At 48.2% G+C, this 57671-nt stretch carries 63 protein-coding genes and 4 tRNA genes (1 of these 67 running past the window's edge); 8 read left to right on the forward strand and 59 right to left on the reverse strand.

What is annotated here, in order from left to right:
* Positions 1-20: 20 nt before the first annotated feature.
* The 29 genes from Q1B11_RS14880 to rpsJ all read right to left on the reverse strand — a co-directional run bounded on the left by Q1B11_RS14880 (position 21) and on the right by rpsJ (position 15252).
* Positions 21-839: a serine/threonine-protein kinase gene (locus Q1B11_RS14880; protein WP_299734086.1), complete on the reverse strand. Its 819-nt coding sequence runs from the start codon at positions 837-839 to the stop codon at positions 21-23.
* Positions 840-1233: 394 nt separating this feature from the next.
* The gene (gene rplQ, locus Q1B11_RS14885; protein WP_067516611.1) at positions 1234-1626 is read right to left on the reverse strand and encodes a 50S ribosomal protein L17; all 393 of its coding nucleotides are present in this window, start codon (positions 1624-1626) and stop codon (positions 1234-1236) included.
* Positions 1627-1694: 68 nt separating this feature from the next.
* A complete protein-coding gene (rpoA, locus tag Q1B11_RS14890) occupies positions 1695-2696 on the reverse strand; it encodes a DNA-directed RNA polymerase subunit alpha (RefSeq protein WP_067516609.1) in 1002 nt (333 codons plus the stop codon).
* Positions 2697-2727: 31 nt separating this feature from the next.
* Positions 2728-3348 carry a 30S ribosomal protein S4 gene (gene rpsD, locus Q1B11_RS14895; RefSeq protein ID WP_067516606.1) on the reverse strand — a complete coding sequence of 207 codons (621 nt, stop codon included), beginning with the start codon at positions 3346-3348 and terminating at the stop codon, positions 2728-2730.
* 15 nt (positions 3349-3363) lie between these two features.
* Positions 3364-3753, reverse strand: a complete 390-nt coding sequence (gene rpsK, locus Q1B11_RS14900; protein ID WP_067516604.1) for a 30S ribosomal protein S11 — start codon at positions 3751-3753, stop codon at positions 3364-3366.
* A gap of 60 nt (positions 3754-3813) precedes the next feature.
* Positions 3814-4170 (reverse strand): 30S ribosomal protein S13, encoded by a 357-nt coding sequence (rpsM, locus tag Q1B11_RS14905; protein ID WP_067516602.1) that lies wholly within the window; start codon positions 4168-4170, stop codon positions 3814-3816.
* A gap of 320 nt (positions 4171-4490) precedes the next feature.
* Entirely contained in the window at positions 4491-4604 is a 114-nt protein-coding gene (gene rpmJ / locus Q1B11_RS14910; protein WP_081622108.1) for a 50S ribosomal protein L36, read from the reverse strand.
* Between the two features lie 59 nt (positions 4605-4663).
* A complete protein-coding gene (secY, locus tag Q1B11_RS14915; RefSeq protein ID WP_067516600.1) occupies positions 4664-5989 on the reverse strand; it encodes a preprotein translocase subunit SecY in 1326 nt (441 codons plus the stop codon).
* A complete protein-coding gene (gene rplO / locus Q1B11_RS14920; protein ID WP_067516598.1) occupies positions 5990-6424 on the reverse strand; it encodes a 50S ribosomal protein L15 in 435 nt (144 codons plus the stop codon). It lies immediately after the preceding gene.
* 1 nt (position 6425) lies between these two features.
* Positions 6426-6611, reverse strand: coding sequence for a 50S ribosomal protein L30 (gene rpmD / locus Q1B11_RS14925; RefSeq protein WP_020582398.1), 186 nt, complete (start codon positions 6609-6611; stop codon positions 6426-6428).
* A 3-nt stretch (positions 6612-6614) separates the two neighbouring features.
* The gene (gene rpsE / locus Q1B11_RS14930; RefSeq protein ID WP_067516596.1) at positions 6615-7130 is read right to left on the reverse strand and encodes a 30S ribosomal protein S5; all 516 of its coding nucleotides are present in this window, start codon (positions 7128-7130) and stop codon (positions 6615-6617) included.
* A 12-nt stretch (positions 7131-7142) separates the two neighbouring features.
* Positions 7143-7493 (reverse strand): 50S ribosomal protein L18, encoded by a 351-nt coding sequence (gene rplR / locus Q1B11_RS14935; protein WP_067516594.1) that lies wholly within the window; start codon positions 7491-7493, stop codon positions 7143-7145.
* Positions 7494-7507: 14 nt separating this feature from the next.
* Positions 7508-8041, reverse strand: a complete 534-nt coding sequence (gene rplF, locus Q1B11_RS14940) for a 50S ribosomal protein L6 (protein ID WP_299734112.1) — start codon at positions 8039-8041, stop codon at positions 7508-7510.
* 12 nt (positions 8042-8053) lie between these two features.
* A complete protein-coding gene (gene rpsH, locus Q1B11_RS14945) occupies positions 8054-8446 on the reverse strand; it encodes a 30S ribosomal protein S8 (protein WP_299734114.1) in 393 nt (130 codons plus the stop codon).
* A gap of 28 nt (positions 8447-8474) precedes the next feature.
* Complete coding sequence (rpsN, locus tag Q1B11_RS14950; RefSeq protein WP_299734116.1) at positions 8475-8780, reverse strand: 30S ribosomal protein S14; 306 nt, start codon at positions 8778-8780, stop codon at positions 8475-8477.
* A 16-nt stretch (positions 8781-8796) separates the two neighbouring features.
* Entirely contained in the window at positions 8797-9336 is a 540-nt protein-coding gene (gene rplE, locus Q1B11_RS14955; RefSeq protein ID WP_299734118.1) for a 50S ribosomal protein L5, read from the reverse strand.
* A 10-nt stretch (positions 9337-9346) separates the two neighbouring features.
* On the reverse strand, positions 9347-9664 hold the full coding sequence (gene rplX / locus Q1B11_RS14960) for a 50S ribosomal protein L24 (protein ID WP_299734120.1): 318 nt from the start codon (positions 9662-9664) through the stop codon (positions 9347-9349).
* Between the two features lie 12 nt (positions 9665-9676).
* Positions 9677-10045, reverse strand: coding sequence for a 50S ribosomal protein L14 (gene rplN, locus Q1B11_RS14965; RefSeq protein WP_067516582.1), 369 nt, complete (start codon positions 10043-10045; stop codon positions 9677-9679).
* A gap of 129 nt (positions 10046-10174) precedes the next feature.
* A complete protein-coding gene (gene rpsQ, locus Q1B11_RS14970; RefSeq protein ID WP_067516580.1) occupies positions 10175-10438 on the reverse strand; it encodes a 30S ribosomal protein S17 in 264 nt (87 codons plus the stop codon).
* 4 nt (positions 10439-10442) lie between these two features.
* Entirely contained in the window at positions 10443-10634 is a 192-nt protein-coding gene (gene rpmC / locus Q1B11_RS14975; RefSeq protein ID WP_067516578.1) for a 50S ribosomal protein L29, read from the reverse strand.
* On the reverse strand, positions 10634-11047 hold the full coding sequence (rplP, locus tag Q1B11_RS14980) for a 50S ribosomal protein L16 (RefSeq protein WP_067516576.1): 414 nt from the start codon (positions 11045-11047) through the stop codon (positions 10634-10636). Before rplP ends, rpmC begins: the two co-directional genes overlap by 1 nt.
* An 11-nt stretch (positions 11048-11058) precedes the next feature.
* Positions 11059-11763, reverse strand: a complete 705-nt coding sequence (gene rpsC, locus Q1B11_RS14985) for a 30S ribosomal protein S3 (protein WP_299734125.1) — start codon at positions 11761-11763, stop codon at positions 11059-11061.
* Positions 11764-11774: 11 nt separating this feature from the next.
* Entirely contained in the window at positions 11775-12110 is a 336-nt protein-coding gene (gene rplV / locus Q1B11_RS14990; protein WP_067516572.1) for a 50S ribosomal protein L22, read from the reverse strand.
* 12 nt (positions 12111-12122) lie between these two features.
* Positions 12123-12401: a 30S ribosomal protein S19 gene (rpsS, locus tag Q1B11_RS14995; RefSeq protein ID WP_067516570.1), complete on the reverse strand. Its 279-nt coding sequence runs from the start codon at positions 12399-12401 to the stop codon at positions 12123-12125.
* Positions 12402-12422: 21 nt separating this feature from the next.
* Complete coding sequence (gene rplB, locus Q1B11_RS15000; RefSeq protein ID WP_299734126.1) at positions 12423-13250, reverse strand: 50S ribosomal protein L2; 828 nt, start codon at positions 13248-13250, stop codon at positions 12423-12425.
* Between the two features lie 11 nt (positions 13251-13261).
* Complete coding sequence (rplW, locus tag Q1B11_RS15005) at positions 13262-13558, reverse strand: 50S ribosomal protein L23 (protein WP_067516566.1); 297 nt, start codon at positions 13556-13558, stop codon at positions 13262-13264.
* Positions 13555-14157, reverse strand: coding sequence for a 50S ribosomal protein L4 (gene rplD, locus Q1B11_RS15010; RefSeq protein WP_067516564.1), 603 nt, complete (start codon positions 14155-14157; stop codon positions 13555-13557). The genes rplW and rplD overlap by 4 nt, the downstream gene beginning before the upstream one ends.
* 12 nt (positions 14158-14169) lie before the next feature.
* The gene (gene rplC / locus Q1B11_RS15015) at positions 14170-14814 is read right to left on the reverse strand and encodes a 50S ribosomal protein L3 (protein ID WP_299734128.1); all 645 of its coding nucleotides are present in this window, start codon (positions 14812-14814) and stop codon (positions 14170-14172) included.
* A 102-nt stretch (positions 14815-14916) separates the two neighbouring features.
* Positions 14917-15252 (reverse strand): 30S ribosomal protein S10, encoded by a 336-nt coding sequence (gene rpsJ / locus Q1B11_RS15020; RefSeq protein WP_020582417.1) that lies wholly within the window; start codon positions 15250-15252, stop codon positions 14917-14919.
* A gap of 533 nt (positions 15253-15785) precedes the next feature.
* Here rpsJ and Q1B11_RS15025 point away from each other — a divergent pair.
* The gene (locus Q1B11_RS15025) at positions 15786-16448 is read left to right on the forward strand and encodes a class I SAM-dependent methyltransferase (protein WP_299734130.1); all 663 of its coding nucleotides are present in this window, start codon (positions 15786-15788) and stop codon (positions 16446-16448) included.
* Here Q1B11_RS15025 and Q1B11_RS15030 read toward each other — a convergent pair.
* Entirely contained in the window at positions 16445-16912 is a 468-nt protein-coding gene (locus tag Q1B11_RS15030) for an MEKHLA domain-containing protein (RefSeq protein WP_299734132.1), read from the reverse strand. The genes Q1B11_RS15025 and Q1B11_RS15030 overlap by 4 nt on opposite strands.
* 272 nt (positions 16913-17184) lie before the next feature.
* Here Q1B11_RS15030 and Q1B11_RS15035 point away from each other — a divergent pair, with 272 nt between their 5' ends.
* The gene (locus Q1B11_RS15035; RefSeq protein ID WP_299734134.1) at positions 17185-18120 is read left to right on the forward strand and encodes a CreA family protein; all 936 of its coding nucleotides are present in this window, start codon (positions 17185-17187) and stop codon (positions 18118-18120) included.
* 76 nt (positions 18121-18196) lie between these two features.
* On the opposite strand, the gene tuf is transcribed toward Q1B11_RS15035, so the two are convergent.
* The 4 genes from tuf to rpsL all read right to left on the reverse strand — a co-directional run bounded on the left by tuf (position 18197) and on the right by rpsL (position 22686).
* On the reverse strand, positions 18197-19390 hold the full coding sequence (tuf, locus tag Q1B11_RS15040; RefSeq protein WP_299734136.1) for an elongation factor Tu: 1194 nt from the start codon (positions 19388-19390) through the stop codon (positions 18197-18199).
* Between the two features lie 168 nt (positions 19391-19558).
* Positions 19559-21661 carry an elongation factor G gene (gene fusA / locus Q1B11_RS15045; RefSeq protein ID WP_299734138.1) on the reverse strand — a complete coding sequence of 701 codons (2103 nt, stop codon included), beginning with the start codon at positions 21659-21661 and terminating at the stop codon, positions 19559-19561.
* Between the two features lie 18 nt (positions 21662-21679).
* Complete coding sequence (gene rpsG / locus Q1B11_RS15050) at positions 21680-22150, reverse strand: 30S ribosomal protein S7 (protein ID WP_299734140.1); 471 nt, start codon at positions 22148-22150, stop codon at positions 21680-21682.
* Positions 22151-22311: 161 nt separating this feature from the next.
* Positions 22312-22686 carry a 30S ribosomal protein S12 gene (gene rpsL, locus Q1B11_RS15055; RefSeq protein WP_299734142.1) on the reverse strand — a complete coding sequence of 125 codons (375 nt, stop codon included), beginning with the start codon at positions 22684-22686 and terminating at the stop codon, positions 22312-22314.
* 568 nt (positions 22687-23254) lie between these two features.
* On the opposite strand from rpsL, the gene glpX reads away from it, so the two are divergent.
* The 3 genes from glpX (at position 23255) to Q1B11_RS15070 (ending at position 26303) form a co-directional block, all read left to right on the forward strand.
* Complete coding sequence (gene glpX, locus Q1B11_RS15060) at positions 23255-24265, forward strand: class II fructose-bisphosphatase (protein ID WP_067516551.1); 1011 nt, start codon at positions 23255-23257, stop codon at positions 24263-24265.
* Positions 24266-24360: 95 nt separating this feature from the next.
* A complete protein-coding gene (locus Q1B11_RS15065) occupies positions 24361-24624 on the forward strand; it encodes a YihD family protein (RefSeq protein WP_299734146.1) in 264 nt (87 codons plus the stop codon).
* A 422-nt stretch (positions 24625-25046) separates the two neighbouring features.
* On the forward strand, positions 25047-26303 hold the full coding sequence (locus Q1B11_RS15070; protein ID WP_299734148.1) for a hypothetical protein: 1257 nt from the start codon (positions 25047-25049) through the stop codon (positions 26301-26303).
* A 53-nt stretch (positions 26304-26356) separates the two neighbouring features.
* Here the strand turns inward: Q1B11_RS15070 and Q1B11_RS15075 are convergent, their stop codons facing one another.
* Positions 26357-27313: an AEC family transporter gene (locus tag Q1B11_RS15075; protein WP_299734150.1), complete on the reverse strand. Its 957-nt coding sequence runs from the start codon at positions 27311-27313 to the stop codon at positions 26357-26359.
* Positions 27314-27550: 237 nt separating this feature from the next.
* Here Q1B11_RS15075 and Q1B11_RS15080 point away from each other — a divergent pair, with 237 nt between their 5' ends.
* Positions 27551-27925 (forward strand): hypothetical protein, encoded by a 375-nt coding sequence (locus tag Q1B11_RS15080; protein ID WP_299734152.1) that lies wholly within the window; start codon positions 27551-27553, stop codon positions 27923-27925.
* 163 nt (positions 27926-28088) lie between these two features.
* Here Q1B11_RS15080 and Q1B11_RS15085 read toward each other — a convergent pair whose 3' ends face one another.
* The 17 genes from Q1B11_RS15085 to birA form a co-directional block, all read right to left on the reverse strand.
* Positions 28089-28844 carry a TlyA family RNA methyltransferase gene (locus Q1B11_RS15085; protein ID WP_299734154.1) on the reverse strand — a complete coding sequence of 252 codons (756 nt, stop codon included), beginning with the start codon at positions 28842-28844 and terminating at the stop codon, positions 28089-28091.
* Positions 28845-28968: 124 nt separating this feature from the next.
* Positions 28969-29496 carry a hypothetical protein gene (locus Q1B11_RS15090; protein ID WP_299734155.1) on the reverse strand — a complete coding sequence of 176 codons (528 nt, stop codon included), beginning with the start codon at positions 29494-29496 and terminating at the stop codon, positions 28969-28971.
* Positions 29497-29871: 375 nt separating this feature from the next.
* Complete coding sequence (rpoC, locus tag Q1B11_RS15095; protein ID WP_299734157.1) at positions 29872-34083, reverse strand: DNA-directed RNA polymerase subunit beta'; 4212 nt, start codon at positions 34081-34083, stop codon at positions 29872-29874.
* Positions 34084-34164: 81 nt separating this feature from the next.
* On the reverse strand, positions 34165-38241 hold the full coding sequence (gene rpoB / locus Q1B11_RS15100) for a DNA-directed RNA polymerase subunit beta (protein ID WP_299734159.1): 4077 nt from the start codon (positions 38239-38241) through the stop codon (positions 34165-34167).
* 880 nt (positions 38242-39121) lie between these two features.
* Positions 39122-39493 carry a 50S ribosomal protein L7/L12 gene (gene rplL / locus Q1B11_RS15105; protein WP_299734161.1) on the reverse strand — a complete coding sequence of 124 codons (372 nt, stop codon included), beginning with the start codon at positions 39491-39493 and terminating at the stop codon, positions 39122-39124.
* A 96-nt stretch (positions 39494-39589) separates the two neighbouring features.
* Positions 39590-40120, reverse strand: a complete 531-nt coding sequence (rplJ, locus tag Q1B11_RS15110) for a 50S ribosomal protein L10 (protein ID WP_299734163.1) — start codon at positions 40118-40120, stop codon at positions 39590-39592.
* A gap of 299 nt (positions 40121-40419) precedes the next feature.
* Complete coding sequence (gene rplA, locus Q1B11_RS15115; RefSeq protein WP_299734165.1) at positions 40420-41115, reverse strand: 50S ribosomal protein L1; 696 nt, start codon at positions 41113-41115, stop codon at positions 40420-40422.
* Positions 41115-41549: a 50S ribosomal protein L11 gene (rplK, locus tag Q1B11_RS15120; RefSeq protein ID WP_067517280.1), complete on the reverse strand. Its 435-nt coding sequence runs from the start codon at positions 41547-41549 to the stop codon at positions 41115-41117. The genes rplA and rplK overlap by 1 nt, the downstream gene beginning before the upstream one ends.
* A gap of 214 nt (positions 41550-41763) precedes the next feature.
* Positions 41764-42297 (reverse strand): transcription termination/antitermination protein NusG, encoded by a 534-nt coding sequence (gene nusG / locus Q1B11_RS15125; RefSeq protein WP_067516531.1) that lies wholly within the window; start codon positions 42295-42297, stop codon positions 41764-41766.
* A gap of 12 nt (positions 42298-42309) precedes the next feature.
* Entirely contained in the window at positions 42310-42678 is a 369-nt protein-coding gene (secE, locus tag Q1B11_RS15130; protein WP_299734166.1) for a preprotein translocase subunit SecE, read from the reverse strand.
* 55 nt (positions 42679-42733) lie between these two features.
* Positions 42734-42809, reverse strand: a tRNA-Trp gene (locus Q1B11_RS15135).
* 146 nt (positions 42810-42955) lie between these two features.
* Positions 42956-43031, reverse strand: a tRNA-Thr gene (locus Q1B11_RS15140).
* 72 nt (positions 43032-43103) lie between these two features.
* A tRNA-Gly gene (locus tag Q1B11_RS15145) sits at positions 43104-43177 on the reverse strand.
* A gap of 97 nt (positions 43178-43274) precedes the next feature.
* A tRNA-Tyr gene (locus tag Q1B11_RS15150) sits at positions 43275-43358 on the reverse strand.
* A 141-nt stretch (positions 43359-43499) separates the two neighbouring features.
* Positions 43500-44195, reverse strand: a complete 696-nt coding sequence (locus Q1B11_RS15155) for a hypothetical protein (RefSeq protein WP_299734167.1) — start codon at positions 44193-44195, stop codon at positions 43500-43502.
* A gap of 11 nt (positions 44196-44206) precedes the next feature.
* Positions 44207-44932, reverse strand: coding sequence for a type III pantothenate kinase (locus tag Q1B11_RS15160; RefSeq protein WP_299734168.1), 726 nt, complete (start codon positions 44930-44932; stop codon positions 44207-44209).
* 8 nt (positions 44933-44940) lie between these two features.
* Positions 44941-45918: a bifunctional biotin--[acetyl-CoA-carboxylase] ligase/biotin operon repressor BirA gene (gene birA / locus Q1B11_RS15165; protein WP_299734169.1), complete on the reverse strand. Its 978-nt coding sequence runs from the start codon at positions 45916-45918 to the stop codon at positions 44941-44943.
* Positions 45919-46121: 203 nt separating this feature from the next.
* Here birA and Q1B11_RS15170 point away from each other — a divergent pair, with 203 nt between their 5' ends.
* Positions 46122-47075, forward strand: coding sequence for a DUF1186 domain-containing protein (locus Q1B11_RS15170; RefSeq protein WP_299734170.1), 954 nt, complete (start codon positions 46122-46124; stop codon positions 47073-47075).
* Between the two features lie 58 nt (positions 47076-47133).
* On the opposite strand, the gene Q1B11_RS15175 is transcribed toward Q1B11_RS15170, so the two are convergent.
* The 6 genes from Q1B11_RS15175 to eutH form a co-directional block, all read right to left on the reverse strand.
* On the reverse strand, positions 47134-47682 hold the full coding sequence (locus Q1B11_RS15175) for a BMC domain-containing protein (RefSeq protein WP_299734171.1): 549 nt from the start codon (positions 47680-47682) through the stop codon (positions 47134-47136).
* Between the two features lie 5 nt (positions 47683-47687).
* The gene (locus Q1B11_RS15180) at positions 47688-49016 is read right to left on the reverse strand and encodes a 4Fe-4S dicluster domain-containing protein (protein ID WP_299734172.1); all 1329 of its coding nucleotides are present in this window, start codon (positions 49014-49016) and stop codon (positions 47688-47690) included.
* Positions 49017-49298: 282 nt separating this feature from the next.
* The gene (locus tag Q1B11_RS15185; protein WP_366139476.1) at positions 49299-50453 is read right to left on the reverse strand and encodes an iron-containing alcohol dehydrogenase; all 1155 of its coding nucleotides are present in this window, start codon (positions 50451-50453) and stop codon (positions 49299-49301) included.
* 236 nt (positions 50454-50689) lie between these two features.
* On the reverse strand, positions 50690-51286 hold the full coding sequence (locus Q1B11_RS15190) for a cob(I)yrinic acid a,c-diamide adenosyltransferase (protein ID WP_299734174.1): 597 nt from the start codon (positions 51284-51286) through the stop codon (positions 50690-50692).
* Between the two features lie 10 nt (positions 51287-51296).
* Positions 51297-52757, reverse strand: a complete 1461-nt coding sequence (gene eutA / locus Q1B11_RS15195) for an ethanolamine ammonia-lyase reactivating factor EutA (RefSeq protein ID WP_299734175.1) — start codon at positions 52755-52757, stop codon at positions 51297-51299.
* A gap of 120 nt (positions 52758-52877) precedes the next feature.
* Positions 52878-53987, reverse strand: a complete 1110-nt coding sequence (gene eutH, locus Q1B11_RS15200; RefSeq protein WP_299734176.1) for an ethanolamine utilization protein EutH — start codon at positions 53985-53987, stop codon at positions 52878-52880.
* 663 nt (positions 53988-54650) lie between these two features.
* Between eutH and Q1B11_RS15205 the strand changes: the two genes are divergently transcribed.
* Positions 54651-56837 (forward strand): hypothetical protein, encoded by a 2187-nt coding sequence (locus tag Q1B11_RS15205; RefSeq protein WP_299734177.1) that lies wholly within the window; start codon positions 54651-54653, stop codon positions 56835-56837.
* Positions 56838-56846: 9 nt separating this feature from the next.
* Here Q1B11_RS15205 and eutB read toward each other — a convergent pair whose 3' ends face one another.
* Positions 56847-57671: the end of an ethanolamine ammonia-lyase subunit EutB gene (gene eutB / locus Q1B11_RS15210; protein ID WP_299734178.1), read on the reverse strand. It continues 1599 nt past the right edge of the window; 825 of the gene's 2424 nt are visible here — the last part of the coding sequence; the start codon falls outside the window, past its right edge — the gene reads right to left on this strand; it ends in the stop codon at positions 56847-56849.

Consider the following 57671-nt stretch of genomic DNA (forward strand, 5'->3'; position numbering starts at 1 on the left):
TACCCAGTATGGAAGCCAGCTCATACCTTATTATGCATTGCTATATCTGGCTTGCGGTGTTTTTGTCCCGTACATAGCGCCTCCACTAAAGGTCTAATAACGTTTAAGGAAGATATACAGGAATTAACATCAGGCCTTAATAGCTCTTTTGGGTCAAGCATTGCCTTACAGATATCTAACAAAACATTTCGTAAGGCCGGATTATGTTCTCTTAGTGAAACTAAGAAATAACCCTCCCGAAATACCTGCTCTCCTCCAACCTCACCCCAGCAAACATTAAACGGTTGTTGAATATCCAGATGATCTGAAAACAAATTGGAGATAATGATACCTGCAGAATTGATCATAGACCGCTCATCTGCTTTTGCTTTCTTCCCTGTCGCCAACTCAATTGCTGCATAATGGATATCAATAAGCATTTGATCAGCGCTAGATTGTAGGGCCTCATGATAATCTACGGCATCGAAATCAATTGCATTTACCTCATCTTTTTTTTCATCATAAAGAAGATTGCCAGGATGAAAATCATGATGCCCTACCCCCGCTGCTACCAACGTCCGGATACACTCAAGAATTTTTGTTGATAGAGCAATCTTTTCAGATAGACTCCACTCTTTAGAGAAAACAAAATCAGAAAGCTGGACTCCTGGCACAAAATTTATATCAATATATCGATAGCCATCAAGTACGCCTGAGCCCATAGAACCAAGCTGACTAGCCAGCTTCGAATACTCCGATTGTGCATTTGCATCTTCTTTCTGCTTCTTCAGCTTTCTAAGTTCTCCTAGCTTCCAGTCTCCAGTGCTCTGACCCTTTAATAATTTGTTAGCATCAAACACCTGGCTAAAGTGTCCCTTACTCGGATTATCCAGCTTGAACTGGAATAACTCTGGGGTAGATCCATCCTTAGCAAACCCAATAAGATGAAAACCTTTAGATGAAATTAATTCACAACCATTATTGAATCCGCTTTTTAGTTTATTAAATAAACAGTTTATTTAAACATCAGAAAATGCAGGAGAGCTTTCAACAATACTTTGATTGGAATGATTCAGAGGCGAGAAGGTTACACAGTCTCTTTTATTATGTAATGGAATCATGATCGCTAACCTTAAAGAAATATTAGCTCGTCCACGATATCACGTATTAGTTTTATTCAGGCTGGAACATATTTAGAGGAGAGTGATAATTTTGATAATAAAAAAAGCCGGGCGAACCCGGCTTTTATATAACTTATTCTTCGTCAGCTGCTTCGACTGCTTCAACAGCAGGACGATCCAGTAACTCAACATAAGCCATAGGAGCGTTATCACCATGGCGGAAACCGCACTTGATGATGCGGATGTAACCGCCTGGACGCTCTTTAAAACGCGGACCCAAGTCAGTAAACAGTTTGCCAACAGCAGCCTTGTCACGAAGACGATCGAACGCAAGACGACGGTTAGCAACGCTGTCTTCTTTAGACAGAGTGATCAGCGGTTCAGCAACACGACGAAGCTCTTTAGCCTTCGGCAGTGTTGTTTTGATTACTTCATGCTCAACCAGGGAAGCAGTCATGTTCTTGAACATCGCTTTGCGATGTGAACTGTTCCGGTTGAGCTTGCGGCCACTTTTACGATGACGCATGGCACAAACTTCCTCTTTTTACTGGACGCTACCTCTGTTTCAACAACGGTGGTAGCGCTCAGCCGCAATTAAGCAGAAACCTTGTCGTCGCCCTTCAGACTGGCCGGTGGCCAGTTGTCGAGACGCATACCCAGGCTCAGACCACGAGAAGCAAGTACATCCTTGATTTCAGTCAGGGATTTCTTGCCAAGATTCGGAGTCTTGAGCAATTCAACTTCAGTTCGCTGGATCAGGTCACCAATGTAGTAGATATTCTCTGCTTTGAGGCAGTTAGCACTACGTACAGTAAGTTCAAGATCATCAACAGGACGGAGAAGAATCGGGTCAACTTCATCCTCTTCCTTCACTGGCTCTGGCTCAGACTCACCTTCCAGATCAACAAATACAGCCAACTGCTGCTGCAGAATAGTCGCAGCACGGCGGATGGCTTCATCCGGATCCAGAGTACCATTGGTTTCCAAGTCAATAACCAGCTTGTCGAGGTCAGTACGCTGTTCAACACGAGCACTTTCTACGACATAGGAAACACGGTATACAGGGCTGTAGGTGGCATCCAGCTGCAGACGACCGATAGCACGAGTTTCCTCTTCGTCTTGACGACGGCTGTCGGCTGATTCATACCCACGACCACGAGCAACCCGCAGTTTCATGTTCAGATTGCCCTTGTCATTCATGTGGGCAATAACATGATCAGGATTAACGATTTCAACATCGTGATCCAGCTGGATGTCAGCAGCGGTGACGACACCGGCACCTTTTTTGCTCAGAGTCAGAGTAACGCTGTCACGGCCAGTCATACGAATAGCCAGACCTTTCAGGTTGAGCAGGATTTCGATAACGTCTTCCTGAACACCTTCAATGGCGCTGTATTCGTGCTGTACGCCATCAATCTCTACTTCTGTCACGGCACAGCCGGGCATAGAAGAGAGAAGGATACGACGCAGGGCATTACCAAGAGTATGCCCAAAACCACGCTCAAGCGGTTCCAGGGTAACCTTTGCCCGTGTCAGACTGATTTCTTCGACATCAATATGTCGAGGAGTTAAAAATTCAGTAACCGAATTCTGCATGGATGTCACACCCCACCTAACTGTCTATCCCTTACTTGGAGTACAGCTCGACGATCAAGTTTTCGTTGATGTCGGCCGCCAGATCACTCCGCTCGGGCAGCGTCTTGAAGATGCCTTCTTTTTTAGTAGCATCGACTTCAACCCACACGGAAAAACCGCGTTGAGCTGCAAGTTCAAGCGCTGCACTGATACGCAGCTGGTTCTTTGCCTTTTCACGGATAGCAACCACGTCACCAGCTTTAACCTGGTAAGACGGGATGTTTACAGTCTTGCCATTAACCATGACAGCTTTGTGGCTGACCAGCTGACGCGCTTCTGCACGGGTAGAACCGAATCCCATGCGGTAAATCACGTTATCAAGGCGTGACTCAAGAAGTTGCAACAGGTTAGAGCCTGTAGCACCCTTCAGACGGTCAGCTTCCTTGTAGTAATTACGGAACTGCTTTTCCAGAACGCCGTAGATACGACGAACTTTCTGCTTCTCACGAAGCTGCACACCGTAGTCGGAAAGACGACCACGACGCTGGCCATGCTGACCAGGTGCATTTTCTGCCTTGCACTTTGACTCGAGCGCACGAACACCACTCTTCAGGAAGAGATCGGTGCCTTCACGACGAGACAATTTGCACTTAGGGCCTATATATCTAGCCATTTACCGTTCTCCTGCTTATACACGACGCTTCTTGGGCGGACGACAACCATTGTGTGGGATCGGAGTAACATCAGTGATGTTATTGATCTTGAAACCACAAGCGTTGAGCGCGCGTACAGCGGATTCACGGCCTGGACCAGGCCCTTTAACATTCACGTCGAGATTCTTCAGACCAAACTCAGCGGCTGCACGTCCAGCACGTTCAGCAGCAACCTGTGCAGCGAACGGAGTACTTTTACGGGAACCACGGAAGCCGGAGCCACCTGCAGTTGCCCAGGACAATGCATTACCCTGGCGGTCGGTAATTGTCACGATAGTGTTGTTAAAAGAGGCGTGGATATGGGCTACGCCATCCACTACCGACTTTTTAACCTTCTTACGTGTACGAGTACCTGGCTTTGCCATATCAGAACAAATCCTGTATTAAAAAAGTCGTTGCTGTCTCATTAAAGAGAGTCAACGATCTTACTTACGAATCGGTTTGCGCGGACCCTTACGAGTACGGGCATTAGTCTTCGAACGCTGACCACGAACCGGCAGACTGCGACGGTGGCGAAGACCACGATAGCAACCCAGATCCATGAGGCGTTTGATGTTCATGCTGATTTCGCGACGCAGGTCACCCTCAACGTTCAGTTTTGCAACTTCAGTACGCAGGGATTCCAGCTGATCTTCGCTCAGATCAGATACTTTGGCAGAAGGGTTAACACCAGTAGTAGCACAAAGCTGCTGAGCTGAAGTTTTACCAACACCAAAAATGTAGGTCAACGAGATAACGGCATGTTTGTTATCTGGAATGTTGACGCCAGCAATACGGGCCATTCAATCGTCTCCGTTATTACATTTAACCGTACATCAGCTATTTGCAATTCTTTCGAACTTAAATAAGACTGAAGTACGTCACCATTTCATTTCTCTGATTTTCATCAGTCTCCTGAGAATGGCTGCCTTCATCCTGTTGCACTGTTAAGGCTCGTGTAAAACACAGCCCTCTAATAACAACAGGTCGAAAGGCGGAAATTCTAATCCGTCTTTCGATAAAACACAACCGCTCATGACAAAATCATGAACGGCTGTGTAATTCTTGGTCACATTAAACCAGATCAGGTTTCATTCAGGAATCCGTAGATTCCCGATTAATGTTAGCCCTGACGCTGTTTGTGACGTGGCTCCTGACAGATCACGCGTACATTACCCTTACGCTTAATGATCTTACAGTTGCGGCAGATTTTTTTAACCGACGCACGTACTTTCATAACTTACTCCACAACCGTTGCAGAACTACTCTATAAAAGAGTCTCTTAACGAGTGGTAACTAGCGAACCAAGCCGCCGTTACCATAGCCCTTAAGATTGGATTTCTTCAGCAGCGACTCATACTGATGCGACATGAGATGCGACTGCACCTGAGCCATGGTGTCCATCACCACGACAACCACGATCAACAAGCTGGTTCCCCCGAGGTAGAAAGGCACGTTAGCCGACACTACCAGAAACTGAGGAATCAGACATACTGCTGTCATGTAAAGAGCACCGAACATAGTCAGGCGAGTCAGTACACCATCAATATAACGCGCAGACTGTTCACCAGGACGAATACCCGGAATGAATGCGCCTGACTTCTTCAAGTTATCAGCAACATCTTTTGGATTAAAGACAAGCGCCGTATAGAAGAAACAGAAAAAGATGATGCCTGCCGAGAACAGTAGGATGTTCAGTGGCTGACCCGGACCCAGCGCCAGAGCAATATCTTGCAACCAACCCATGCTTTCACCCTGGCCGAACCACTGCGCAATTGACGCAGGGAACAGCAGCAAGCTTGAAGCAAAGATAGCTGGTATAACACCCGCCATATTAACTTTCAAAGGCAGATGACTGCTCTGAGCCGCAAACACCTTACGTCCTTGTTGACGCTTGGCATAGTTTACGGTGATCCGACGCTGTCCACGCTCAATAAAGACCACAAATGCGATGATCGCGACTGCCAGTATAGCGACAGCCAGCAACATCAGAATATTAACGTCACCCTGACGTGCGGACTCGAAAGACCGCACAATCGCACTTGGTAGACCTGCGACAATACCTGCAAAGATGAGAATCGAGATGCCGTTGCCAATACCTCTTTCAGTCACTTGTTCACCCAGCCACATCATAAAGACGGCACCGGTAACGAATGTAACAACAGCCACTATGTAGAAGCTCATGTCAGTGCTGAAGGCAACACCCTGATTGGCCAGACCGACAGTCATGCCAGTGCCCTGAATCAGAGCAAGGGCAACGGTCAGGTAGCGGGTGTACTGGCTTATCTTGCGACGTCCGGACTCACCTTCCTTTTTAAGTTGCTCCAACTGCGGGCTCACTACGCTCATCAACTGAACAATAATGGACGCCGAAATATAAGGCATGATACCCAGAGCAAGTACAGACATTCTCTCCAGCGCACCGCCAGAGAACATGTTGAACAGGCCTAATATTGTGCCTTCATTTTGTTGAAACATCCGAGCCAGTGCATCAGGGTTGATGCCCGGCACAGGGATGTGCGCACCGATCCTGTAAACCAGGATCGCCAGAAACACGAACTTAACACGAGACCATAGCTCGTTTAAGCCGCTTTGATTCCCAACAGGTAGTGTCTTAGCCATTTAGTCCTCGATCTTACCACCGGCAGCTTCAATCGCAGCACGGGCGCCTTTGGTAACAGCCAGACCTTTAATGGTGACTGCTTTAGCCAATTCGCCAGACAGTACCACTTTCGCACGTTTGATGCTACCACCGATCAGATCTGCAGCTTCCAGAGCCGCCAGGTCGATCACGTCAGCTTCAACGTTGTTCAATTCGTGCAGACGAATTTCAGCAGTAAAGCGCGCCTTGCGAGAAGTGAAACCGAATTTAGGTAGACGACGCTGTAATGGTTGCTGACCGCCTTCGAAACCAGGCTTAACAGAACCACCAGAACGAGCCTTCTGACCTTTATGGCCACGACCGCCGGTCTTGCCCAGGCCGGAGCCTATGCCACGACCTACGCGCTTACCCTCTTTGCGGCTACCTTCAGCCGGGCTCAGAGTATTCAAACGCATATTATTCTCCTTCTACCCGGACAAGGTAGGAAACCTTGTTGATCATGCCACGAACCGCTGGAGTATCTTCTACTTCAACAGTGTGTCTGATACGACGCAGGCCCAAACCCCGTACGCAAGCCTTATGGCTTTCGAGGCGACCGCTGGTGCTCTTCAAGAGCGTCACTTTGATCATCTTCTTAGCCATGACTTACCCCAGGATGTCCTCAACAGCCTTGCCACGCTTAGCAGCAATGCCTTCAGGAGAACGCATGTCACGCAGACCGTTGAAAGTTGCACGAACGACGTTCACAGGATTGGTGGAACCGTAGCATTTAGCCAGTACGTTATGCACACCAGCTACTTCAAGAACGGCACGCATTGCACCACCGGCGATAACACCAGTACCTGCAGAAGCAGGCTGCATGTAAACCTTGGAAGCACCGTGACGGGCTTTCACTGCGTACTGCAGAGTGTCACCGTTCAGGTCAACATTAATCATGTTGCGACGGGCAGCTTCCATAGCTTTCTGGATAGCGATTGGCACTTCACGGGCTTTACCGCGACCGAAACCAACCTTACCCTTGCCATCACCAACAACGGTCAGTGCTGTAAAGCCGAAGATACGGCCACCTTTCACCACTTTGGCTACTCGGTTGACCTGCACCAACTTCTCAATCAAGCCTTCGTCGTTGTTAGGCTTACGATCATCTCTATCTCTTGCCATGACGTTCTACCCTTAGAATTCCAGTCCGCCTTCACGGGCTGCATCGGCTAACGCCTTGACACGACCGTGATATTTGAAACCAGAGCGGTCAAACGCCACCTTGGTCACACCCGCCGCCTTGGCACGTTCAGCAACCAGAGCACCAACTTTCTTGGCAGCATCTACGTTACCGGTAGCTTCGCCACGCAGTTCTTTTTCAACAGTGGAGGCAGTAGCCAACACTTTGTCGCCGTTAGCGGCGATAACCTGCGCATAAATGTGGCGAGGCGTACGATGAATGCTCAGACGTATGGCACCCAGCTCACGCATCTTAACCCTTGCACGAAGGGCACGACGCAGGCGAGAAGATTTTTTGTCCATCATGATCTCACCCTACCTTACTTTTTCTTGGCTTCTTTGCGACGAACACGTTCGTCAGCATAGCGAACACCCTTACCTTTATAAGGCTCAGGACGACGGAATTCACGAATTTCCGCAGCAACCTGTCCGACCAACTGCTTGTCGATACCCTGCACCAGAATTTCAGTCTGGGTTGGGGTTTCTGCAGTCACGCCTTTTGGCAGGCTGTATTCAACCGGATGGGAGAAGCCCAGGTTCAAAGTCAAGGTATTACCCTTGGCCTGTGCACGATAACCAACACCAACCAGCTGAAGCTTTTTAGCAAAGCCAGTGGTGACACCAGTTACCATGTTGTTAACCAGAGCACGGGTGGTTCCTGCCAGAGCACGCGAGTACTTGGCACCATCACGTGGAGCAAACGTCAGAACGCTTTCTTCCTGTGCAACTTCGACATTGTTGTGAACAACAAGTTCCAGTTGACCTTTAGGTCCTTTGATAATCAGACCTTGGCCATCGTGCTTGATCTCTACACCAGCAGGGATAGCAACAGGGCTTTTGGCTACTCGAGACATAATACCCCTCCCTTAGAATACTGTGCAGAGAATTTCGCCACCAACACCGGCTGCACGAGCAGCACGTTCGGTCATTACACCTTTGTTGGTTGACACGATAGCGATACCCAGACCGCTGTTTACTTTAGGCAGAGCTTCTTTACCAGCGTAAGAACGCAGTCCAGGACGGCTGCTACGCTTCAAACTCTCAATAACTGGCTTGCCTTCGAAATATTTCAGTTCGATGGTTAGCTCAGGTTTTTCTTCACCAGAAACAAAGAAGTCTGCGATGAAGCCTTCGTCCTTCAAAACCTGGGCAACAGCCACTTTGATTTTAGAGGATGGCATGGTGACAGAGACGTGCTCTGCCATCTGGGCATTACGGATACGAGTTAGCATATCTGCTAACGGGTCCTGCATACTCATTATCTATATCTCCCGAAGATGAAATGGCTTACCAGCTGGCCTTAACCAGACCTGGAACATCACCACGCATCGCTGCTTCACGCAGCTTGATACGGCTCAGGCCGAATTTGCGCAGAACGCCGTGTGGACGTCCAGTAACTCGACAGCGGTTACGCAGACGAGATTTACTCGCGTCACGCGGCTGCTTTTGAAGAGCTACTTGTGCATCCCAACGCTCATCTTCAGTGCTGTTAGGATTGTTAATCACAGCTTTCAGCTGTGCGCGCTTTTCAGCGAATTTGGCAACGGTTTGCTGACGCTTCAGTTCCCGTTGCTTCATGGATACTTTTGCCATAAAACTCGTACCTGTATCAGTTACGGAATGGGAAGTTGAAAGCCTTCAGCAGAGCACGGCCTTCATCGTCATTCTTAGCAGTTGTGGTCAGAGTAATGTCCAGACCGCGAAGAGTGTCGATTTTGTCGTAATCAACTTCAGGGAAGATGATTTGCTCTTTAACACCCATGCTGTAGTTACCACGTCCGTCGAAGGACTTGGCACTCACACCACGGAAGTCACGTACACGTGGCAGAGCGATGTCAACCAGACGCTCCAGAAACTCATACATGCGATCGCTACGTAGAGTTACCTTCACACCGATTGGCCAACCTTCACGAACCTTGAATCCAGCAACAGAGTTGCGAGCCTTGGTTACCACAGGCTTCTGACCGGCGATTTTTTCCATGTCAGCCAGTGCGTGCTCGATGACTTTCTTGTCACCAATCGCTTCACCCACACCCATGTTCAGGGTGATTTTAGTGATGCGTGGCACTTCATGAACGTTCTTCACACCTAGCTCATCTTGGAGCTTTGGAAGAATCTCTTCACGATATTTAGTTTTGAAATTTGCCATCACTCTCCCCTTACGCGCCAACAGGCTTGCCGTTAGACTTGAATACGCGCTGCTTATTACCATCTTCAGAAGTGGTAAAGCCAACACGATCAGCCTTGTTGGTTTCAGGGTTCAGAAGCGCAACGTTAGAAGCTTGAATAGCCGCTTCTTTCTCTACGATTCCACCAGGAGTGCCCAACATTGGGTTAGGCTTCTGATGCTTCTTCATCATGTTGATGCCAGAAACAATCAGCTTGCCGTCAGCACGAACGGTTTGCACTTTACCGCGCTTACCTTTGTCCTTGCCGGCAATTACGATGACTTCGTCATCACGACGGATCTTTTTCATGTTCTGCTCCCGTTACAGTACTTCTGGGGCCAGTGAAATGATCTTCATAAACTGCTCACCGCGCAGTTCACGAGTCACTGGTCCAAAGATACGTGTACCGATAGGCTGGTTGTTTGCGTTAAGCAGAACAGCCGCATTGCCATCGAACTTGATCAGGGAGCCGTCTGGACGACGAACACCTTTACGTGTACGAACAACAACGGCGTTCATCACCTGGCCTTTTTTGACCTTACCGCGAGGAATTGCTTCCTTAACGGATACTTTGATGATGTCACCAATGTGTGCGTAACGGCGATGGGAGCCTCCCAACACCTTGATACATTGTACTCGACGTGCGCCGCTGTTATCAGCGACTTCGAGTTCACTTTCTGTTTGGATCATTACTTTATCTCCAAGCCCAAACTGCAGGCGGGTACTCGCCGGCTATCATACAAACAGCCGAACCGACAGACAATAAAAAACCATCTGGCAGGTCGGCCATCATTAACTCAAGCCCAAAGCACCTAAGCCTTAGATCTGAGTGGCACGCTCGTCAATGGATACAAGTGCAAATGTCTTGCTCTTTGACAGAGGACGCGTCTCTTTAATGGTTACAACGTCGCCCATACGGCATTCGTTGTTCTCATCATGAGCGTGCAACTTGGTGGACCGCTTCACGATTTTACCCAGAAGCGGATGCTTTACCCGGCGTTCGATGAGAACAGTGACGGTTTTATCCATCTTGTCGCTCACAACCTTGCCGGTAAGAGTACGGACCATTTTAGCTTCAGTCATCTTTTTACGCTCCTGCCTTTTGGTTCAGGATGGTTTTCACGCGAGCGATGTCGCGCTTAACCTGCTTCAGCAGATGACTCTGTGCCATTTGGCCAGTAGCTTTCTGCATACGGAAATTAAACTGATCCCGCAGCAGAGAGAGAAGCTCAGTATTGAGCTCCTCTACAGACTTTTCACGCAGTTCAGCAGCATTCATCACATTACGCTCCGCTTAACGAAGGTAGTTTCCAGTGGCAGCTTCGCAGCAGCCAGAGCAAAGGCTTCACGAGCCAGCTCTTCGGACACACCTTCCATCTCATAGAGAACGCGGCCTGGTTGAATCTGGCACACCCAGTATTCCACGTTACCCTTACCTTTACCCTGACGAACCTCAAGAGGCTTGCCGGTGATCGGCTTGTCTGGGAAGACGCGGATCCAGATTTTACCACCACGCTTAACGTGACGGGTCATGGCACGACGAGCCGCTTCAATCTGACGCGCAGTTATACGTCCACGACCAACAGCTTTCAATGCGTATTCGCCGAAGCTAACCTTGGAGCCGCGCAGAGCCAGACCGCGGTTGCGGCCTTTCATCTGCTTACGGAACTTAGTACGTTTAGGTTGTAACATTTCCGCGCTCCTTAATTCTTAGCTTGACGCTTTTTATTAGGGCGACGTGGCTGCTGATCTTTTGGAGTTTCAATAACCGGTGGAACGCCACCAATTACTTCACCTTTAAAGATCCAGACCTTCACGCCCAGGATACCGTAAGTAGTCAGGGCTTCGTACTGCGCGTAATCAATGTCAGCACGCAGAGTGTGAAGCGGCACACGACCTTCGCGATACCATTCGGTACGTGCGATTTCAGCGCCACCCAGACGACCACTCAACTGAATCTTGATACCCTTGGCACCCATGCGCATAGCATTTTGTACAGAGCGCTTCATGGCACGACGGAACATCACACGACGCTCCAGCTGACCAGCGATGCTCTGAGCTACCAGCATGGCATTCAGTTCAGGCTTACGAATTTCTTCAATGTTGATGTGTACAGGCACGCCCATCATTTTAGTAATGGCCTGACGCAGCTTCTCAACGTCTTCGCCTTTCTTACCAATCACGATACCTGGACGGGCAGTGTGAATAGTAATACGAGCGCTTTGAGCTGGACGCTGGATATCAACGTGACTGACAGAAGCATTTTTCAGCTTCTGCTCTATGAAACTACGCACTGCCAGATCGGCATTCAGCTTGTCAGCGTAATCGCTACCGTCTGCGAACCAGACTGAACGATGAGGCTTGACGATGCCAAGGCGAATTCCATTAGGATGTACTTTTTGACCCATGTGACCGCTCCTTAGACCTCTGCAACCTTAACCGTAATATGGCAAGACCGCTTCAGAATGCGATCAGCACGACCCTTGGCACGTGGACGAATACGCTTCATGGTCATTGCTTCATCAACGAAGCAAGTAGACACTTTCAGCTCATCAATATCCATGCCGTCATTGTGCTCAGCGTTTGCAATAGCAGACTCAAGCACTTTCTTAACCAGAACCGCAGCTTTCTTAGGGCTGTAGCTCAGCAGATTCAGGGCTTCGCCTACTGCCTTGCCGCGAATCTGGTCAGCGACCAGACGCGCTTTCTGGGCAGAAATGCGAGCGCCTTTATGCATAGCAGCAACTTCTTTCATTTCATAACCCTCTTAGCGCTTCTTGGCCTTTTTGTCTGCTGCATGGCCGCGATATGTACGGGTAGCAGCAAACTCGCCCAGCTTATGACCGACCATGTCTTCACTGACGAAAACAGGTACGTGCTGACGACCGTTATGAACAGCCAGAGTCAGACCAACCATAGTTGGGATAATCATTGAGCGGCGTGACCAGGTCTTGATCGGACGCTTGTTGCCGCTATCAGCCGCTTCTTCGACCTTCTTCAACAGGTGAAGGTCGATAAATGGGCCTTTTTTCAGTGAACGTGGCACTATCGTATCCTCTCTCTGGGCTTACTTCGCGCTGCGACGACGTACGATCATTTTATCCGTACGCTTGTTGGAACGAGTCTTACGACCCTTAGTCGGAACACCCCATGGCGTCACAGGATGACGACCACCGGAAGTACGACCTTCACCACCACCATGTGGGTGATCAACCGGGTTCATGGCAACACCACGAACGGTTGGACGCACACCACGCCAGCGCTTAGCACCCGCTTTACCCAGGGAGCGCAAACTGTGCTCACTGTTAGAGACTTCGCCCAGAGTGGCACGACAGTCAGCCAATACTTTACGCATTTCACCGGAACGCAGACGCAGAGTAACGTAAGCACCGTCACGAGCGACCAGCTGGGCAGAAGCACCAGCACTGCGGATCATCTGAGCGCCTTTACCAGGCTTCATTTCTACACAGTGTACGATGGAACCCTGTGGGATATTGCGCAATGGCAATGTATTTCCCGCTTTGATCGGGGCATCAACACCGGAGAAAAGTTGATCACCGGCTTTCACACCTTTAGGTGCGATAATGTAACGACGCTCACCGTCAATGTATTTCAACAGAGCGATATGCGCGGTACGGTTTGGATCGTACTCCAGACGCTCAACAACAGCTGGAATGCCATCCTTGTTGCGACGAAAATCTACGATACGATAGTGCTGCTTGTGACCACCACCACGATGACGGGTAGTGATACGGCCAGCATTGTTGCGACCACCAGTTTTAGACTTCTTTTCCAGCAGAGGCGCGTATGGACGGCCTTTGTGGAGGTCAGGGTTTACAACCTTGACTACGAAGCGGCGACCTGGAGAAGTCGGCTTGCATTTGATAACTGCCATTCTCTAGCTCCTTATTCCGCGTCCGCGAAGTCAATTTCCTGACCTTGCTCCAGGCTGACGTAAGCCTTTTTCCAGTCTGAGCGATGGCCCATACCGAAACGTGTACGCTTAGTCTTGCCCTTAACAACGACAGTCCTGACAGCTTTAACGCTGACTTCAAACAGCTGCTCAACAGCTTTTTTGATTTCGAGCTTGGTTGCGTCCTTAGCTACCTTAAAGACGTACTGGTTATGCTCTTCAGCAACAACAGTGGCCTTCTCGGAAATGTGAGGACCAAACAGTACTTTAAAAATACGTTCCTGGTTCATCCCAGCATCTCCTCGAACTTCTTGATGGCAGCAACAGTCATCACGACTTTGTCGTGAGCAACCAGACTAACCGGATCAATACCCTGTACGTCACGAACATCCACATAAGGAATGTTGCGAGCAGCCAGATAAATGTTCTGATCCACTTCTTCGGACACGATCAACGCGCCGTTAGCGTTCAGCTCATTCAGCTTGGCAACAACCAGTTTTGTCTTAGGGGATTCAACAGCGAACTGCTCAACCACCACCAGACGATCTTGACGAACCAGCTCAGACAAGATGGAGCGCAGTGCTGCGCGGTACATCTTTTTATTCAGCTTTTGAGTGTGATTCTGTGGTTTAGCAGCAAAAGTTCTGCCGCCCCCGCGCCACAATGGGCTACGGATGGTACCGGCGCGCGCACGACCGGAACCTTTTTGACGCCATGGCTTACGACCACCGCCGCTAACTTCGCTGCGTGTCTTTTGCGCCTTGGTACCTTGACGAGAACCCGCCATGAAAGCAACAACCGCCTGGTGAACCAGAGTTTCGTTGAATTCAGTGGCAAAAGTTACGTCTGAGACCTGAACGGCATCTGCACCGTTTACCTTCAGTTCCATTATTTAATCCCCTCAGGCAGCAGCTGCAGCTTTAACCGCTGGCTTAACAACAACGTCAGCACCGGTAGCACCAGGTACTGCGCCTTTTACCAGCAGCAGGTTACGTTCGCTATCTACGCGGACGATTTCCAGGGACTGTACGGTTACTTTCTCAGCACCCATATGCCCAGCCATTTTCTTGCCTTTGAAGACCCGACCAGGAGTCTGACACTGGCCGATAGAACCAGGCGCACGGTGAGACAGTGAGTTACCGTGAGTCGCGTCCTGCATACGGAAGTTGTAGCGTTTAATAACGCCCTGAAACCCCTTACCCTTGGACTGACCGGTAACGTCTACCTTCTGACCATCTGCAAACAGATCTACACCGATAACGTCGCCTACGCTATAAGAAGCGTCTTCGTCGATACGGAATTCCCAAAGCCCATCACCAGCTTCAACGCCTGCTTTGGCGAAGTGGCCAGCCTTTGGCTTGCTTAAACGGCTGCTTTTTTTGCTACCAGAAGTTACCTGAATCGCTGTGTATCCGTCGGTATCCAAGGTTTTAACCTGGGTAACACGGTTTGGATCAACTTCGATTACGGTTACTGGTATTGAAGCACCGTCTTCGGTGAAAACACGGGTCATACCGCGTTTCTTGCCGACTAATCCAATAGTCATTTCAACCTCTCTCGTGTACGGGGCTAACACCCACTATGGCCGCTCACTTCAGAGCTGTTACACAAAAGTGTGCACACTTTGATGGAGAGCCCATTGGCCTTATTAACCGAGACTGATTTGCACTTCAACGCCGGCTGCCAAGTCCAGCTTCATCAGTGCGTCTACAGTTTTTTCGGTGGGCTCGATGATATCGAGAAGGCGTTTATGAGTACGGATTTCATACTGATCACGAGCGTCTTTATTGACGTGTGGAGAAATCAGAACTGTAAAACGTTCTTTTCGGGTTGGCAGAGGGATAGGACCACGCACCTGCGCACCAGTTCTCTTCGCAGTATCAACGATTTCCTGCGTAGACTGGTCAATCAGGCGATGATCAAAAGCTTTCAGACGAATGCGAATTTGCTGCGCCTGACCGCTTTGTTTTGATTGTTGGCTCATCTTGTTCTAACCATGGTATATAAAGAACGAAGTCTGGTGATCAATGTCACCAAGACAAAAGGACGCAAAATCTTACTAATCACAAAAGCATCTGTCAAGACAAGTATTCAGACAAACTTTATCTCAAACAAGTGTTCAGCTAATTTGTGCTCTGTAAAACGGTCGAATCATCTGCCAAAAATCATACTCTTATCCAGCCATAGAATTGTATAAGGATTATCTGAAACCCTGAGAGGCGTCTGCTTATTTTTGATTATCCAGACCAACCTGTTAATTTATAAAGAACATCTACACGAACATGGCATAAGTAAAAATGGAGATCACTCCTTTGACGCAAACATCCACCCCGAGACAACCAAGGAAACAAAAAACACCACAAACATACCGAATTGAAATACGACGTGCTCCACTACCCAGAGATTCTGGGGCGCCTCTATCGACAACCCTCAAACATTACCCAGTAGCCTCACCCCCCCCTGAATACCACCAACCAACTTGCTATCAATGCAGAATCAAAATAAAGGCATAGAAAAATGAGCACACAGACACTTCAACTAACAGAACCCCTGATAGACTACCTGCACAAATTTGGCTTACGAGAACACCCAATACAGGCACAACTCAGAACACTCACCAGCAAACACCCCAGGAGCGTTATGCAAATTTCTCCCGAACAAGGGCAATTTATGGGCATGCTCGCCAAACTAATCAACGCTAAACAATGCATAGAGATCGGTACGTTTACCGGGTACAGCGCACTATCTGTCGCACTAAATCTCCCCAAGGATGGAACACTTATCGCCTGCGACATCAGCCCTGAATACACAGATCTTGCAAAACCCTACTGGAAACAAGCTGGCGTAGATCAAATCATCGATCTTAACATAGCCCCCGCATCTGACACCCTTTCACGACTCATTACCGAAGGGCGGGAAAACACGTTCGATATGGCTTTTATTGATGCGGATAAAACCGGTTACGACACTTATTACGAGCAATGCTTAAAGCTGATTCGCCCCGGCGGACTCATCCTTATTGATAACGTACTTTGGAGCGGGCATGTTGCCGAAACAGCCGGAATTGACGAGGATACTACTGCGCTCAAAGTACTTAATATAAAGGTTCATCAAGACGACCGTGTCGACATGATGATACTGCCCATTTCTGATGGATTATCGATCATCATTAAACGCTAACCCAAATATTTCCAAGACTTAAACATGGCAGCCTGACCATAATACTCTTGCGAGCCATCATATAGATTCCAGACTTTTGCATTTTCTATATAGAAGCGTCGTCCACTTGAGGAAATCCTTATGCCTGTGTAATCAGATATGCAACCTCGTGCGGCAACCTCATCCAACAAGCGCTGCCGCTCTTCTCTAGAAATCATCTCAGCGGACTTTCTTGAAGGTAACCGAGTAAAAGCATCAAAATCCAGTTCGAAAAGCCTTAACGCCATCTCATTACCAAAATTAAACACTGGATCCGATTCGACACCATGTGAAACAAGTACGAACTCAGCCTTCCATATAGCCTCAACCATCTCTACTGGAGATAACCCTGAACCAATTAACCGCTTATTAAAACAAGACTCAAAACTGTCAAGCACAACAACCAAGTGATTCTGAATCGCTTTTGACTGTAAACGCTCAAGCATCACACCCTCCCATCACCACCATAATTATATCTACGAGCGCCCGGCCTTTAGATTTTAGCAATAACAATCCGCAAGTGATTGTAGACCGATGACAAACCAGCAAATGCATCAAAATCTAATCCGAAGAACTTTAAAGCCACCTTGCTGTTACCAAAATTTTATACGCAACCCCTGAACTATTTACTGATCGTACTGTCAAATATTCGATTTCATAGGATCACTTACTTGACCCACATTTGATTTTAATATTTTCCTATCAAAGGAACAGAACCATGGTGAATCCACAACCACCCTCACCTCCCTCTTCATCTGACATTAATGCAGCAGACACCTCCCCCCTTCATCAAACTGAACCCAGAGAAACCACTTGGTATCGCTCTGTTTTCTCACTACAGAATGCCAGCAAGATCATTCAATATGTTGGAGTAGTCGCTGGAGCACTCGCTACCGGAGTGGCACTTGGCTATTTAATGCAGGGATCCCCCTCAGACACAAGGATCAGTGACAGATCAGCCTCTCAACCACCAGCAGGGGACATCAAGAATTATTCTCTAGAGACTTTTAAAAAACAGGTAACCAGCTCGCAGGACAGGATTACTGAAAGAGTAGCTTTTATCGAGGACGCAATACAAAACCATTCCGAAAAGATGGCAGCTCTTGAAAAAAAGATATTTACACAAGCACCCACCGTTACATACGCTTCTTATTTTGAAGAAACACATGATATTGATAAATCCGATGATAATGAGCCTGCACCCTTAGACACGACTAAACCACCGCTATCTGACCCCCTGCAGGCCACCAAAACAATTGCCGCCGTATCGATAGATCTAGATATTTTAAACTTTAAAAAAATCGAAATCGATAGATTTTTTGACTCAACAACCAAAGTCATGTGCTTTATTGGTAGAATTACAGACAACTTCCCTTTATCACCTTCAACTCCTTCAAACAATGACATTAGCTGTGTACAAGCCTACCCGATCACACCAGAAGCTCTCGAAGCGCTAAAATACACTCCCGATACCGAAGTGTATAAACACTCCCTAAGTATTGGAGATAAAGCACTCTGTGTTATGCGGACATACGACCCCGATAGCAAGATCGCCTTGTATATCGCATATTCAAAACAGTGGTTCAATTTTGGTGGCACCGGCAGCTTTAAGCATTCAATTTCCTCAGTTGAACTGAAGACCAAACAACCTTAGCTCTTTTCTATAGACAAAAAAAACCCAGCTAAAGCCGGGTTTTTGGAGGTAACTTTACATCTTTTAAAATCGTCGATTATTCGAAGATTTTAGCAACAACACCAGCACCAACTGTACGGCCGCCTTCACGAATCGCGAAACGCAGACCTTCTTCCATAGCTACCGGGTTGATCAGAGTAGCTACAAAGTTGATGTTATCACCAGGCATTACCATTTCAACGCCTTCGTTCAGCTCAACAGCACCAGTCACGTCAGTAGTACGGAAGTAGAACTGTGGACGGTAGCCCTTGAAGAATGGAGTGTGACGACCGCCTTCTTCTTTGGACAGGATGTACACTTCAGCTTCGAACTTGGTGTGCGGAGTAACGGTACCTGGCTTAACCAGACACTGACCACGCTCAACGTCTTCACGCTTAGTACCACGCAGCAGAGCACCGATGTTCTCGCCTGCACGACCTTCGTCAAGCAGCTTACGGAACATTTCAACACCAGTAACAGTAGTCTTGGTAGTGTCTTTGATACCAATGATTTCTACTTCGTTACCAACGTTAACGATACCACGCTCAACACGACCAGTTACAACAGTACCACGGCCAGCGATGGAGAATACGTCTTCGATAGGCATCAGGAACGGCTGATCAATAGCACGCTCTGGCTCTGGGATGTAAGAATCCAGAGTTTCTACCAGCTTCTTAACAGCGGTAGTACCCATTTCGTTAGCGTCTTCACCGTTCAGAGCCATCAGGGCAGAACCGATGATGATTGGAGTGTCGTCGCCTGGGAAGTCGTACATGTCCAGAAGTTCGCGAACTTCCATCTCTACCAGTTCCAGCAGCTCTTCGTCGTCTACCATGTCAGCTTTGTTCAGGAATACCACGATGTATGGTACACCTACCTGACGAGACAGCAGGATATGCTCACGAGTCTGTGGCATGGGGCCATCAGCAGCGGAACATACCAGGATAGCGCCGTCCATCTGAGCAGCACCAGTGATCATGTTTTTAACATAGTCAGCGTGGCCTGGGCAGTCTACGTGTGCGTAGTGACGAGCTGGGGAATCATACTCTACGTGTGCAGTAGAGATGGTGATACCACGCTCACGCTCTTCAGGAGCGTTATCGATCTGGTCGAATGCACGCATGGTGCCGCCCCAGATTTCTGCACATACGCGAGTCAGCGCAGCAGTCAGAGTGGTTTTACCGTGGTCAACGTGACCGATGGTGCCGACGTTTACGTGCGGCTTATTACGTTCAAATTTTTCCTTAGCCATTTCTCTTAACCTTAAGCTATAGATAAGTTTGATATCAGGTATGATTTCAGGCCGGCATTCTAACAGCGATTGCTTATGGAAAGGAATTTCTCAGTGCAAAAAAACTGAGAAATTCCATTGCTTTCGTAAAAGCATCCACAGACTACGCAATCAGACTACCAAATCCAATCAACCCTGGTTCTTGATAACCGCATCAGCAATGCTGGCGGGCGCTTCGGCATACTCATGGAATTCCATGGTGTATGTAGCACGCCCCTGGGTTGCTGAACGCAGGTCAGTAGCGTAGCCGAACATTTCACCCAGTGGCACCTGAGCGTTAATCACTTTACCGGAAGAACGGTCTTCCATGCCCTGAACAATACCGCGACGACGGTTCAAGTCACCCATAACGTCACCCATGTAGTCTTCAGGTGTTACCACCTCAACCTTCATCATAGGTTCCATCAGGACTGGCTGAGCCTGAGGCGCATACTTCTTCAGTGCCTGCGAAGCAGCGATTTTAAACGCCATTTCGTTGGAGTCAACATCGTGGAAAGATCCATCGTACAGACGAGCGCGCAGACCCAGCAATGGGTAGCCGGCGATAACGCCGTTCTTCATCTGCTCTTCGATACCTTTCTGGATCGCCGGGATGTACTCCTTAGGAATCGCACCACCTACGATTTCGTTGATGAATTCCAGACCCTCTTCGCCAGCGGCGGCAGGAGAGAATTCAACAACAACGTGACCATACTGACCACGACCACCAGACTGCTTGGCAAACTTGTGGTTAGCGTCAACGGAAGCTTTGATCTTCTCGCGGTACGCAACCTGAGGCTTACCAATGTTCGCTTCTACCTTGAACTCACGACGCATACGGTCAACGAGGATATCCAGGTGAAGCTCACCCATGCCGGAGATAATGGTCTGGCCACTTTCTTCGTCAGTGTGAACGCGGAAAGATGGATCTTCCTGAGCCAGTTTGCCCAGTGCGATACCCATTTTTTCCTGGTCAGCTTTTGTCTTTGGCTCAACAGCAACAGAGATTACTGGCTCTGGGAATTCCATGCGTTCCAGAGTAATAATGCTGTCCATTGAACACAGAGTGTCACCAGTGGTTACATCTTTCATGCCGATCAGGGCAACGATGTCACCAGCCACACACTCTTTAAGCTCTTCACGGTTGTTCGCGTGCATTTGCACCATTCGACCAACACGTTCTTTCTTATGCTTAACCGGGTTGTAAACTGTATCACCGGAATTCAGAACGCCGGAGTAGTTACGAACGAAGGTCAGCGTACCCACGAATGGGTCGGTAGCAATTTTGAACGCCAGAGCAGAGAAAGGCGCATTGTCGTCCGCTTCACGAACAGCAACAGTACCGTCTTTGTCGTCCAGGATACCTTCGATCGCTTTAACTTCTTTTGGAGAAGGCATCAGCTCGATTACAGCATCCAGAACCGCCTGCACACCTTTGTTCTTGAAGGCAGAACCACCGAAGACAGGAATGATCTCGTTCGCCAGAGTACGGGCACGGATACCGGCCTTGATCTCTTCTTCGGACAGATCACCTTCTTCAAGGTACTTTTCCATCATTTCATCAGTGGCTTCGGCAGCGGCTTCAACCATGTATTCGCGCATTTCTGCACACAGGTCAGCCATATCTGCAGGAATATCTTCGTAAGTGAAGGTCATTCCCTGGTCTTCTTCGTTCCAGATGATGGATTTCATCTTAACGAGGTCAACCACGCCTTTGAATTCATCTTCAGCGCCGATGGTCATTTGCATAGGAACAGCTACAGCGTTCAAACGCTCACGCAGCTGACTGACTACCATTTCGAAGTCAGCACCGGTGCGGTCCATCTTGTTCACGAAGACCATACGTGGTACTTCGTACTTATCAGCCTGACGCCATACGGTTTCAGTCTGAGGCTGAACACCGGAGGAGCCACACAGCACAACAACTGCGCCGTCAAGTACACGCAGGGAACGCTCTACTTCGATAGTGAAGTCAACGTGTCCTGGAGTATCGATGATGTTAACGCGGTGCTCATCAAACTGAGCGTCCATTCCGCGCCAGAAACAGGTAGTCGCAGCGGACGTGATAGTAATACCACGCTCCTGCTCCTGCTCCATCCAGTCCATGGTGGCTGCACCATCATGAACTTCACCGATTTTATGGCTCAGGCCGGTGTAAAACAGTACACGTTCTGTAGTCGTTGTCTTACCCGCGTCAACATGGGCACAAATACCGATGTTGCGATAGCGGTTGATCGGGGTTTTACGGGCCACGATACAATCCTCTGATACTTAGAAACGGTAGTGGGAGAATGCCTTGTTGGCTTCAGCCATACGATGCACGTCTTCACGCTTCTTAACTGCAGCGCCCTTGCTTTCGGCAGCGTCCATCAGTTCTCCAGCCAGGCGGAGCTTCATGGATTTTTCACCACGCTTACGCGCAGCGTCTACCAGCCAACGCATGGCCAGAGCAGTACGACGAGCAGGGCGAACTTCAACAGGCACCTGGTAAGTAGCACCACCAACACGGCGGGACTTAACCTCTACCATAGGAGCGATAGTTTCCAGAGCTTTTTCGAACAGCTCCAGAGGCTCCTTGCTGGTGCGTTCCAGAACAACGTCCAGAGCACCATAAACGATCTTTTCAGCGACAGATTTCTTACCGCTGACCATCACGTGGTTGATGAATTTAGTGAGTGTTTTATTACCAAACTTAGGATCTGGTAACACGTCGCGCTTAGCGACTACGCGTCTTCTTGGCATTGATAAGCCCTCTACGTCGGTCTTCAGGTAATCCAGGAACAGTCAGCAGCTAACTGCCTCAGCCCGGCCTTACTCTCATCAACCTAATGTTGAATTCTTGCTCTCTTGAGCTTTACACCGGCCTTTCACCGGCAAAACCTGAACTAATCCGTAGATTCGAATTACTTCTTAGGTCTCTTGGTGCCGTACTTGGAACGGCCCTTCTTACGGTCGTTAACACCCTGGGTATCCAGGCTACCGCGAACGGTGTGATAACGAACACCTGGCAAGTCTTTTACACGACCGCCACGGATCAGAACAACACTGTGCTCTTGCAGGTTGTGACCTTCACCACCAATGTAGGAAGTCACTTCGAAACCGTTAGTCAGACGCACACGACATACTTTACGCAGCGCAGAGTTAGGCTTCTTAGGGGTTGTGGTGTAAACACGGGTACAAACACCACGACGCTGTGGACACGCCTGCAGCGCAGGCACATCGGTCTTTTTGACCTTACGCTTGCGTGGCTTGCGCACCAACTGGTTAATTGTTGCCATTCAGCAAACTCCAAATCTCATTAATGAGGATCGTTTCTAAGGTTTCTCGTAAGAGAATGAATCTGAATCGTCAGAGGATTGGCAATCCAGAATCGGCTTTAAACAGCAAAAGCCGGCGTCAACCGGCTTATGCAGCACCTGAGCTCTACTTACTTGTAACGTGTCAAGCACTCGGAGCACAGATAGAATAAAGCGCACAAATTTTACGGGGCGATGATACTAACGTCAAGTATGGGTTGAACCATTTAATTATGTGGATTCACATATCATGGCATGTGGGATACCGCGATCACGAAGACAGGAGAGCTAAACTCACTCAAACTCAGACTATTTTATCCCCCACCTCCTCTATTCATATTTAATTTCTTACCTTTTCTGCTTGCCCGACAATAAGCAAAGTGCCGCCTATTACTGCTCCGCTGTCTAGGAGCCTGTCGGACTTACCACTGACCTACTGCGAAAAAGCCGACAGGCTCCTAGGCTATTTTTTCCAGCAACTTGAGGGAAGCTGCCCGTCGTTTTGCAAATATGCTAGAGTCCCGCTTTTATTCTTTTAAGTTTAGGTTTTATGAAACGCGAACTGGCAATCGAATTTTCAAGAGTCACAGAAGCCGCTGCTCTGGCTGGCTATAAATGGCTTGGTCGTGGTGACAAAAACGCTGCCGATGGTGCGGCCGTGGAAGCTATGCGAACCATGCTAAACAAAGTTTCCATGAATGGCGAAATCGTCATTGGAGAAGGGGAAATAGACGAAGCCCCTATGTTGTTCATTGGCGAAAAAGTGGGTACTGGCGAAGGGGAAAGCGTTGATATCGCAGTCGACCCCATTGAAGGCACCCGCATGACCGCTATGGGCCAGAATAATGCCATTGCCGTTCTGGCCGCTGGAGAGAAAGGCTCTTTCCTGAAAGCGCCTGATATGTATATGGAAAAGCTGGTTTGCGGTCCTGGAGCCAAGGGCATCATCGACCTGAACATTGGTCTGAAAGAAAACATTCATAATGTCGCCCGCGCCCTTCACAAGCCTATTGAAAGTTTGGTTGTTATTACCCTCGCTAAACCTCGCCATGACAGCGCCATTGCCATGATGCAGAATATGGGCGTGAAAGTATTTGCCATTCCTGACGGCGATGTTGCTGCGTCTATTCTGACCTGCATGCCAGACAGCGAAGTGGACTTAATGTACTGTGTTGGCGGTGCGCCGGAAGGTGTTGTTTCTGCTGCCGTTATCCGCGCGCTTGGCGGAGATATGAATGGTCGACTATTAACCAGAGATCAGGCTAAAGGGGAAACGCCGGAAAACATCGAAGCCGGTAAGCTGGAAGCTGAACGCTGCAAAGAGATGGGGGTTGAGCCCGGTAAGCTGCTACGACTGGACGACATGGCCAGCTCCGATAACGTGGTTTTCTCGGCAACAGGTATTACTAAAGGCGACCTGCTTCAGGGTATTACCCGCAATGGTAACCTCGCGACCACCGAAACTCTGGTGGTTCGTGGCAAATCACGCACCATACGCCGCATCCAATCCAGTCATTATCTGGATCGTAAGGATGATGACATCAAAAACATCATCCTTTAATCGCAGCCCTTTTTTTATGTAGCCCTTCCTTTATATAGAGTACTGCGCTAATGCAGTACTCCTGACTCTTCAATACAGATATTGAGTAATGTTATATGAGCTGTCACAGAATCAATGAACTGGCTGAACTATTAATGCCCGAATGGCAAAAGCAAAGCCACCTTAACCTGGTACAAATCATTGAATCTCTTGCATCGGAAGCAGGGCATAAAGGCCCTCTAAACGAAGTAACCGATGACATCCTGATCTATCACCTCAAAATGAAAGGTGAAACGCCGGATGCCATGATTCCAGGTATCGCTAAAGATGTTGAAGTTGATTTTAAAGCGGCCTTGCTAAAAGCCCGTGGTATTACATAACCTCTGCTCCACCCGATGTCCTCATATATTATCCGGTGAAGCTTGCCTGGCTTCACTACCTAAACCATCTTTCCCAAATACAAGCGCACCCCACTGATTATTTTCATCTATCTGCAGCTAAGAAAGTTGAACCTTCCTCCCTGTACAGCATCAAAGTTTGTTTATTTACTTCCTGATACTCTATGACTTACGGACACAGCTCGATAAAAAACGATAATTACTCCCATAACCCTCCTGTGACATCACACAAAAAATCAAATAGGCAGCAGAGACATCCCTCTTCGGGTAGGCAGTCAGCCGAAAAATATACCCCAGTGCGAGATTTCAGCAGAGGATATACTGAGCGCCCACTATCGAGTTCGCCCATAAAAAACCGTACTACCACGACAATTCAGCCTCACCTTCCCTTGGTTTCACCTGCCTTGGCATCAAAAGATGCAGCCCTTCACTTAGGAGAAAAAGATCGAACCCTCTATAAAGAACTGTCAGAGAATCTGGCTAAAAAAGATAAAGAGATTAAAGAGCTAACACCAACAGCACAAAAAAACGTTGATTCACAGAAATTGCATCGAATCACTAAAGAGAGGGATGCGGTGAAGTATGAGATTGACCTGTTGATGCAATCCAACCAACCTGGCACAGCAACAGAAAATAAACTTTACGACGTGATCAAGCTACGCAGCACAATGCGAGACAGGCTATTAAAAGAATATAAGGCAACAAAGGCTAATACTCCCGAACGACGGAACTCAAACTCCGTAAGAGAATATGCGTTGAAAAGACCATCACACGAACAACTACCCACCATTACACCGAAAGCGGAACCCCAGCTAAAGCCAGCATTAATGTTAAAAGAGCCAGTATCAACTATTGAAAAACTTCCAGCCATTGCGCAGGAGGCACGAAAAACTGTTAGAGAGAATACAAGTGCTAACCGAAACTCCGACAAACAAAAACAAACAACTTCTGCCCTTAAGATAGATAACCACGCAATCCCTCGAAAACCCCAAAAACCACGACCCAGCCAGCCCAAAAAGATTGGGTTTATGCGCAGTATAAAACGTGCTCTATCTGCAAAATCCGATCACAAAAAATCTGCTATGCCACCAACCAAGGATTCATTACAGCTTAAACCTGATTTAACCCCACTCAGAACCTTAAGAGAGCGAACTCAAAAGCAACCGGTTAACATAGCTGCTCTACAGATAGCGGCAATCAATAAGAAGCAGCTCGAGTTAGCCCTCGAACTTGCCAACGGTTCGCAGAATCGGAGCACCAAAAGCAAAAGCACATCCTACTTCCACAACCAAAATATCAAACGTCACGAAGCTACAGTACGAGAGGACGACGAACAACAGAGATACTATGAAGAGCAATACAGAGTTCAAGAAGAGCATAGAGCACAAGCTGATGCAGATGAGTTAGCTCGACAAGAACAAGAACTAGAAGAACAGAAAGAAGCTATCGAGGAGCAGGAAGCGCAATTACAAAGAGAAGAACAAGAACGATTAGCCGCAGAACAAGCACAAAGAGATGAAGAAGAAGCACGATTAGCTGCAGAGCAAGAGGATTACCTTTTCACATACACCCAGAGCTTATACTTAGGGATCACTGCAGATGAAGACGTAGTAACAATAGAGGTGCAAGAAGACACGCAGCTCTCGGTTGAGGAACTCTAATGCAAGTACAGATCTATCATAAGAGCACATCTATCCCATTCAGACATGATTTTTCAAATTAAGTTACAAAGGCGCAGAGTAAAAATTCCAATAGCTGTTGCAGGTAAACTGCCCAAGGTCGTCAGCACAACGATGTTAGCAGCAAGCTTGTCGTTCCCCCCCATCGCCTTAGTCATCACAAAACTGGCAGCCGCCGTTGGGCAGGCAAAGATCAAAAAGATAATTCCAAGATCAATACCTCTCAACCCCACCAACCACGCCATCAGCACTGCCATCACAGGCATCAGACATACTTTGTGCAGAGTTGCCCATACTGCACTCCTGCTGGTTTTTCTGAGCACATCCATGCTCAGGCTTCCGCCAATACTGATTAATGCCAATGGTAAAGTGATCTGAGCAAAGTACAGGCTGACCTTTTCTGCAACCTCGGGCAGTTGCAATCCCAACGAAACAAAACAAAAGCCCGCAACAATTGAGACAATGAGAGGGTTTTTAGTCAGATCAATAATCAGTTTTTTCCAACTGAAAGGAACGTCATTTTTATCGGATGCATAATACGCCAGCACAAATACAGAGAGCACATTATACAGAGGCACCAGAAAGGCCAGTGCGAGAGACATCAATGCAATACCATGACTGCCATAGATATTTCCCGCCAAGGCCATACCCACAATAGCAAGATTTGCCCTGGCAGCGCCTTGAATAAACGCACCGTAGTCGGCTGACGACGTACAAGCCTGCGCAGCCAGCATTCTCGCTGTCAGAAATGTCACAATTGATGTTATAACAGCATAAATAACCATCCTGAAATCAAGAACTGATGCCATGTCCAAGTTAATAATGGATGTAAACAACAGTGCCGGCATACAAAAGTTGAAAACGAGCCTTGATGCCGTGGTTACAAAATGGTCATCAATAAACTGAAAGCGCTTAAGAGCAATCCCTGCTAACAGCATCACACAGACAGGCAGCGTTACACTGGCCGTGAATAAAAACGTTTCCCACAACATAGCCACTAGTCATCTGGTAATTTGCCAGCGATTATAACCGTTACTCATTTATGGACACATAGCTCCAAACAAAAATCACTTAAGAATTCACCCAAGCCAGGTTGTGTTGACATAAGCCTCAAGTGCTATCTTTTTACCCTGCTATTTTCTCACTGGCAGTAGGCGCTACTTAGTCGATACAAGCTAATAATCCCCTTATCACTCTACAACAACATCAAGGGGCAACGGGATGAATAAATGACCAACCGAAACATAGGGTATTTCAGTATCGCTCTTGTACTTCTTACGCAGTCATCCAATACTTTCGCCGCACCTATAGAGGCTTGGTATCAAAAAGTCTGGTGTGATGGCATGGGTGGTCAATTGGAGTATAGATTGGACAGTGGTCGACGCATTGACTGCCTCACGAACAGTCATGCCATCGAGATTGAGTTTGCACGCAAATGGCCTGAAGCCATTGGACAGGCTCTTGATTACAGCATGTTGACTGGCAAGCATGCCGGGATTGTTTTAATTTTGAACAAGGGGGTAGATTTTACTCATTGGGAGCGCATGCGAAAAGTGATTGATCACTATCAGCTGCCAATACAAGTCTGGCGACTTGGTCCCTAACTTATACCAATGGCGTTTTCAAATTATGGAGCGAGCAAGTTATTTTGGGTGACTGGGCAAGGCGAAGCGACGAGTCATAGCCATAGCTATGGCGAGGAACTTCAACGCAGATCCAGTCGGTCAAAATGGCTGCGCAGCCCATAATTTAAAAACAGAATTGGCATTACTTCTCAGCCCAGATGAAGAACTCTCGATTGCCATCGCCGCCAGTAATCGAGCTATCGAAATAACCTTTTACCGTCATACCCAACTTCTCACAGAAGCTTTTGATAGACTGCTCTACCTGCGGATAAAGATTTGCATCTCTGACAATACCGCCCTTACCAATACCTGCAGAACCTACCTCAAACTGCGGTTTTACCAGACTTAACAACTGCCCACCTGGTTTCAACAGGGGAACCAGAGAAGGAAGAATCTTGGTTTGGGAGATAAACGACACATCCATTACAGCGAAATCAAACCCCTGCACATCGGTTGTGTAATTTAGTAAATCCCGCGATAAATCCCGCGCATTCATTCCTTCCAGACAGACAACCCTCGGATCATCCCGTAACGACGGAACCAATTGCCCATGACCAACCTCAATACCAATGACTTTTGCAGCCCCGGACTGGAGCGCACAATCAGTAAAACCACCGGTTGACTGACCAACATCGATAACAACCGCATCGGCGAAGTCTGCACCGGATTTCTCAATAGCACCAGCTAGCTTTAATCCACCACGGGATACAAAACAATCTGACTCATCCCACACAACATCCAGCTCAATAGAATCAGGGTACTTCTGGCCAGGTTTAACCACTGCCACCCAGCCGCCAGACTGATGCACCATTACACGACCTTCGCTGATCAGCTGTTGAGCCTTTGTTCGGGAGGTAGCCTTTCCCTGCTCAACCAAGAGCATATCAAGTCTTTGCATCTTAATAGCCAGACGTAGCCGAAAAAACTGAATTATACCGTCAACTGATTACCACTATGTATATTTCGTCGTTTTCTTTTTCGGAAGATCAATTTATCAAACTGCAAATCAGCTTAACGCCAGCCTATATCACTTTCTTCCCTTCTCCAGAAATTCCCTCAGGATCCAAGATCTTGTTTCTCTGATCTTTCAAGATTTCTACTATTTCAGCTTCATCTGTTATCTCACCTTCCGAACCATGTGTTTTTTTGTTCATGATTTCTTTTGCAGTTTCCGTATGTTTATCTATTAGAGAATTTTGCAACGATACTCTCTGGCCGGCAAGCAGTTTTAAAGCCAATGAATCCAACCGCTCATCGAAGGCTTTTATCGAATCCTTAAACGCTGCTCCTCCAATCTCTACTAATGTATTTGCCTTTGCATTCACTCTTTCCATATCCATCAGCTGATTTCTAGCCGCGTTGTCATTGCTCTCTACACACAACAGGCCTATACCTGCTATAACAACAGTTGGAATAGATACCCCCAGTATTCCATAAGTCGCAGCTACTATAGCAACGTCCTGAACTGAACGCTTGTGACGCTCATAGAACTCTTTAGCCGAGGGTGATACTGCTTTGTATACATGAGTTTTGGTCAGTTTATTGATCACTTCATTTAGGCTTTCAACAACCCTTCCATAAGATGTTGCCTCTTTAAACTTCGTACAGCCGGCTTCAAGGTTCGAATACGCAATTCCCTCTATTTCTTTACCCTTCTCAGCTAAAACAGAAGCGAATCGTGCTTAGGCTGATTGCATCGGAGTTTGAACATTCGACACATCTTCATCCTTTATAAGTTTGTTCATTGGATGCGGATATAGACTCTAAGCTCCTTCAACTAAAAGTTTTTCCATTCAAAAAAATATTATATTTTTTGCTTTTACGTTTTTAGAATAAAAAAAACCGCCGCTTGGCAGCGACGGTTTTATAAGAGATAGAAGAAGAGCAAACTCCTCCTCTTATGTCAGAGCCTCTTACAATAAGAGTTACACTTCTCCGAAGTTCAACGCATCAGACAGCGCCTGTTCTGCATCGGAAGTAGAGATACGAGCTGGTGCATCGAACTCAACTTCTTCACGGCTCTTACGACGCTCAGCGTGGTAAGTCAGACCAGTACCTGCAGGAATCAGACGACCTACAACTACGTTCTCCTTCAAGCCACGCAGGTAATCGCGCTTGCCGTGTACCGCAGCTTCCGTCAGGACTCGGGTAGTCTCCTGGAAAGATGCCGCAGAGATGAAGGATTCTGTTGCCAGAGATGCCTTGGTGATACCCAGCAGTACGCGTTCGAACTTGGCAGGGAAGCTGTTTTCACGGCTAACCTTGTCGTTCTCTTCGAGCAGACGAGTAAACTCAACCTGATCACCACGAATAAAGTGAGTATCACCGGTATCGGAGATTTCAACTTTACGCAGCATCTGACGCAGAATGGTCTCAATGTGCTTATCGTTAATTTTTACACCCTGGAGACGGTATACGTCCTGGATTTCGTTAACGATGTAGCGAGCCAGTTCACTGACACCCAATAGACGCAGAACGTCGTGTGGGTTGGTCGGGCCGTCAGAAATAACTTCACCCTGGGTCACCTGCTCACCTTCGAACACGTTGAGGTGACGCCATTTTGGAATCAGCTCTTCGTATGGATCGCTGCCGTCAGTCGGCGTGATGACCAGACGCTTCTTACCCTTGGTTTCTTTACCGAAACCGATGGTTCCGGAGATTTCCGCCAGGATAGAGTGCTCTTTTGGCTTACGCGCTTCGAACAAGTCAGCAACCCGTGGCAGACCACCGGTGATGTCCTTGTTACCGCCAGACTGTTGAGGAATACGGGCAAGTACCGCCCCCACTTCTACCGTAGAGCCGTCAACCAGGTTAACCAGAGCGTTAGCTGGCAGGAAGTACTGAGCAGGTACATCAGTACCTGGCAGCTTCAGTTCGTTACCGTTGGCATCCTTCAGCTGAACCGCAGGACGGATGTCCTTACCAGCGGATGGACGATCCTTCGGATCCATAACTTCCATGTTGGACAAACCGGTCAGCTCATCAGTCTGAGTCTTAACGGTGATGTTTTCATCCATGCCCTGGAATTCAACAATACCGGCAGTTTCAGTGATGATCGGGTGTGTGTGTGGATCCCACTTAGCCACAGTCTGGCCAGCTTCGATCACTTCACCGTCTTTAACGGAAATCATGGCACCGTAAGGCAGTTTATAGCGCTCACGCTCACGACCATATTCATCCGCTACAGCCAGCTGTCCGGAACGGCTTACCGCAACCAGTGTGCCGTCTTTACGCTCAACAGACTTCAGGTTCAGCAGACGCACTGTACCTTTATTCTTAACCGTTACACTGTCAGCCGCTGCGTTACGAGACGCTGCACCACCGATGTGGAACGTACGCATCGTCAACTGAGTACCCGGCTCACCGATGGACTGGGCTGCGATAACACCGACCGCTTCACCTTTGTTTACGATGTGGCCGCGACCCAGGTCACGACCGTAACAGCTGGAACAAATGCCGTGGCGGGTTTCACAAGTGATTGGTGAACGTACGAGCATTTCGTCAACATTCAGCAGCTCAAGGCGTTTCACCCAGGCTTCGTCAATCAGCGTACCGGCTGGAACGGCGATTTCGCTGTCGCTGCCTGGCTTGAGTACGTCTTCTGCAACTACACGACCAAGGATACGATCACCCAGTGGCTCTACGATGTCGCCGCCTTCAATGTGCGGAGCCATCCACAGACCGGCTGTCGTACCACAGTCGTCTTCTGTGACGACCAGATCCTGAGCAACGTCTACCAGACGACGGGTCAGGTAACCGGAGTTCGCAGTTTTCAGTGCCGTATCCGCCAGACCTTTACGAGCGCCGTGAGTGGAGTTGAAGTACTGCTGTACGTTCAGACCTTCACGGAAGTTCGCGGTAATTGGCGTTTCGATGATAGAGCCATCTGGCTTGGCCATCAGACCACGCATACCGGCCAGCTGACGAATCTGCGCCGCACTACCCCGTGCGCCGGAGTCAGCCATCATGTATACGCTGTTGAAGGATTCCTGATCGACTTCTTTACCTTCACGGTCGATGACTTTGTCGACTTTCAGGTTGTCCATCATCCGCTTGGCCAGCATTTCGTTGGCGCGGGACCAGATGTCGATAACCTTGTTGTACTTCTCGCCCGCTGTTACCAGACCGGAAGCAAACTGGTTTTCAATTTCACGCACTTCGTCGTTAGCGTCATCGATGATGCGCGCTTTTTCCGGAGGAATAACGAAGTCGTTAACACCAATGGACGTACCAGAGATGGTGGCGTACTGGAAGCCCATGTACATCATCTGGTCAGCGAAGATAACGGTTTCTTTCAAACCAACGTTACGATAACAGGCGTTCAGCAGGCCAGAGATCGCTTTCTTCTTCATCGCCTGGTTAACCAGGGAGAATGGCAGACCCATAGGCACGATGTCCCACAGAATCATACGGCCAACGGTGGTGTCCGCCAGGAACTTGTTATCGTGCTCAACGCCATCGTTGTCGCGATATTTTTCGTGTACACGCACTTTAATGCGGGCGTGCAATTCAGCAGCACCGGTACGATACGCGCGCATAACTTCGTCGATATCAACGAAGACCATGCCTTCACCCTTGGCGTTAATACGGTCACGGGTGATGTAGTACAGACCCAGTACAACGTCCTGAGAAGGTACGATGATAGGTTCGCCGTTCGCTGGCGCCAGGATGTTGTTGGTGGACATCATCAGGGCACGGGCTTCCAGCTGGGCTTCCAGAGTCAGAGGTACGTGTACCGCCATCTGGTCACCGTCGAAGTCGGCGTTGTATGCCGCACACACCAGTGGGTGCAGTTGAATCGCTTTACCTTCGATCAGAACCGGTTCGAACGCCTGAATACCAAGACGGTGCAGGGTTGGTGCACGGTTCAGCATAACCGGGTGTTCGCGGATGACTTCAGCCAGAACGTCCCACACTTCTGGAGTTTCACGCTCTACCATCTTCTTGGCAGCTTTAATCGTGGTAGCAAGACCACGGGCTTCCAATTTACCGAAGATGAACGGCTTGAACAGCTCCAGCGCCATTTTCTTTGGCAGACCGCACTGATGCAAACGCAGGGTAGGACCTACGGTGATTACAGAACGACCAGAGTAGTCTACTCGCTTACCCAACAGGTTCTGACGGAAACGACCCTGCTTACCCTTGATCATGTCGGCCAGGGATTTCAGAGGACGTTTGTTAGAGCCAGTGATGGCACGACCGCGACGACCGTTGTCCAGCAGCGCGTCGACAGATTCCTGCAGCATACGCTTTTCGTTGCGGACAATGATGTCTGGTGCGTTCAGATCCAGCAGACGCTTCAGACGGTTGTTACGGTTGATCACTCGACGGTACAGATCGTTCAGGTCGGACGTTGCGAAACGACCACCATCCAGAGGTACCAGAGGACGCAGATCTGGCGGCAGAACCGGCAGAACGGTCAGGATCATCCACTCAGGGTTGTTGCCTGAGTTGTGGAAGGCTTCAACCAATTTCAGACGCTTGCTCAGCTTCTTCAGTTTGGTTTCGGAATTGGTCTGCGGAATTTCTTCACGCAGGGTATTCACTTCGTCTTCCAGATCAATATCACCCAGCAGCGCTTTGATCGCTTCAGCACCCATGCGGGCGTCAAAGTCGTCACCAAACTCTTCCAGGGCTTCGTAGTATTGTTCGTCAGACAGCAGCTGGTTCTTTTCCAGCGTGGTCATGCCCGGATCAACAACAACGTAAGATTCGAAATACAGTACCCGCTCGATATCACGCAAGGTCATGTCCAGCAACAGACCGATACGGGATGGCAGGGATTTCAGGAACCAGATGTGAGCAACCGGGCTCGCCAGTTCGATGTGACCCATGCGCTCACGACGCACTTTAGCCAGTGCAACTTCAACGCCACACTTCTCACAGATAACACCACGGTGCTTGAGACGCTTGTACTTTCCGCACAGGCACTCGTAATCCTTTACCGGGCCAAAGATTTTGGCGCAGAAAAGGCCGTCACGCTCAGGTTTGAACGTACGGTAGTTAATTGTTTCCGGCTTTTTAACTTCGCCGTAAGACCAGGACCGGACCATATCCGGTGACGCCAGGCCGATCCGAATAGCGTCGAATTCGTCCGTCTGGCCCTGTGACTTGAGCAGATTCAGCAAGTCTTTCAAGATCGTATCTCCTCTCGGTGCAAGACACCTGTTTCACTCTTATAGATAAGATGTGTTACAGGTGTCTTAGCCACACGTTCGTTATTCGGTTTCCAGTTCGATATCGATACCCAGCGAGCGGATTTCTTTCAACAGTACGTTGAAGGATTCCGGCATACCAGGTTCCATTCTGTGGTCGCCATCCACGATGTTTTTGTACATCTTGGTACGGCCAGCGACGTCATCGGACTTCACGGTCAGCATTTCCTGCAGAGTGTATGCAGCGCCATAAGCTTCCAGAGCCCAGACCTCCATCTCCCCGAAGCGCTGTCCACCGAATTGTGCCTTACCACCCAGAGGCTGCTGAGTTACCAGAGAGTAAGAACCAGTAGAACGAGCGTGCATCTTGTCGTCTACCAAGTGGTTCAGCTTCAGCATGTACATGTAGCCAACAGTGACCGGACGCTCAAAAGAGTCACCGCTACGACCGTCGATCAGCTTAACCTGACCGCTGTCGTTCATGTCAGCCAGACGGAGCAGACGCTTAACTTCTGTCTCTTTCGCACCGTCGAATACCGCTGTTGCCATCGGTACACCGCCTTTCAGGTTACCGGCCAGTTCCATGACTTCAGCATCGCTGAACTTGTCAATTTCAACCGGACTGTGACCTGGGATGCCGTTGTACACTTCATCCAGGAACTTACGCAGTTCAGACATACTCTTCTGGGATTCAATCATGCGATTGATCTTAACGCCCAGACCTTTAGCCGCCGCACCCAAGTGGGTTTCCAGTACCTGTCCAACGTTCATACGGGACGGTACACCCAGAGGGTTAAGTACGATATCAACCGGATTACCTTCTTCATCGTGCGGCATATCTTCAACCGGCATGATGATGGAGATAACACCCTTGTTACCGTGACGACCCGCCATCTTGTCACCAGGCTGGATACGACGTTTTATCGCCAGGTAAACCTTAACGATTTTCAGGACACCCGGTGCCATGTCGTCGCCGGTCTGCAGCTTTTTCTTCTTGTCTTCGAAACGCTCGTCCAGTTGTGCACGACGCTCTTTCAGCTGTTCTCTGGAGAGATCCAACATTTCGTTCAGAGCTTCGTCCGCCATGGACATCTTGAACCACTGTTCGTGATCCATACCGTTTAGGAAAGCATCGGAGATCAGATCACCTTTACCCAGACCCGGCGCACGAACAACAGGCTGGTTAACCAGGGCAGCGCGCAGACGCTCGAAGGTGTCGTGTTCAACTACACGGAACTCTTCGTTCAGGTCTTTGCGATACTCATCCAGCTGGGTCTTCTCGATCGCCAGTGCACGGGTGTCTTTTTCCACGCCGTCACGGGTGAAGACCTGCACGTCAATAACGGTACCTTTAACACTGGTCGGTACACGCAGAGAGGTGTCTTTAACGTCAGACGCTTTTTCACCGAAGATGGCACGCAGCAGTTTTTCTTCCGGAGTCAGCTGAGTTTCACCTTTTGGTGTCACCTTACCCACCAGAATGTCACCAGCGCCCACTTCAGCACCGACATAAACGATACCGGCTTCATCCAGCTTGTTCAGTGCGGACTCACCGACGTTTGGAATATCGGAAGTAATTTCTTCAGAACCCAGCTTGGTGTCACGAGCCACACAGGTCAGTTCCTGAATGTGAATCGTGGTGAAACGGTCTTCCTGAACGACACGCTCAGAGATGAGGATGGAATCCTCAAAGTTGTAACCATTCCATGGCATGAATGCCACACGCATGTTCTGACCCAGCGCCAGCTCACCCATATCAACGGATGGGCCGTCGGCCATGATGTCGCCACGGGCAATCTTGTCACCAGACTTCACCAGGGCACGCTGGTTAATACAGGTATTCTGGTTAGAACGTGTGTATTTAGTCAGGTTGTAGATGTCTACACCGGCTTCACCTGGCTGCAGCTCTTCACTGTTCACACGAACCACGATACGGGCCGCATCAACGGTATCAATAAGGCCGCCACGTTTGGCAACGACGCAGACACCGGAGTCGGACGCTACGTTACGTTCCATACCAGTACCAACCAGAGGCTTCTCAGCTTTCAGGGTTGGAACCGCCTGACGTTGCATGTTCGATCCCATCAATGCACGGTTGGCGTCGTCGTGTTCCAGGAATGGAATCAAAGAGGCTGCAACGGACACCATCTGCTTGGTGGAGACGTCCATGTACTGGACTTTCTCAGGACCCATCAGAGTCGCTTCACCACGGTAACGAACCGCTACCAGGTCTTCTGCCAGCTTCTTGTTTTCATCAACAGAAGCGGATGCCTGTGCGATAACGTATTCACCTTCTTCAATAGCAGAAAGGTAATCTACGTCGTCAGTGACCAGACCATCAACAACACGACGGTATGGTGCTTCAAGGAAGCCATAGTCGTTAGTACGGGCATAGGTAGCCAGAGAGTTGATTAGACCGATGTTCGGACCTTCAGGTGTTTCGATTGGGCATACACGACCATAGTGGGTGGAGTGTACGTCACGAACCTCAAAGCCGGCACGCTCACGGGTCAGACCACCTGGGCCCAACGCGGATACACGACGCTTGTGGGTAATCTCGGACAGCGGGTTGTTCTGGTCCATAAACTGGGACAGCTGGCTGGAACCGAAGAATTCCTTAATAGCAGCAGCAACAGGCTTGGCATTGATCAGATCCTGAGGCATCAAGCCTTCAGATTCGGCCAGGCTCAGACGCTCCTTGACGGCACGCTCAACACGAACGAGACCAACACGGAACTGGTTTTCAGCCATTTCACCAACGGAACGTACACGACGGTTACCCAGGTGATCGATGTCATCACAAACACCGTGACCGTTACGGATATCTACCAGAATCTTCAGAACATCAATGATGTCTTCATTATCCAGAACACCGGAGCCAGTGTCTTCAGCGCGACCCAGACGACGGTTGAACTTCATACGACCAACCGCAGACAAATCGTAGCGCTCGGTAGAGAAGAACAGGTTCTGGAACAGGGCTTCAGCAGCATCCTGTGTTGGCGGCTCACCAGGACGCATCATGCGGTAGATTTCTACCAGTGCTTCCAGACGATTCGTGGTGTTGTCAGCTCTCAGAGTGTCAGAAATGAACGGACCACATTCCAATTCATTAATATACAGGGTCTCAATAGTCTTGATGCCTGCAGAGAGAAGCTGCTCATAAACTTCCGGAGTGATTTCAGTGTTGCATTCAGCAATGATCTCACCGGTAGACTTGTGAACAACTGTCTTGGCCAGTACACGACCATAGATGTATTCAACAGGTGCTTCCAGGTTTTTGATTGCAGATTTCTGAATATCACGAATGTGACGTGCAGTCACACGACGACCCTGTTCAACGATCAGGTTGCCATCATTATCGTAGATATCGAAGCTAGCAGCTTCACCTCGGAGGCGATCTGCAACCAGTTCTGTTTTAACGTTGTCAGAACTGATTTTGAATTCTACGAAGTCAAAGAATCTTGAAAGAATTTCTTCATTTTCAAGACCAATCGCACGCATCAGAATCGTTGCTGGCAACTTACGACGACGGTCGATACGAACGAAGAGCAGATCCTTAGGATCAAACTCGAAGTCCAACCATGAACCACGGTAAGGAATGACGCGAGCAGAATAAAGCAGCTTACCGGAGGAGTGTGTTTTACCCCGGTCGTTATCAAAGAACACACCAGGAGAACGGTGCAGCTGAGACACGATTACACGCTCAGTGCCGTTAATAACGAAAGTACCGTTATCGGTCATGAGCGGAATTTCGCCCATGTACACTTCCTGTTCTTTTATGTCTTTGATTGCCTTGTTAGAAGACTCTTTATCATAGATAATCAGACGTACTTTCACACGCAGTGGTACTGCGTAGGTTACGCCTCTTAACTGACATTCCTTGACATCAAACGAAGGAGTGCCCAGTCTATAGCTAACGTACTCAAGGGCAGCATTGCCTGAGTAACTAACAATCGGAAAAACCGATTTAAAGGCTGCATGAAGGCCAATATCTTCTCTTGCTGCCGGCTCTTTACCTGACTGCAACAGCTTGTGATATGAATCAAGCTGAATCGCCAGCAGATACGGCACATTCATGACACTCGGCAATTTGCCGAAGTCCTTGCGGATGCGTTTTTTCTCAGTATACGAGTATGCCATCAGCGTTCCCCAGCTTGGTTACCTGTTTTCTGGAAGCAGGCGGCATCGCCTGACCATGTAGGTTTTTCGAGAGCGGGTGGCTCCCTGTCTAAACCAATCAATTCCAACATTCACTTCATCAGTAGCCGCGCTACCTTCGAAGCCTCCATCACTTTCTCAACGTTCAATACAGGTACTGCATCCATACTGATCCGCAAGACAAGTTCAGCAGGCTTGCAGGTGTCTGGGTTCCCCCACGACCACCTTTAAACCGTTGCATGAGCTTTAGCGCCTGCTTTGAGAATGCTTAATCAGCACCTTCAAACTCAAACACACTTTCAATAAAGCCCTGAAAAAAGAACAATTGTTCAATTTTTCATTCCTGCTTTCACAGCAAAACCGCCAACATCGCGCAAAGCAACGAAAGCGGTATTACTGGGCTAATTGATGCGATATCAATCAGCAAATCTTTGTCAGGCGACTCTTTAACACGATAATGAACCATCGCAATCCGGACTATTCACCGTAACCTACCATCATCTCACAGCTTTAAGAGAAGTGGTATTGAAATTTCTGGCAACGCCTACTATCTGGGACTGCAAATCCTCAGCATGACCTGCTGATTTGATTTCATGTCGCATCAAACCGCCCTGAACAACACCCTCTTTGCAACTACCTTCCACGCAAAAATCCAGCATACTGAAAGCACAAAACTCCCCATCAAGCCAAACCGGCTTTTCGGAGATAAAGGATTCACAGCATGACTCAGACGTTGTGCGCAAATATTGTTACTCAGACGATATAGCTCATACAACGGAAAAAAGGCCGGCGCCTTTACAGGCACCAGCCACACGAGCCCATTATGCAACAGACTCGAGATTATGCAACGCTTTTTTAGAAATTACTTGATTTCTACTTTAGCGCCAGCTTCTTCCAGCTGCTTCTTCAGGTCTTCAGCTTCTTCTTTAGAAGCGCCTTCCTTCAGAGGAGCAGGAGCGCCGTCTACAACAGCCTTAGCTTCTTTCAGACCCAGGCCAGTAGCAGCACGTACTACCTTGATTACGTTTACTTTCTTGTCGCCAGCTTCAGTCAGAATTACGTCGAATTCAGTCTGTTCTTCAACAGCAGCAGCGGCAGCAGCAACTGGAGCAGCAGCAACAGCAGCAGCAGCAGAAACGCCGAACTTCTCTTCCATAGCGGAAACCAGTTCAACAACGTCCATTACAGACATTTCAGCGATCGCGTTCAGGATATCTTCTTTGGACAGAGCCATCTCTATATCTCCAAATATTTTCTAATGAGCGCCCTTTTAATAGAGCAACCCAGTAAATTTGTTTAAGCAAAAAATAGAAAACCAATTCGAAAAGAATTAAGCGGCTTTCTTTTTCTCGTCGGCAACAGCTGCCACGACACGGGTAACCTTGGTAGGAATCTCGTTCAGAGTTCTTGCCAGCTTGGTTACCGGTGCGATCATTACACTCATCAGCATTGCGCGAGCTTGATCCAGAGTTGGGAGCTTGGCCAGAACATCAATCTGCTCCGCACCCAGCAGCTGACCAGAAACGGACAGCGCTTTGATTTCCAACTCTTTATTCTCTTTGGCAAATTCCTGCATCACGCGCGCGGCGGAGCCTGGATCTTCCATAGAGAAAGCAAGCACAGTAGGGCCTACCAGCACTTCCTGCAGACACTGAAGCTCAGTACCTTCAACTGCGCGCTTAGCCAGTGTGTTACGAACTACCTTCAGGTAGACGCCACCATCACGAGCCTGCTTACGCAAGGAAGTCATCTGACCTACGGTCAGACCGCGGTAGTCCGCGATTACAGCCGACAGAGCGCTTTGTGCAGCCTCGCTGACTTCGGCGACAATCGCCTTCTTGTCTTCGAGTCCTAACGCCATGGGCTTTACTCCAATAGTATGAAGTTACACTTAACGAAACATTTAAAAAAACGAACCATTAAGCACTTACAATACGGTGAGGGTATATGCACTAAGCATGTTCACCGTCTACGCAGGAAATTAAGCCTTCCGCTTTTAAGCCCTTTCGAAAAAAGACTCCTGACTTAACAGGCACAACGTCCAACACCTACGATCTTTGACAGCCCCCGTCATAAACGGAGACCCCAAAGTCTTTTGCAATCAGTCAACCGACTGATCAGAGACCCGAAAAACCAGATCTCAGTAATTCTTTTTACTGCTTACGCAGTCAGGGAAGACATGTCGATAGTCAGACCTGGACCCATAGTAGAGGACAGGGTAACTTTCTTCACGTAAACACCTTTGCTGGAAGCCGGCTTCAGCTTCTTCAGGTCAGCGACCAGAGCTTCAACGTTCTGCTTCAGAGCAGCCGCTTCGAAGTCGATCTTACCAACACCAGCGTGAATGATACCGTTCTTATCAGTACGGAAACGGACCTGACCCGCTTTAGCGTTCTTAACCGCTTCAGCAACGTTAGGGGTTACAGTACCAACTTTAGGGTTAGGCATCAGGCCACGTGGACCAAGAATCTGACCCAGCTGACCAACAACACGCATCGCATCCGGAGAAGCGATAACTACGTCGAAGTCCATCTGACCAGCTTTAACTTGCTCAGCCAGATCATCCATACCAACGATTTCAGCACCAGCTTCTTTAGCGGCTTCAGCGTTAGCACCCTGGGTGAACACAGCTACGCGAACGTCTTTACCAGTTCCGTTTGGCAGAACAGTAGAGCCACGAACAACCTGATCAGATTTACGAGGATCAACGCCCAGGTTCACAGAAACTTCGATAGTTTCTTTGAACTTAACGCCAGAAAGCTCTTTCAGCAGGCTTGCAGCATCTTCAAAGCTATACGCTTTAGTAGACTCAATCTTTTCTGCAATCAGTTTTGCACGCTTGGACATTTTAGCCATTACTCAACTCCTTCCACATTCAGACCCATGGAACGAGCGGAGCCAGCGATAGTACGGATAGCGGCATCTTCGTCAGCAGCAGTCAGATCAGGTTCTTTGATCTTGGCAACTTCAAGCAGTTGCTCGCGAGTCACAGTACCAACCTTCTCAGTGTTTGGACGACCAGAACCTTTCTTCAGCTTCAGAGTCTTCATTAGAAGAACAGAAGCAGGCGGAGTTTTGGTTTCGAAGGTGAAACTGCGATCACTGTAAACAGTAATAACAACAGGAATTGGCATACCGGCATCCATTTTCTGGGTGCTGGCGTTGAATGCCTTACAGAATTCCATGATGTTCACACCGTGCTGACCCAGAGCAGGACCAACAGGTGGAGAAGGATTTGCCTGTCCAGCAGGCACTTGAAGCTTAATATAAGCTTGTACTTTCTTGGCCATTTTAACCTCAACTTGGGTCACTGCCTCATTAACAAACTCTTCCTTAGGCCAGGAAGAACCCATCAAATCCACGGCTACCCGATTACAAAGCGCAGCAGTTTACAGAAAACTTCCCGAAACCGCCAGCGCAAAAATACTTAAGATGAATATTCATCATAAAACAAAGCCCCGCAACCCATAAACAGGATCAACGAGGCTGTCGAGAAAAAGCGACTTAAACTTTTTCTACACTTCCGAACGTCAACTCAACCGGAGTCTCACGCCCAAAAATCATAACCAGAACCTGCAAACTGTTCTTGTCATAATTAACCGCTTCAATACGCGCATCGAAATCAGCAAACGGACCATCAACCACCCGAACCATTTCACCTGGCTCAAACAACGTCTTAGGTCTTGGCGCCTCAACACCTTCTTCCATTCTACGAAGAATGGCATCCGCTTCTTTCTCAGTGATTGCAGCCGGCTTTTCTGGCGTTCCACCAATAAAGCCCAGAACTCGCGGCGTTTCTTTAATAAGGTGCCAGGAGTCATCATTCATCTCAACCTGGACGAGAACGTAGCCAGGGAAGAATTTGCGCTCACTTTTACGCTTTTGTCCGTTCTTAATTTCTACAACTTCTTCTGTAGGAACCAGAACTTCACCAAATAAATCTTCCATGCCATGAAGCTTGATGCGCTCATTCAATGAACGTAACACCTGCTTCTCGTAACCGGAGTAGGCATGAACTACATACCAACGTTTCGCCATGTCTTGTCCCTATTAAATCAGGCTGCTGACCATCCAGCCTAGCAGAGAATCGAGCCCCCACAAAATAAGACCCATAACCAGAACGACAGCAACCACTACCAGCGTGGTTTGCACAGTCTCCTGACGTGAGGGCCAGACAACCTTGCGAATCTCGGTTTTGGCATCCTTGAGCAGCGTCCAGAATGCATCACCCTTGACAGTTTGCAGAGCAACAAACCCAGCAACAACTGCAAGAACCAGCAGACCTGCAACTCTCAGAAAGAGTGATTCAGAGGAGAAATAATAGTTACCGTAAACGCCAATAGCGACCAGAACCGCCGCAAGGCCCCACTTGAGACCATCTAGACGACCCGTAGCCGCAATTTCAGAATTTCCACTCATCAGATTGATTTTCTCTATTAAGATTCGCTCAGAGTAAGAGCTTGATCATCGGAAGTGGCAGGCCAGGAGGGAATCGAACCCCCAACCCCCGGTTTTGGAGACCGGTGCTCTACCAATTGAACTACTGGCCTAAAAATCTACCAACCCAAACTTTCACAGGTGTCGGATTATAATCATGTTCCGTCATCGTGAAAAGCCCGCCGGCTCATGTAAGTGTAATAATGCGTAACACTTACAAAAATAGAGACTGGCGTCTCTATCAAACCCATTATTAAAATGGAGCTCTTAACCGGAGTTGAACCGGTGACCTCATCCTTACCAAGGATGCGCTCTACCAACTGAGCTATAAGAGCACAATCTATCAACAAGAAATCCTTTTTCAAGAATTTCTAACAAGAATCTTTCGCAAAGATTTTAAAAAATATTGGAGCGGGTAGCGGGAATCGAACCCGCATCATCAGCTTGGAAGGCTGAGGTTCTACCGTTGAACTATACCCGCATCAAATTTTTCCAAACTTTTTCAAGCAGCAAACAGAAGAAAAACAGATTTTGAACCTTAATTCAAGATTTGATTCTACATTCTACTTTAAAGAATCTGGTGGTGGGGGCTGGATTCGAACCAGCGAAGCTTTCGCGTCAGATTTACAGTCTGATCCCTTTGGCCACTCGGGAACCCCACCCGATGCTGCGCTATTGTATTCAGGAAGCTTTTCTTGTCAACCCTGTCGTTTTTGTTGATTAAGCTTTTTCTCAAAAGCGTTTAATCCGTCTCTTTCGACTCGGTGACTGTCTCCCTCAGCGCGAGGCGTATACTATTGAAACTATTCTTCCGTTGCAATGCTTTTGCAGTTCTTTTTTCGTTTTTTCGCATCCGGATAGCGGCTGGACATTTGCTCCCAGAAGTCTGCACCGAGCTTTTCATCAACTGCAGAATCCATCTCCAGCCACCATTGCTCCGGCGAATGGGACAGCTCTTTAATTTTCACAGTATAACCAGTATCAGATAAACGACGCCGTACTGATTCCGCATATTCCTTTTTAGAAAACAGTCCTAAAGAAATACCGTTATCCAATTCACCATAAGTGATAACAAAGCTGTCTATTTTCTGCGCGTGCAACTCTCTCAACATTCGAGCGGCAGCCACTCTGCTGGGCAAGGGTGGGATGTGCACCCAATAGTCCTGTATTTCGCTCGTAGCATCCGCCCGCTCCCGGCTATCCACCCCCATGGAAAACAATTGCTGCTTTATTGCATCCACTTCTAACGGGCTATCAAACGGGCCGACAAAAAGACATTCGCCGTCTGATCCACCAGAAATATCAAGATGGGAGGGCGCTTCCTGTCCAGGCTTCTCTTGCTCCATCATTTCAGACAGCAATACCAGTCGTCCACCGGCGCTATCTTCATAATTAAAACCTGTTTCCAACAAGCGATAGTCTGCTCTGGATTCTTTATAGAAGCCCCAGGCAAAATATCCAACATTCAGAAAAACCAACAGCAATACAATCCAGCGCATTTCTCTCTCATTTAATCAAACGCTAACGCTATTCCATCCATAACCAGTTCCGGCCGATACTCCCATTCGCCACTAACAAAGCGGCTCAGCAACTCACCATCGCCACCGGTAAGACAGACGATCGCCTCCGGATAACGATCAACCTGGGCATTAATCATTGCGGACGCCATAGCCAGAACACCATTATTGATACAATCGGCGGAGTTCTTCCCCGGTGTAATCCCAGAAGCTGTCACCTCTATTAGTTCAAGCTGTGCTGTCGATGTGCTTAGCGCCTTTTTCATCAATTGAAGACCAGGCAAAATAAAGCCACCCTGATGAACACCCTCACTAACGACATCAACCGTCATAGCAGTGCCACAACTAACCACCAGCTTGGTTTTCGCCTTATGTTCTTCAGCAGATGAATGATGAGCCGCCAGCATCGCCAGCCAGCGATCGACACCTATTGTCGTGTAAGCCAATGATAAGCCAAGCCGGCCATCCCTGACCTTAACAACGGATAATGGAATGCCTGACTGAGCCTCAATAACCTGACGCAACATCTCAAGCCGTTCCTGACCAGAGACAATAGCCAATCTCGCCTGATGCACAGGTGCAAGCTGTTTCAGCAAACCCGAAACCTCACCCTGAACATCGCTATCATTATCAATCACTCCGCGAGACAAAATGTCGCCAGCGTCACGCAGCCGCCATTTCAACCGGGTATTACCAGAGTCCAGTTCAAGTATTCTCATACCACCTTCTAAACCTGTTCCCGCAGAGACACTTCACCGCCGCTATAAGCCAACATCCCATCCGCATTCTCCAGCAACAGCGCGCCATGCTGATTAACACCGCTGGCAATGCCCGCGACTTTTTTGCCCGATGCATCGAGCATGACTTTTCTGCCAGCAAATGCATCATAAGCCAGCCACTGCTCGCGAAACGCAGCAAATCCGCTTTTGCCAAAACCATCCAGCATGTGACTCAGCTCATTTATAACGGTTCCGGCAATTCTGTTCCGGCTCACCGCCTTACCGCAGATCCGTGTCATATCCACCGCGGGCTGACCAATGTTCTCTATTTGCTCATTGGTCAGCGCTACATTAATACCAATACCAATAATGACTTCACACTCACCGGTAGGGTCGCCATGAACCTCCAGCAAAATACCACTGAGCTTCTGATAACCATTTTCGGACTGCCAGAGCACATCGTTCGGCCATTTCAGCTTAAGATGACTGGCACCGCATGATTCCAGCGCCTTTACCACCGACACCCCAACAGCCAGACTTAGCCCTTCCAGAGACGCCATCCCTTCATTAATAAACCAGCGCAAAGAAAGGCATATGTTCGAGCCAAAGGGATTATTCCAAACTTTGCCACGACGACCACGCCCACCACTTTGGTACTCCGCCAGACACACTGCCTTTAAACCAGGGCGATCGACAATGATATCCCGCACCCGATCATTGGTAGAGGTTGTCTCCAGCAGAGCCTGCACTTTTACCGATGCTGCCGTGTCAACATCCAGATAATCGACAATCTTTTCCTGGCTCAGTAACTCAACACCCGGATGCAACCGGTAGCCACGACCTTTTACGGAATCAAGGGTCAAACCCAACGTCTCCAGGGATTTTATTTTCTTCCACACGGCAGCCCGGCTTACGCCAAGGGACTCCCCTAGCTCCTCACCGGAATGAAAGCGACCATCCGCCAGCAAATTCAGTAATTCTTCCATTGAACGTTCGGACCACCAGAAGGCTGCACAGAATAGTTCAGCTCGCAGACAAAACGAACCGGGAATTCTGTCATTAGTTGAAAATGTGATTTCTGCCGCATACCACCCAAGTTAGCGACATTAGCCAGAGTAGACTATTTATTCCTGCAACGAACGTCTATCCTAACGCTCATTATATTGATCGATTTTTGGATAAGCAGGCCATGCCCCTTTCTAACGAAGAAGCTTCGAAACTAAAAAAAAGCCTCTCCCAAGTATCCAGCCAACTGCCTGTTGCCGCCCTTAGAGAAGCGGTCAGTCTGGGAGAATTAATCACCCCACTGCTACTTGATGCACTTAACGCCGTAAAAATACAAGACAAACGCAGCAGCTCCCCAGCGAAAAGCCGATTTGCGCTTCACGCTCTCTACCTGCTGACCCAGTTCCGCGAAGCAAAAGCATGGCCGGTGGTTGTCGACCTGTTCAGTTCCATGAGCTCCGAAGTGAACGTACCCATTGGCGATGATTTTGACGAAGTGGTGTGCGACCGCCTGAGCCAGATCTTTGCGACATTATGCCCTGGTGATATCCGCCCCCTGCAATCCATCATTGAAAACAGCAGTATCGATGAGTACGTTCGTGATGCTGCACTGGGTGCACTGGTGGTTCGTTACCAGCAGGGCGACCTTGAACTGCAAACACTGACCACCTACCTCCACCAGCTCTATGAATACGCACTGGAGCATGAAAAGAATCAGGTATGGAATGCCTGGGTACAGGCTTGCTACAACACACAACCAGAGTCGTTCATGACCGCCCTGAAGGATCTCTACGAAAAAGAGTGGGCAGACACTTACTACATTACTCTGGATGAACTGACTTTACGCTGCGGCGTTGACCCCGAAAAAATCAAAAAGTACGTCATGAAAGATGAAGGTGATTTTTACTGCTATCTAAATGATGCAACCAGTGCGCTCAGACAGCTGAGTTGCTATTCCGGCGAAGAAAATGATTTGCTGAAAAACATGGAAAACATGGTACTTCAGCAAACCACACCGAAGCATCCCGATCAGCAACAACCCGCTTTTGATATGAATACCTCAGCAGCTGGTGTTGGCAGAAATGATCCTTGCCCCTGCGGTAGTGGCAAGAAGTTTAAGAAGTGTTGTTTGCACTGATTCCGCAGTCTATTTTGTGCTCCCTGCTGATACAGAGGAGCACAAAAGAATTCACAGACTAAAGAAGCTTCTGAAAAAACTCTTTAGTCGGAGAAGGAATCACCGTTTTACCAATCAGCATTCCCGCGTCTCTCGACGCCATTACGCCAGAATCCACAGCAGCGTTCACCGCAGACAACTCACCGGTCATCACAATAAACGACTTACCACCAATAGCCATGGCCAGTCGAACTTCAATCATCTTCACGTCCGCTGCTTTCGCTGCGGCATCCGCCGCGATAACCGCAGAAGCAACACTGAAGAATTCAATGACACCAATAGAATTCACATTCTTGATATCATTTGAGCCACCCAACCCTGCCAACAATTCTTCATGAATATTGGCAATCATCAAGCGATCAACGATGGTCTGACGACCCACATCTTCACCCACTTCAACAGAGGCTTTTACTGCAGCAACATCGCCGGAGACGATGATCAGGTATTTACCAGGACAAATCGTTTTGGCTTCTTCCAGTCGCACATCCGCCGCTTTCGTCATGGCGTCGGCAGCTTCCATACCTTTTGCAATGCTGGTGAATTCCAGCAGACCTAATGCTTTACTCATTCTGATTATCCTCGGGCAATCACAACCTGACGCTCATCAACACTCACAACCCGACCAGCAAGGCTGGCATGAATCATTGAGCCCAATTGGCCTTCAGGAGTTGCACCAATCAACTGCCCTTTAGCTACCTGATCACCAACACTCACCACCGCCTGACTTGGAGCACCGATGTGCTGACGCAGTGATACAAACACTTCATCCATTGCCACTTCACGGTATTCGTGCAGTGTCTGATGATCGTAGTCGTTTAAATCCAGACGAGAGATTAGGCGGGCTGGGGGTACCTTTCTGAATTCACGACCATCACGGGCAATGATTTCACTGCCGTCATGCTGATAACGAATACCCTTCTCCCGCAGTTTATTGGCGATGTAGAAGTTCACCTTGCGTGGAGAAATACCCATCGGGCAGGAATACATTTCACAAACGCCACAGCCACAGCACAGTAGCGCTTCCTGATGGCTTTCATTGATCTCTTCTGCGTACTTCACCGCTTTCATCATTTTGTGCGGGTGCAGTGGATGACCAATCAAATAGCGTGGGCACTGCTCTGTACAAAAGCCACACTGAATACAGGCTCTGGCACGATTGATAATCTGGGTTTCTGTTTCTGTCGCACGGGTCACCAGATAGTGATCCGCCGGAATCACAATCAGCGCGCCATCGGTTTTACCAATGGTCATTCCAGAAAGCTGCTCTTGACTCACCACGCCACCCATCATTGGGCCACCACGGATGATGCAAAAATTGCTAATAGTGGTACCACCGGCAGCTTCAAGGCAGGCTTCAAATGGTGTACCCAGAGGCACTTTAATCAGTCTTGGCTCACGAACCTCACCCAAAACCGAAACGTACTTATCCGTCACCGGAATATTCTGGCTGGCTTCAAAGACATTAATCATGGTCATCACGTTTGAAACCACGCAGCCCACATTCAGTGGAATACCGCCCGGTGGCACTGAACGACCAGTGACTTCAAATACAGTCATCTGTTCATCACCGGCAGGGTAAAAGTTCTGCAGGTCATGAATTTCAACATCGGCCTCAAGGCGAGTAATGGTCTCTTTCAGGCAGGCCACTTCCTGAGCGTATTTACCCTTTACAGCAATGACGGCTTTTGTGGCTTTAATCTGACGCTTAGCCAGCAAAATCCCACCAATCAATTCTGCAGTACGCTCACGCATCAGGAACTGATCCGTTTGCAGCAGTGGTTCACACTCCGCAGCGTTAATGATCAGGTATTCCGCTTCTGCGTTTAATTTGACATGAGTAGGAAAACCGGCGCCACCAGCACCAACCACTCCGGCCTGTCGGACAAGTTCAACTAAATCCATGGTATTTCCGGAACAGGGAAAGAAAAAGCGAAACATTTATACGTAGAAACACTTCGCACAACATCGATAATAAAAAGTGATCACATAATATCAGTGCTCAGTGAGACGATATCTGCACCAAATCAATAAGATGTGTTTTTTCTGAATTGATTTGAATCAGTTTTTAAAATTGAATGAGAGGTAACATCGTCGGTAATTCTGAAAGAATTACCGACGATGTATGACGCGAATATGTCGGCAACCCTGCAGGTTACTGACCTGCATTATATAAAGGCCTAAAGATCAAAGAGCATTCTTAAAAATCTGCTCAATTTCTGCCTGAGTGCCCTGCCTTGGATTGGTCGCTGCACAGGCATCTCGTAAAGCATTGATGGCCATCAGAGGAATATCTTCTGCCTTAACGCCAAGCTCAGAAAGCCCACCTGGCACACCCACTTCCAGCAGCAATTTACAGACTGCTTTTATGCCTAGAACAGCAGCATCATGGGCATCCATACCATATACGTCACAACCCATATAACGGGCGATGTCAGACAATTTCTCAGCACTGGTAGCCAGGTTGTACATCATGACATGAGGAAGCAGCACCGCATTACAGACACCATGCGGCAAACCATAAACGCCACCTAACTGGTGAGCCATGGCATGCACATAACCCAAACCACCACTGTTAAACGCCATGCCCGCCATGTACTGGGCATAAGCCATTTGTTCTCGAGCTTCCCGGTCAGCTCCGTCTTTTACGGCACGGGGCAGGTATTCCGCCACCAGCTTAATAGCTTTACTGGCTACCGCATCGGTAACCGGGCTGGCACTGGACGACAGAAACGCTTCAACCCCATGAGTCAGTGCATCCATCCCTGTTGCCGCCGTCAAACTGGCAGGCATTCCCAGCATTAATTCCGGATCATTAATCGCAATGGCTGGCGTCACATTCTGATCAACAATGGCCATTTTAATATGGCTCTGCTCATTGGTTATGATGCAGAAACGAGTCATTTCAGATGCAGTACCGGCTGTCGTATTAATAGCGACCAGTGGCAGACAAGGGTGTGTGGATTTATCCACACCTTCGTAGTCCGCCACTTCGCCGCCATTGGTTGCCAGTAATGCAATGGCTTTGGCGCAGTCGTGGGGTGAACCACCGCCAAGGGAAACGACAGCGTCACACTGATGACGATTTAAGATGGAAAGCCCTTCACTGACATTGGTCGTTGTCGGGTTTGGCTGCGTACCGTCATAAACGACCGAAACAATACCTCTGGCAGAGAACCGGTCAGTCACGGAGCCAACCAGTCCGGTTTGATTCAACACCGCGTCTGTTACCACCAGAACTTTTTTACAATTCAATGATTTCAGACGCTCAATGCCCTTATTCAAACAACCAAAGCCCAGAAGGCTTTGACGAGGCATGATAAATTCATGCCCTGCAGACATTGCTTGTGATGCAAACTCAGCTACTACAGCAGAAGGATGCTCATTACCGATCGACTCATTACCAGCAGCCTCATCATTGCGACAAACCTTGATGCCCAGATCACGAGCCTTATCCAGCGCACCCGGCGATAAAATATAGCCCGGTTGCAGATAAAGCGTATTCCCCTGACAAAATGACTGCAGGTTTGACTCACGGATCAATTGCTTTTTCACCGCATTACCCTAAAAGTTACTCATTAAATTCTTTGCTTTTCAGACTGCTGCCAGAGCACCTCACCACCGGACTGCCTGGCAACCACTCTGGCCAGAACAAACATTAAATCCGACAGTCGATTGAGGTACTGCATCAGCGGCGCATTAATCTCTTCACCCGCTTCTTTAGCAGCGATCACTCTGCGTTCAGCTCTACGGGAGATGGTTCGCACCATATGACAGTTGCAGGTCAGGCGGGAACCACCAGGTAGAATAAAATTTGTCAGTGCTGGCAAATTGTCGTTTAATTCATCCAGCAAATGCTCAAGATCCGTCACAAAGGATTCCTGAATCAGCTGATAGCCCGGCATAGCAAGCTCGCCCCCCAGATCAAACAGCCGATGCTGAATGTTTTCCAGGGGCTTTTGTAGTCGATGACGCATGATCTGAGCCTCTTTCAACTCACTGATCAGCAGCCCCATCCAGGTATTCAATTCATCAACAGCGCCGATGGCTTCTATTCGGGCATGGGCTTTGGATACCCGTCGTTGGTCGCCCAGCCCGGTGGTGCCTTTATCCCCGGTTCGGGTGTAGATTTTGGACAGTCGGTTGTGTTCCTGTTCTGACATCTCTTTTGACATAAGAAAGCCCTCAATACCCAAACACCAATGTTTTCACAATCACAGGCAATACCTTGCCATCCGCCAGTGGTTTGCCAATATCAATGTAGTCACCGTCTTTGACGGTAATGCTGTCGATGCAAATCACGTCTTTGGCGTCGTTCAATTCGTTTTTACGCTTTAAGAGCGCTTCGATGCTTTGCCCAAGCACCTTACCAATGTCTTCTTCCACAATCACAATCAAAGGTTGTGGCAACTGAATCATTGCCTCCATGCCTTCAATAATGATGGCCGCCAGTTCCTGCACATATTGAAAGTCAGGATTCTTTGCCCCCTGAAGCGACAGTGCGACGTGTTGAGAGCCGGTTTCCAAATCAAACCAGGACAGCTTTTCCCGAATCGTGGCTGCCAGCTCTTTGGCAGGAAGCCCTTCGTCTTTCGTTGTCAGGCGTAGGGCAGGCACGTTTTTGATGGGGAAAACATCCCTCGAGAAATTGATGGTGCTACCGCTGATATCCGTGGCATGGGAGCCTGCACCAATCACCGTCGCTCGAATGGTCTCTACCGCATCAAAAACAGACAACTGCGTAAAAAGCGGCGACTGACGTATAGCACGACCAAGGAGCACACCCAGATCACCATACTGATAATCCGTTGCCGAAGGTTCCTGATCATACACATGAACGGCAACACCGCCAGAAAAACAGATCTGATCCAGCTGATAATTTCGGTGCAAATTACTGGTACCACGACCGACCAGAAATTCAAGATCCGCACTGGCCGGTTTCAGCCCCATGACTTCTTCAAGAATGGCGACCATTCGATCAACAATGCGATCAATCTGGTTGCGGTTCAGGTGATCACCCACTGTCACCGGCATACCCATGCGACGGGTCATCTCTGACCATTTTTCAGAAATGTAGGTAACTTCTGTACCGCCCTTTTCAAACTTGATCAGACGACCACCAATATCCAGACAGGTGGTATCGATCACTTCACCCACATCGTAAGTCGCAATGTTGGTCGTGCCGCCACCAATGTCCAAATTAGCGACAATGGTGTTCTTATCGAATGACTGCTTTGCTGCACCCGCACCTTTACCAGAAATAATACTTTCCAGATCCGGCCCTGCGGTTGCGACTACGAAATCGCCAGCCAGAAGGCTTAAAGCATCAGCAACTTGTCGTGCATTTTCTTTACGGGCGGTTTCACCGGTAATGATCACGGCGCCAGTATCAATATCTTTGGCGTTTATGCCTGCCTTGATAAATTCCTGCTCCATGAGCTGACGCACTTGATCGGCGTCAATCATCGTGGGCGATAGCAAAGGCGTTAAATACACCTGACTTCTATAAATAACTTCTCGGTCAACAATCTCAACTTTGGGAATCATCGCTCCCGGAGAAACGTTCTCCAAAAACATTCGGGTAAACACCAACTGCGTGGTTGACGTACCAATATCAATGCCGGCACTGAGAATTTCTTCGCGCATGGCTGCTCCGTTGTAGAGGCATCTGCTTGAGTTTGTCCATTTTGAACTATGGCAGAATAGATAAACTAAAACAGACGTATAAAAAGAGTGCTGCCACGAATGACAACACTCTAAGGAGAATTAAGCGTGCTTGGCGTTCATAGCAGCCTTTGGCTCTGCCATGTCTTTCGTCACCAGAATCGCGATAATCAAAGCAGTCACACCACCCACCAGCTTACCGGCAACCATGGCAGCGATCATGTCACTGTTCACAGCGGCAGTGAAGCCCAGGTGATCACCCAGTGCGAAAGAAGCACTGACGGCGAACGCAACGTTGATGATCTTGCCGCGGTTATCCATGTCTTTCAGGATGTTGAACATGGCAATGTTGTTTGCCAAAGTAGCAACCAGGCCTGCAGCCGCAGTCTCACCCATACCAATCGCACGACCCATCGCCATCAGCGGCTTGTTCAGCTTGGTAGTGATGAAGTGAACCATTGGGAACGCACCCGCCAGAACAATAGAGATATGACCAACAGTGGATACGCCGTCAGAAATGGGCGCCATGCCTGGAATCACAACAAAGCCGGTCAGCGTTTCAATCACGATAGCCGCCAGACCAATGGTGATCAGAATAACAACACCCTTACCGAAGACTTCGAAACCACGAATCATGGCAGCAGGTGCAATTTTCAGACCCGCAGCAATTGCCCCGGCAACTACAACAATAGGCAACAGGTTTACAACGATCATGCTGACGTCATAACCAGCGATCAAACCGCCTACCAGAGAACCAACAGGAACAGTGGTCAAACCAATCAGAACGCCACGAGCCAGATACTGAGTATCTTCTTTGCTGATGATGCCCAGTGCCACTGGAATAGTGAACACGATGGTTGGTCCCATCATGGCGCCCAGAATCAGGCCAGAGAAGTTGGCGACGTCAGCATCTGTTGTCATTGCCTGTGCCAGCGGATAGCCACCCATGTCGTTAGCCAGCAGAGTACCAGCGAACATGGCTGGATCAGCACCCAGAGCTTCATAAAGCGGAGAAACCAGCGGGCTGAGAACGGTGTTCAATACAGGTGCCAGTGACACAACACCAATCATGGCCAGTGCCAGTGCACCCATGGCCATAAAGCCTTCTTCAAACTTCTCGCCGTAACCCCAGCGGTTACCCAGAATTTTATCCACGGCGCCCAGCACCATGAAACCCACCATTATGTACAGAATAATGTCGTTAATACTCATGACTTCCTCGCAACTGCAACAACTGATACCAACCGACCTTTCTAATTACGCGATTGCGCTGGTGATATATACCCGTCGCCTTTCAAGTTGCTACTTTGTTGGCAGCGTTCACTCACCCCGATCACCTACTATTTGTAAGCTCACGGGGATTCACTCACTTGCCGCCGCGTAGCAGCTTGAAATCCTTTGGGTATAAGCACCTGTCCTACGTTGGAACTCCTCGCAATAGCCCTGCTATTACTCGTCATTCCGCCTTGTCCTGGCGCTTATATCACCATGCTCATGTCGGCACTTAGAAAGCACGATTGGTATAATGATTCTGAAATGACAGCCGGAAGACGGGAAAGTTCATGGTTTCCGAGCGGCGTATCAGTTGAAGGAAGGCTACCAGTAGCTCAGGAGAGGGATAATGACCTGACGCAAGTCATCCAGCATTCAATTAATTGACCCTAATCAATAAAAATCAGGACACCATAACCTCTCGTTTTTTCAAAAGAGCTAAAATTTTGAACTTACTGCTTGGTAGATGGTCTTAGGTAAGTAGATCATTGAATACTTGAAAGGAATACTGTATCAATTCAAAGGTTAAACATTCTCTCCTTACTAATATTTTTTTGATTTACTACCCATCACAACAAACTATTTGAATATATTGATTTCGCCATGCTAGAAGCTATAAACACTATTCTTTCAAAACTTGATACCGTGGAAGAAGATGGTTTCTTCTTGAATGATGAAGAAAAAGCGCTTTATTCTTTTAAAGGGAGAGTAGTGGGTATTGAAAATTATACCCTTATCCCCAAGGGTATGACCGACCTCAATAAAGATACAAAATCTGTCTATGAATACTTTAAAGATCTTCATGATCATGGCGTTAAAAAAATTAAATCTCTCCCTATGCTTCTCACAAAGCCGACTCTATCAATTGAAAAAATACGAAGTATTGTAAGCAAAAACCTCACAGAGATTCAGCTGGAGGAATCCGATAAGAAAGCGTTTTTTGTAGAAGTCATTACCGATAAAATTATATCAGATTACTCGATCAGCCACAGAGATAATAACAACTCTGACAACAGCCAAGATATTTTCCAACAATCAGAAGATGAGATCATATGCTTTGCAAGGGAAAGTATCTCTTGTATTTTTTATAAGTTCACCAAAACCTATTATCAGGAACACTACACTCAACCTAAATTTGATTGCAGCCAGTTGCCACATTTAATAGAGCTCGTTACCAAACATGATTCTAAGGCTGAAATCGATACCGTTGAAAACCTAATAAAGAATGGTCTGCTTCAGAGACCCTCTAGATTACTGTATCGGGGCGGTAGTTATTATGAGCAAAACAGGGCTAAAACCCACAAACTAGGCAACCCCGCATTTAATATCGAGAATGTAAACCAAGAGTGCACTCAATGCGGCAAAGGCCTGTACACCTCGGAAGATGTCTCTGTTGCTAAAGGGTACATCCCACATAATGGCGGGCTCATGATAGAAATCACGACCAGACAGAATGGTAAAAACCTACAAATCGAACCAAGCACCTTCCCCTTCCATTTATATGAAAATTACAGGAACTCTGAAATTAATCACCCATTTATCGGGTGCACTCATCATCGTAGTAACAACCGACGCATATCGTTAATTAAAAAGCCGGAACTCATTGAGAAAATCAAAGTCTTCGACAAAACGTTAACAACCAAAGCAGCGCTTGTCTTTTCGCCCACTGAAATCGTGTCAAATCAATTCATACAAAAAACAGTTTTATCCATCCCCTTACACCAACTAACCAACCTACCCAATAAACTGGTAACAGATCACTTAAATGGTCAATCCTGTTTTTCTGATGTGTACCGATATTCAAAAGAATTAAATCCTGATATAGCATCTGCAAGAAATAAGAATACCGAAGCCAAGTATTACATCAAAAACATGTCAGGGCAGTACATCCGAGTTAAGCCATTATTTTATGATAATGCTGATAACAATCGTCATTATGAAAATCAGATGTTTGCTATTACCTACGCTCCGCCTCGGCAAAGCGAATGCACCACCTCAGAATCAATTTATACATTACTTGATAATACGGAGGTTTACTCAGCTCGTGCTGCGATGGACACAGTTTCCACTTCTTCAACATCCAGAATCAGTGCACCGAAAACGGCCACACATACTAGCTTGTTGCAAAACGCCGGCGAGCCGTCTACCTCAAAAAGTACTTCTGCGAGTAACGACACACCTGCAAATACCAACTGTGATGTTTGCCTGTGTTCATGCGATAGGAATGACACTGCAAATATCAAACTTCCAAATGAAACCTTCAGACATCCGGACTGCCATACTCACGCCACTCAGGCTCTGAGCAAACCAACAGCCGAAGAGTGCATCGGCGGGCGTATGAGTTGGTCTATAGAAGATGCTCCGCACCTGTCACATATTGCTAAGGAGGATGAAGGTCAGGGGGTTATCGTTGTCGAATTTAACTTTGAGGCTCCCGCATCATTCGGAGGTAGACCTATCGTTAACCGCTACAAGGACTTTACACACTACATGCCAAATTCCGTTAGGGGGCGTCAGTTACTCGAGTCACTAAAAGCAGCCTTTTCTAAGGGGAAAGTAGTCACACTGGATATTTCACACACGACTAGCAGGTATGGACTTTGCTTCAATCTCCATTTAAAAACAGATGAGGTCAGGGGTGGGAGTCACGGGTATCCCTGTTCAACCTGGCATCAGGCTCTGGTAGAATGCCTGTTCGGCGTTGGGGTTAATGTCGATCTGGATTCCAATCCACCATTTCCAGAGCCTGGCTCTATTTCTAAACCCGTAAGGTCGGACTCTGATCAATAACGCCCTAACTTATTTTGTCAGGCTGTCATTATACCTAAGCTTAATCCCTTCATGTTTCAGCAAATCCCCAGCCAGAGGGGAAATAATGGTTCTCTGGCTCAACAAAATTTCTTTCACGCCCCAGTGCAAAAGCATCATCACATCGGCTTCTGAAATAGACTTCTGCCCTAAGAAGTCATGCACACGAATGCTACTGGCGGTTTTTGTAGACTCTACTTTGCTTTCACGAACCGCATCGGATAACCCCATGCGACTACCAAGAATCGCATTCAAGCGATTCCCCGCTGCCTTATTATCCATAATCTGCATCGCCCGCTCGGCAATCAGGGAGCCTGCTTCCATAGGAGGAATTCCGCCATAATAGATATTCGGCACTACGGTATTTTCAAATTCGATATCTTTAATCTTGCTGAATTCAGCCGCCTGCTGTCGTGCTTCCGGATCATCCAAACGGTAAACCAGATACCCTGAAAGACTACGGGAAGATTTGCCATCCGCCCCAGGCCTTTCCCCCAGCAACACAATCACCATTCTGGCATTGACTGTTTTGGCAATATCTTCAGAAAGTTTCACACGACCATGGGGCGCTATCATGGTTTGCCCAAGAGAATAACCATGGCTGCGTAAACCATCTTCAAGTACTGGTAACAGTTCATTAATGTTCTGATGCACCGCCTCGGCACTAAGCCCGTCGGTAATCAGAATCTGAATATCCCGGTTTTCTGCTTGCAGGTGACTTTTTGTTTTTTCACACAGGCGAGAACCCGCATCTGGATCAGCATGGTGTCGTTCAATATTATTGGCTTGAGAACGAATCAAGCGGAAGTCGATCTC

This window comes from uncultured Endozoicomonas sp. (assembly GCF_947495845.1).
Lineage (GTDB): Bacteria > Pseudomonadota > Gammaproteobacteria > Pseudomonadales > Endozoicomonadaceae > Endozoicomonas.

Bases quoted from the DNA above. Each gene is read 5' to 3' on its own strand.
- rplQ (WP_067516611.1), bottom strand. From the start codon at position 1,626: ATGCGTCATCGTAAAAGTGGCCGCAAGCTCAACCGGAACAGTTCACAT.
- rpoA (WP_067516609.1), bottom strand. From the start codon at position 2,696: ATGCAGAATTCGGTTACTGAATTTTTAACTCCTCGACATATTGATGTC.
- rpsD (WP_067516606.1), bottom strand. From the start codon at position 3,348: ATGGCTAGATATATAGGCCCTAAGTGCAAATTGTCTCGTCGTGAAGGC.
- rpsK (WP_067516604.1), bottom strand. From the start codon at position 3,753: ATGGCAAAGCCAGGTACTCGTACACGTAAGAAGGTTAAAAAGTCGGTA.
- rpsM (WP_067516602.1), bottom strand. From the start codon at position 4,170: ATGGCCCGTATTGCTGGCGTCAACATTCCAGATAACAAACATGCCGTT.
- rpmJ (WP_081622108.1), bottom strand. From the start codon at position 4,604: ATGAAAGTACGTGCGTCGGTTAAAAAAATCTGCCGCAACTGTAAGATC.
- secY (WP_067516600.1), bottom strand. From the start codon at position 5,989: ATGGCTAAGACACTACCTGTTGGGAATCAAAGCGGCTTAAACGAGCTA.
- rplO (WP_067516598.1), bottom strand. From the start codon at position 6,424: ATGCGTTTGAATACTCTGAGCCCGGCTGAAGGTAGCCGCAAAGAGGGT.
- rpmD (WP_020582398.1), bottom strand. From the start codon at position 6,611: ATGGCTAAGAAGATGATCAAAGTGACGCTCTTGAAGAGCACCAGCGGT.
- rpsE (WP_067516596.1), bottom strand. From the start codon at position 7,130: ATGGCAAGAGATAGAGATGATCGTAAGCCTAACAACGACGAAGGCTTG.
- rplR (WP_067516594.1), bottom strand. From the start codon at position 7,493: ATGATGGACAAAAAATCTTCTCGCCTGCGTCGTGCCCTTCGTGCAAGG.
- rplF (WP_299734112.1), bottom strand. From the start codon at position 8,041: ATGTCTCGAGTAGCCAAAAGCCCTGTTGCTATCCCTGCTGGTGTAGAG.
- rpsH (WP_299734114.1), bottom strand. From the start codon at position 8,446: ATGAGTATGCAGGACCCGTTAGCAGATATGCTAACTCGTATCCGTAAT.
- rpsN (WP_299734116.1), bottom strand. From the start codon at position 8,780: ATGGCAAAAGTATCCATGAAGCAACGGGAACTGAAGCGTCAGCAAACC.
- rplE (WP_299734118.1), bottom strand. From the start codon at position 9,336: ATGGCAAATTTCAAAACTAAATATCGTGAAGAGATTCTTCCAAAGCTC.
- rplX (WP_299734120.1), bottom strand. From the start codon at position 9,664: ATGAAAAAGATCCGTCGTGATGACGAAGTCATCGTAATTGCCGGCAAG.
- rplN (WP_067516582.1), bottom strand. From the start codon at position 10,045: ATGATCCAAACAGAAAGTGAACTCGAAGTCGCTGATAACAGCGGCGCA.
- rpsQ (WP_067516580.1), bottom strand. From the start codon at position 10,438: ATGACTGAAGCTAAAATGGTCCGTACTCTTACCGGCAAGGTTGTGAGC.
- rpmC (WP_067516578.1), bottom strand. From the start codon at position 10,634: ATGAATGCTGCTGAACTGCGTGAAAAGTCTGTAGAGGAGCTCAATACT.
- rplP (WP_067516576.1), bottom strand. From the start codon at position 11,047: ATGTTACAACCTAAACGTACTAAGTTCCGTAAGCAGATGAAAGGCCGC.
- rpsC (WP_299734125.1), bottom strand. From the start codon at position 11,763: ATGGGTCAAAAAGTACATCCTAATGGAATTCGCCTTGGCATCGTCAAG.
- rplV (WP_067516572.1), bottom strand. From the start codon at position 12,110: ATGAAAGAAGTTGCTGCTATGCATAAAGGCGCTCGCATTTCTGCCCAG.
- rplB (WP_299734126.1), bottom strand. From the start codon at position 13,250: ATGGCAGTTATCAAATGCAAGCCGACTTCTCCAGGTCGCCGCTTCGTA.
- rplW (WP_067516566.1), bottom strand. From the start codon at position 13,558: ATGAACCAGGAACGTATTTTTAAAGTACTGTTTGGTCCTCACATTTCC.
- rplD (WP_067516564.1), bottom strand. From the start codon at position 14,157: ATGGAACTGAAGGTAAACGGTGCAGATGCCGTTCAGGTCTCAGACGTA.
- rplC (WP_299734128.1), bottom strand. From the start codon at position 14,814: ATGACTATTGGATTAGTCGGCAAGAAACGCGGTATGACCCGTGTTTTC.
- rpsJ (WP_020582417.1), bottom strand. From the start codon at position 15,252: ATGAGCCAACAATCAAAACAAAGCGGTCAGGCGCAGCAAATTCGCATT.
- Q1B11_RS15025 (WP_299734130.1), top strand. From the start codon at position 15,786: ATGAGCACACAGACACTTCAACTAACAGAACCCCTGATAGACTACCTG.
- Q1B11_RS15030 (WP_299734132.1), bottom strand. From the start codon at position 16,912: ATGCTTGAGCGTTTACAGTCAAAAGCGATTCAGAATCACTTGGTTGTT.
- Q1B11_RS15035 (WP_299734134.1), top strand. From the start codon at position 17,185: ATGGTGAATCCACAACCACCCTCACCTCCCTCTTCATCTGACATTAAT.
- tuf (WP_299734136.1), bottom strand. From the start codon at position 19,390: ATGGCTAAGGAAAAATTTGAACGTAATAAGCCGCACGTAAACGTCGGC.
- rpsG (WP_299734140.1), bottom strand. From the start codon at position 22,150: ATGCCAAGAAGACGCGTAGTCGCTAAGCGCGACGTGTTACCAGATCCT.
- rpsL (WP_299734142.1), bottom strand. From the start codon at position 22,686: ATGGCAACAATTAACCAGTTGGTGCGCAAGCCACGCAAGCGTAAGGTC.
- glpX (WP_067516551.1), top strand. From the start codon at position 23,255: ATGAAACGCGAACTGGCAATCGAATTTTCAAGAGTCACAGAAGCCGCT.
- Q1B11_RS15065 (WP_299734146.1), top strand. From the start codon at position 24,361: ATGAGCTGTCACAGAATCAATGAACTGGCTGAACTATTAATGCCCGAA.
- Q1B11_RS15075 (WP_299734150.1), bottom strand. From the start codon at position 27,313: ATGTTGTGGGAAACGTTTTTATTCACGGCCAGTGTAACGCTGCCTGTC.
- Q1B11_RS15080 (WP_299734152.1), top strand. From the start codon at position 27,551: ATGACCAACCGAAACATAGGGTATTTCAGTATCGCTCTTGTACTTCTT.
- Q1B11_RS15085 (WP_299734154.1), bottom strand. From the start codon at position 28,844: ATGCAAAGACTTGATATGCTCTTGGTTGAGCAGGGAAAGGCTACCTCC.
- rpoB (WP_299734159.1), bottom strand. From the start codon at position 38,241: ATGGCATACTCGTATACTGAGAAAAAACGCATCCGCAAGGACTTCGGC.
- rplL (WP_299734161.1), bottom strand. From the start codon at position 39,493: ATGGCTCTGTCCAAAGAAGATATCCTGAACGCGATCGCTGAAATGTCT.
- rplJ (WP_299734163.1), bottom strand. From the start codon at position 40,120: ATGGCGTTAGGACTCGAAGACAAGAAGGCGATTGTCGCCGAAGTCAGC.
- rplA (WP_299734165.1), bottom strand. From the start codon at position 41,115: ATGGCTAAAATGTCCAAGCGTGCAAAACTGATTGCAGAAAAGATTGAG.
- rplK (WP_067517280.1), bottom strand. From the start codon at position 41,549: ATGGCCAAGAAAGTACAAGCTTATATTAAGCTTCAAGTGCCTGCTGGA.
- nusG (WP_067516531.1), bottom strand. From the start codon at position 42,297: ATGGCGAAACGTTGGTATGTAGTTCATGCCTACTCCGGTTACGAGAAG.
- secE (WP_299734166.1), bottom strand. From the start codon at position 42,678: ATGAGTGGAAATTCTGAAATTGCGGCTACGGGTCGTCTAGATGGTCTC.
- Q1B11_RS15155 (WP_299734167.1), bottom strand. From the start codon at position 44,195: ATGCGCTGGATTGTATTGCTGTTGGTTTTTCTGAATGTTGGATATTTT.
- Q1B11_RS15160 (WP_299734168.1), bottom strand. From the start codon at position 44,932: ATGAGAATACTTGAACTGGACTCTGGTAATACCCGGTTGAAATGGCGG.
- birA (WP_299734169.1), bottom strand. From the start codon at position 45,918: ATGGAAGAATTACTGAATTTGCTGGCGGATGGTCGCTTTCATTCCGGT.
- Q1B11_RS15170 (WP_299734170.1), top strand. From the start codon at position 46,122: ATGCCCCTTTCTAACGAAGAAGCTTCGAAACTAAAAAAAAGCCTCTCC.
- Q1B11_RS15175 (WP_299734171.1), bottom strand. From the start codon at position 47,682: ATGAGTAAAGCATTAGGTCTGCTGGAATTCACCAGCATTGCAAAAGGT.
- Q1B11_RS15180 (WP_299734172.1), bottom strand. From the start codon at position 49,016: ATGGATTTAGTTGAACTTGTCCGACAGGCCGGAGTGGTTGGTGCTGGT.
- Q1B11_RS15185 (WP_366139476.1), bottom strand. From the start codon at position 50,453: ATGTCTGCAGGGCATGAATTTATCATGCCTCGTCAAAGCCTTCTGGGC.
- Q1B11_RS15190 (WP_299734174.1), bottom strand. From the start codon at position 51,286: ATGTCAAAAGAGATGTCAGAACAGGAACACAACCGACTGTCCAAAATC.
- eutA (WP_299734175.1), bottom strand. From the start codon at position 52,757: ATGCGCGAAGAAATTCTCAGTGCCGGCATTGATATTGGTACGTCAACC.
- eutH (WP_299734176.1), bottom strand. From the start codon at position 53,987: ATGAGTATTAACGACATTATTCTGTACATAATGGTGGGTTTCATGGTG.
- Q1B11_RS15205 (WP_299734177.1), top strand. From the start codon at position 54,651: ATGCTAGAAGCTATAAACACTATTCTTTCAAAACTTGATACCGTGGAA.